The organism is Viridibacterium curvum, assembly GCF_039544165.1.
Classification (GTDB): domain Bacteria; phylum Pseudomonadota; class Gammaproteobacteria; order Burkholderiales; family Rhodocyclaceae; genus Viridibacterium; species Viridibacterium curvum.
Genome location: NZ_BAABLD010000015.1, coordinates 1 through 56,743, shown reverse-complemented (window position 1 = coordinate 56,743; position 56,743 = coordinate 1). Strand labels below are relative to the sequence as shown.

Sequence of the window (56,743 nt, the reverse complement as noted above, 5' to 3'; positions counted from 1 at the left end):
GATGAAGGGTTTCCGCATCAATGAAGACGATGCCACGCTGATGCGCGAGATGCGTCAGCAGACTCCTCAACCGAAGAAGCGCGAACGCCGTCTGCGCGCAACGCCCATGCTGGTGGGTGGTGCAGCTTGCCTGGCCGCTGTGGGTGGCTGGTTGCTGTTGTCGCACCACTGATCTGTTACGTCAGGGCCTGCCAGATGAGGCGTGCGCCCGTGACCAACAGGAACAGGTAGCTGAGGGTGTAGAAGAGCTTCTCGTCGATGCGCTTGTGCAGCCAGATGCCGAGGTAGACACCGATGGGTGCGAGAGGCGCGAGTGCCAGCGAGGTGCCCAGATTGCGTGCGTCAAGCAGACCCAGTTCGGCATACGGCACCAGCTTGATGTAATTGACCAGAGCGAAGAACAGCGTGAGGTTGGCGACCAGCGTCGTTTTGTCGAGCTGCTTGGGCAATAGATAGACCATGATGGGCGGACCACCGGCGTGCGCGAGGCAGCTTGTGAAGCCTGACAGGGCGGACCAGAGCGTGCCGCTGAATCCATCTGGCAACCATTTGGCGCCCTTGGGCTGGTAACCGGCGAGGCGTTGCAGGGCGAACAGGATTGCAAGCACGCCAATCATCAGTGCGAGCAGTGCGCCATCCATGCGGCGAAATAACAGCCAGCCGGTCGCGATACCCAGCACCGCACCGGGCATCAGACGGCGCAGCAGGCTGTAATCCCAGTGCTTGTGGTAACTCCAGCTGCCGACCAGATCCATCAGACACAGGATGGGTAGCATGATGCTGGCCGCTTGTGGCGCTGGAATGGCCAGCGCCATGAGTGGAACGGCCAGAACGCCCAACCCGCCCGCAAAGCCCCCTTTCGATATGCCCGTGAGCAGGACGGCCGGAATCGCGGCGAGGTAGAAGAAGGGATCGGTTATCAGCATCATGAAAGTGTCTGCGCGACGGCCTGTATCACGCCATGCCAGTCGCCAGGCTTGGCCTGACGAAACAGCTGCAATGTCGGATACCAGGGGCAGCGATTGCCCTGTATCGATTGCTGTCCCCAGCGCCAGTCTGCGGCGTGGATCAGCATGATTGACGCGGGCTTGCCCATGGCGCCAGCAAGATGTGCAACAGACGTATCGATGCTGATGACATGATCGCAGCAGGCCATGAGCGCTGCGGTGTCTGCGAAATCCCGGAGGCTGTCGTGAAAGCTCCGTACTTGTGGGTGTTGCGCAAGCCATTGGATGTCAGCGCTGCCCAATTCCTTCTGTAGCGAGAAGAACTCGATGTCGTCGCGCAGCAGGGGGGCCAGCAGGGTGACTGGCAGTGAGCGGCTGCGGCCGCTGCGCAGGGCCTGGTTGCCGCGCCAGACCAGGCCGATGCGGCGTTGGTGCTTGGGCCCCAGGCGAGCTTGCCAGACGGCTGCGCGCTCCGCGGGAGGCGTCAGGTAGGGAACGTGCGCGGGGGTGTTTTCCGTGGTGACGTTCAACAGTCCGGGAAGACTCATCAAAGGGCAATGCAAGTCATGCGCAGGAGGCGTCTTTGCCAGATCGTGTACGGGGCACAGCAGACTGGTCAGCAATTCGCATAGCGCGGACTGCACCTGGATGGCGACATCTGCACCCTGCGCTTGCAGGTGGCTGACAAACCGGCAGAACTGCAGCGTATCGCCCAGCCCTTGTTCTGCAACGAGCAGCAGGCGCTGACCTTTTAGCGAGCTGCGCCCATCCCAGCGTGGCGACGAGGGCATGGGCGTACGGGCGATGAAGGCGGGGTCGCGCCAGCGCCATTCGGCCAGTGCAAAACCTCTGGCATGGTTGCCGCGAGTGAGTTCGACAAGAGAGAGGTTCCAGTGCGCATTGACACACATGGGATCTAGCGCGATGGCGTGTTCATGCGCAGCTTTCGCTTCATCGAGTCGATTGACGGCACGCAGCAGGGTGCCCTGACTGGTCAGCAGCTCTGCGTCGTTCGGGCACAGGGTCGTGGCGCGTGTGTTGGCCTCAAGCGCGGCAAAGTCCTGGCCCAGTTGCGACAAAACCACGGCGAGATTGCTGTGTGCCTCATGATTATCCGGATCGAGTTGGCAGGCTGTCTGCAAGCTGCGCAGGGCAGCGGGTTCGTCATCGAGCGCCAGTTCGCAGAGGCCGCGATTCATCCAGGCAACAGCGTTGTCGGGTTGTTGCTCGCAGACATCCACACACAGTGACAGGGCTTCCTGGTGGCGTTGCTGAGCAATCAGCGCGGCAGCGAGGTTGAGGAGCAGAGACGGGCGCCCGGGTACCAGGAGCAGGGCCTTGCGCAACAGGACTTCCGCATCTGCCGGACGCTTTGCCGCCAGGTGATCGCATGCGTTGAGGAACAGCTGGCGGGCCTCTTCCATGCGCGCGGGCCTCTCAGCGCAGGATCAGGTTGTCGCGGTGAATCAGCTCGGGCTCTTCCATGTAGCCGAGCAGGCTCTCGATGTCGCTGGAAGCGTGGCGAGCAATGCGGCGCGCTTCGGAGCTGCTGTAGTTGCTGAGCCCGCGTGCGATTTCAATGCCTGCAGTGTTACGACAGGCGATGACCGCGCCGCGCTCGAATTCTCCATCTACGCTGGTGACGCCGATGGGCAGCAGGCTGGCGCCCTGGCCCAAGGCTTTCGCGGCGCCAGCATCAAGTGTGAAACTGCCGGCGAGTTGCAGATGATCGGCCATCCATTGCTTGCGCGCGGCCAGTGGCGTGCTGCTGGCGTAAAGCAGGGTACCCAGGGATTCCCCGGCAGCCAAGCGCAACAGCGGGTCGGTTTCGCGCCCCGAGGCGATCAGCGTGTGTGCGCCGCTGCGCGCGGCACGTTGCGCCGCGCGGATCTTGGTAATCATGCCGCCGCGCGAGATACCTGTTCCAGCGCCGCCGGCCATGGCTTCGTACTGCGTGTCTTCGGCGCGGCCCTCACTGATCAGCGTCGCCGCCGGATCCTTGCGTGGGTCAGCGGTGTAGAGGCCTTTCTGGTCCGTGAGTATGATCAGCGCCTCGGCTTCGATGAGATTGGCGACGAGTGCCCCCAGCGTGTCGTTGTCACCGAACTTGATTTCGTCGGTCACGACGGTGTCATTCTCGTTGATGATCGGCACGACGCCGAGTTCGAGCAAGGTGGCCAGCGTGCTGCGCGCGTTGAGGTAGCGCAGGCGATCGGCAAGATCGGCGTGCGTCAGCAGAATCTGCGCTGTAACCAGACCGTGCTCGGCGAAGGCGCCTTCATAGGCTTGCGCCAGACCCATCTGCCCGACAGCAGCGGCGGCTTGCAGGGCGTCGGTTTCGTGCGGGCGGCTGTGCCAGCCCAGGCGTTGCATGCCCGCCGCGATGGCTCCACTGGAAACCAGGACGATCTCGCGCCCCTCTTCACGCAGACGGGCAATCTGACGCGCCCAACTGGCGATGGCTTCTAGGTCCAGCCCCGCGCCGTTGTTCGTGACCAGTGCGCTGCCGACCTTGACGACCAGTCGGCGTGCCTTGCGAATGCTTTCACGCATCAAGCTGTCTTTCGTTTGCGCCCCGCCCCAGTGAGGTCGTGGCTTCAGTCGCGGACATAGATGATTTCGCCATCGAAATCATCGTCTTCGTCGTCCTCATCTTCATCGTCTTCCGGCACTTCATCGCGCTCTGCCGGGCCGCCGAGGATATCAGCGAGCTGCTCTTCAGTGCTGCGGCGCGGCTGCGCGTCAAGGTAGTCCTGGATGGAGAAGGTCAGTTCCTTGCAACCCAAACCGCTGATACCGGCAATCTGGAACCAGCGCGAGTCCGTATCGTCGCCGAGGTAAGCCTTGATGAAGGCGCTGACGCGTTCCTTGCGCTCTGCTTCAGGGATCAGATCGAGCTTGTTGAGAATCAACCAGCGCGGCTTGAGGTACAGGCTCTCGTCGTACTTGCGCAGTTCTTCGACGATGGCGCGTGCTTCATGCACCGGATCTGTGTCCGGATCAAAGGGAGCCAGGTCGACGAGATGCAACAGCAAATGTGTACGCTGCAAGTGGCGCAGGAAGCGGTGGCCGAGGCCGGCGCCTTCGGACGCGCCTTCGATGAGACCGGGGATGTCGGCGATCACGAAGCTCCGGCCCTCGTCCGTGCGCACGACGCCAAGGTTGGGCGCCAGCGTCGTGAATGGGTAGTCAGCGACCTTCGGCTTCGCTGCCGAGACGGCGCGGATGAAGGTCGACTTGCCGGCGTTGGGCATGCCCAGCAGGCCAACGTCGGCCAACACCTTGAGCTCCAGAGCGAGCTCGAAACGCTCGCCCGGTGTACCCATGGTCTTCTGGCGCGGTGCGCGATTGGTGCTCGACTTGAAATGCAGGTTGCCAAGGCCACCTATGCCGCCCTGGGCAATGAGGACGCGCTTGCCATCCTCGTTCATGTCGGCCATCAGCTCGCCGGTCTCGTTGTTCTTGACGACAGTGCCGACAGGCAGGCGGATGATCACATCCTTGCCGCCCTTGCCGTAGCAGTCGCTGCTACCTCCGTTCTCGCCGCGCTCGGCGCGGAACACGCGCGTGTAGCGGCAATCGACGAGGGTGTTGATGTTGCGGTCGGCGACCAGCCAGACGCTGCCGCCCCGGCCGCCGTCGCCACCGTCCGGTCCGCCCATGGGAATATACTTCTCACGGCGAAACGAGGCCATGCCATTGCCGCCGTCGCCGGCAATGACTTCAATGCGCGCTTCGTCGTAGAACTTCATGGTCGTCTTTCAGGGGCTTCAAATGAAAAAGCCCCGTCGCGAACGACAGGGCCTTGTGGGTCGCAGCGAAACTCAGGCCTGAGCTTCGGGAACGATCACCACGGTACGGCGGCGCTGTGCGCCCTTGATCACGAACTGCACGCGACCATCGATCAGCGCAAACAGGGTGTGATCCTTGCCGATACCGACGTTGTCGCCGGGGTGATATTCGGTACCGCGCTGGCGAACGATGATGTTGCCGGCCAGAACCAGCTCACCGCCGTAGCGCTTCACGCCGAGTCGTTTTGCATGCGATTCGCGGCCGTTACGGGAACTGCCGCCTGCTTTTTTGTGTGCCATGGCTAGCTATCCTCCGGTTAGGCCGAGATCGCTTCGATGCGAAGCTCGGTGTAGTTTTGACGGTGACCCTGATGCTTCTGGTAGTGCTTGCGACGACGCATCTTGAAGATCGTGACCTTATCGTGACGACCCTGGGACAGGACGACGGCTTTCACAGAGGCACCAGCAACCAGAGGCGCGCCAACCTTGACGGCCGCGCCTTCGCCGACCATGAGAACCTGGTCGAGGGTCACTTCTGCGCCAACGTCTGCCGGTATCTGTTCTACTTTGATTTTTTCGCCAGCGGCAACGCGATACTGCTTGCCACCGGTTTTTATGACCGCATACATGTTGGAACTCCAATAGGAAATGACTGCAGAAAACTGCAGAGCCGGCGATTATGGTATGTGCGGATACACAAGTCAACGATCCGGACGCGGGGCGGGCTTGACGCCCTTCGGGCCTGACACATAACATCCCGCGTCTTTCCCCTCACGCCGTCCCTCCATTTTGACCCCCGCAGCCTCGCTCGAACAGCTGTACGCGCCCATTTCGGCCGATCTGGACGCGGTTAACCACGTCATTCGCGCCCGCCTGCACTCCGATGTGGTGCTGATCCGCCAGGTCGCCGAATACATCATTGGAGCCGGGGGCAAGCGCCTGCGGCCGGCCTTGGTCCTGTTGGTGGCGCGTGCGCTGGGTTACGAAGGGCGGGCTCACCATGAACTTGCTGCCGTCGTCGAGTTCATCCATACCGCCACCCTGTTGCATGACGATGTGGTGGACGAATCCGATCTGCGTCGTGGACGTTCTACGGCAAATGCCATGTTTGGCAACGCGGCATCGGTGCTGGTCGGCGACTTTCTGTATTCGCGAGCCTTTCAGATGATGGTCAGCGTCGATGACATGCGTGTCATGAGGGTGCTGTCGGATGCGACTAATGTGATCGCTGAAGGTGAGGTGTTGCAGCTGCTGAACGTGCGCAATGCCGACGCAACGGTTGAGTCGTATCTGCGTGTGATTCACTTCAAGACCGCGATGTTGTTTGAGGCGGCTGCGCGTCTGGGTGCCATTCTGGGTGGCCAGGACGAGGCGGGACAGGAGCGAATGGCGACGTTTGGGCGCCACATCGGCACGGCTTTTCAGCTCATCGACGACGTGCTTGATTACTCAGGTGACGAGACTGCAACGGGCAAGCATCTGGGGGACGATCTTGCCGAGGGCAAGCCGACTCTGCCGCTCATTCACGCCATGCAGCACGGCACACCCGAGCAGGCGGCAGTGGTACGTCGAGCAATCGAAGAAACCGGACGCGATTCGTTTGCCGAAGTGATGGAAGCTATCCGTGCAACGGACGCGCTGACGGTGACGCGTGAGTACGCAAAGCGCGAAGCCGAGGCAGCCAGAGCGGCGCTTTCCATGTTACAATCTTCCGCTTTCGCTGACGCGCTGATAAAATTGTGCGACTTTGCGGTGGCAAGGGATCATTGATCCGGACCGCTGCGCAGCAGAAAAATAACGGGGTGTAGCTTAGCCTGGTAGAGCGCTACGTTCGGGACGTAGAGGCCGGAGGTTCGAATCCTCTCACCCCGACCAGGACATGAAAAAGCCGGATCATTGCGATCCGGCTTTTTCTTTTTGTGTGCTGCCTGCGCAAGAGGCTCGTGGCGGGTCAGCGGCGTCCCTTCCACATCGGGTAGCGGATTTGCGGCGGTTGACCGTCGATGAAGTTGGCCAGCAATTGTGCCGAGCCGCAAGCCAGTGTGTAGCCCAGTGTGCCGTGCCCGGTGTTGTAGAACAGATTGGGCAGGCGCGAGCGGCCGATGATGGGTAGGTTGCTGGGGGTTGTCGGGCGCAGGCCGGCCCAGAAGGCCGGGGCGCGTAGATCGGCCGCGCCGGGAAAGAGGTCTTCGACCCATTGCGTGAGGGCATTGCAGCGGTTGGCATCCAGATCGAGATTGAAGCCATTCAGCTCGGCGGTGCCTGCGATGCGCAAGGCATCGCCAAGGCGTGACAGCACGATGCGGTGGGATTCGTCCGTGATGCTGACGGTCGGTGCGCGCGAGGCGTCGCGCACGGGAACGGTCGCTGAGTAACCTTTCACCGGATAGATTGGCAGCCGTTCGCTGGCACGGCGTGCGAGCGTCTTGCTGAAACTGCCTGCGCAGACGACGTAGGCATCACCCGTCACGGCGCCACGCCGGCCGGATTCATCCACCAGGTGCAGCGAAGTGATGCGGCCGTTCTCAGGCATCAGGCGCTCAATGTCCGCGCCATAGCGGAATGTGACGCCAGCCTTCGCTGCGGCGTCAGCCAATTGACGCGTGAAGAGGTAGCAGTTGCCGCTCTCGTCATCGTCTCCCAGCATGCCGCCAGTGAGTCTTGACATGCAGCTGGCCAGCGCAGGGTCATATTCCACGCATTGCTCTGCTGTGAGGACTTTGGCGCCAATACCGATGTTCTGTATCAAGTTGGCCTGCTTGATGCCGTGCTGCAGGTCGCTGTTGTTGAAATAGAGGTGCAGGACCCCGCGATCACGTTGCTCATAGGAAAGATTGAGCTCCATGTTGAGGTCGTACAGCAGGCGGCCGCTCCAGGCGGCCAGGTGGCCGATGGCAAGCGTGTTCCGGTGACTGCGCCCCGGCAGGCATTCACGGAGGAACTCCATTCCCCAGCGCCAGCGCGCGGGCTCGGCCGGCAGGCGGAACAGCATGGGGGCGTCGCGCCGGCCCAGCCAACGCAGAATGGTCAATGGCGCGCCTGGATTGGCCCAAGGCTCGGGATGGCTGAGGGAAACCTGGCCACCGTTGGCGAAGCTGGTTTCGAGGGCGGGGCCTTCACGCCTCTCGACAACGGTAACCTCATGGCCCGCTTTGCGCAGGTACCAGGCGGTTGTGACTCCGGTGACTCCGGCTCCTATGACGACAATATGCATCGTGACGCGTGATCCTGAGGGGCGTGAGTGGGCGGGGTAGCGCAGCAGTGTCCCCGATCTGACCGATTCTGACAAATTCTGTGGTCCCTGGTTCGATCTGAAATCAAAGCGCGAGATAATTGGCGGCTCGTTCCACCGCAATCCGGAGTCCCCATGGCCCGTGTCACCCTCACGCAATTCCTCATCGAACAACAGCGCAGCGACCAGCCCATTGCGTCCAATCTGCGTCTGCTCATCGAGGTGGTGGCGCGAGCCGTCAAGACCATCAGCGTGCACGTCGGCAAGGGCAACATTGCGGGCCTGCTGGGCAATGCTGGGACCGATAACGTGCAAGGCGAGGCACAGAAGAAACTCGATGTCATCGCCAACGAGTTGCTGCTGCAGGCCAACGAGTGGGGTGGCCACCTGGCGGCCATGGCCTCGGAGGAGCTCGAAGGCCCCTCCCTGATTCCCAACCGTTACCCCAAGGGCGAATACCTACTGGTGTTCGATCCGCTGGATGGCTCGTCGAACATCGACGTGAACATCTCGGTGGGCACCATTTTTTCTGTGTTGCGTTGTCCCGAGGGGACTCGCGACGTGGATGACACGGCCTTTCTGCAACCGGGACGTCAGCAAGTAGCCGCAGGTTATGCCGTTTATGGCCCGTCTACCATGCTCGTGCTGACCGTGGGAGCGGGAACGCACGGCTTCACGCTGGATCGCGAGTTCGGCGCCTGGGTGCTGACCCATCCGGACATCCGAATCCCCGAGAGCACCAAGGAATTTGCCATCAACGCGTCACGTGCCCGCTTCTGGGAGCCGCCGGTGCAGCGTTATATCGGCGAACTGCAGCAGGGTGTGGAAGGGCCGCGTGAGCAGGACTTCAATATGCGCTGGGTGGCCTCGATGGTGGCTGATGTGCATCGCATTCTCGCGCGCGGTGGCATCTTCCTCTATCCGCTCGACGACAAGAACCGCAGGAACGGCGGCCACCTTCGTCTCATGTACGAAGCCAATCCGATGGCATTCATCGTCGAACAGGCAGGCGGTGCGGCTTCGACAGGCCGTCAGGCCATCCTGGACGTTCAGCCCTCGGGGCTGCACCAGCGTGTGCCAGTGGTGCTGGGGTCGCGCAACGAGGTTGAGCGTGTCGTGGCTTATCACGCCGAGGCCGATAGCAAATAAAAAGGGCCGTCACGTGTGTAACGGCCCGAAGAGGACATCGGAGAGACAGACAATGCTGCACTTGCAGTGCCAGCCGAACAGTTGCCGGAATGTTCCCCCGCCTCTGCACCGCTAACGCTTGATCCGGCTGGGCCTGACCCGCACCGGAAAACCGGGTTGCATGCTGAAGGGGGCACGGTGAGAAAAGCGCTACACACGTGTGTTTCGGCCCTTCAAGGAGCTCATTTCTCTGCGACTTCCGTAACCATAGTTGCCGCTTCATGACGCAGGCAAGTCATCGGATTGTCTTATTGCAATGCTGGTAATTTTGTGGTTTTGTGCAAAATTTCACGAAATCACCTGGTTTGACGAGGGGTTGCGTGACGGGCACTGCATCTTCAAAGGGCGTGCAAGGCGCGGCACTTCTTTCTGGCTGGCGGCCATTTCGGGCACCCTGTCGTCAGCAGCGAGAATGTGTGGGGTGGCAGCGCGCTCCCGGATTCCAAGCGGTTTGCCCCCCGCTCGCGTATATCAGGATTTTTTCGGATGTCTGATCCCATGACCGAGGTCGCGACGGCGGCCGATTACGAGCGTCGCTTCGGTGGCGTTGCGCGTCTGCACGGCGCTGCTGGTCTGCAGGCATTTGCCGCGGCCAGCGTTTGCGTTGTGGGTATAGGTGGTGTTGGCTCGTGGGCGGCCGAGGCGCTGGCGCGCAGTGCGGTGGGCGCTTTGACGCTGATCGACCTGGACATGATCGCGGAGTCGAATACCAACCGGCAGATTCACGCATTGGGCGACGCCTGGGGGCGTGCCAAGGTCGATGCAATGGCCGAGCGCATCATCGCCATCAATCCGGCTTGTCGAGTGCGCGTCGTCGAGGACTTCGTCACCGAAGAGAATCTTGCAAGCTTGCTTGCCGGACATGATGCAGTCCTCGATGCTATCGACAACGTGCGCGTGAAGACGGCGATGGTGGTTCATTGCAGTCGTGTCGGACAGCTGCTGGTCGTATGTGGTGGAGCCGGTGGCAAGCAGGACCCTTCGCGCATCCGCGTCGACGATCTGTCGCGAACGGAACAGGATCCCCTGCTCGCCAAGGTGCGTGCGCGGTTGCGCAAGGAGCATGGTTTCACGCGAGACCCGCGTCGCAAATTTGGTGTTGAGGCCATCTATTCGAGCGAGCCTGTGCAGATGCCTGCGATGTGCGATCCTGTTGGACCGCAAGGTTTATCCTGCGCAGGCTATGGTTCCGATGTCTGCGTCACGGCCAGTGTGGGCTTGCTGGCGAGTGCGCGGGTTCTCGCGGGGCTCAAACGCATCAAGGAGGAGTCATGAGCAACTACGCGACGAGTGCAATCGTTCTTTTCGGTCACGGTGCTCGGGATCCTGAGTGGGCCGGCCCGATACGGCGGCTGGCCGATGCCATCCGCGCGCAATCGCCAGCACAAGCCGTATCGCTGGCCTTTCTCGAATTCATGTCGCCCACGTTGCCGGAGGCGGTGGAGCAGCTCATCGCAGGTGGCGCGAAGCAGGTGACCGTGGTGCCTGTCTTCCTCGCACAGGGCGGGCACGTGCGCCGTGATGTGCCCGAGATGCTGGAGCGCCTGCGTGCAGCGCATCCCGCTGTGAGCTTGCGTCTCGCGGCCGCGTTGGGCGAGAGCGATGCGGTGATTGCCGCGATGGCGCAGGTTGCGCTGGACGGATCGCGCTGATAGCTGGCGGGGCGCCTGATTCTGGATGGTCTATAGTGAATTCACGAAAGGCCTCGTGTGCGATGCCTCCTCCGGGGTGATCGCCACGTGCGTCGAGCCAACCTGTATCGCGGAGCTGCCTCGCGGGCATCTCCGCCGAGGAGGACCCGTGATGATCACCACCGAAGTGTTTGCAGACCGGCTTGAGTTGCATGCCTTTGGCCGGCTGAGCCTGGCAGAGTGCAAGGAGTTCGAAGAGCTCTCCAACTACCGCCTGCATTTCAATGGGCCGCTGGATCTCCTGCTGGATCTACGCGAGCTGGAGTCCTGCTCCCTCGACGCCCTGGTCGAGCAGATCCGCTATGGCCGCATGCATTCGCGTGATTTCAGTCGCATCGCCGTGGTGTCCGGGAGCGGCCTGGTGGCTTGGGCTGCCTTGCTGTCACAGGTTTTCGTCGAGGCGGAAATCCAGGTCTTCGATGAGATCGAGATGGCGCAGGAGTGGTTGGGCGAGCCCGGCAAGCTGGAGCTCAGCCACTAGCTTTCCGGGGGGGGCGGACCTAGTCCAGTTGCAGCAGCAGGGCTGATGCGTCGTCGTGCGGGTTGTGTCCGGCCATGTGATGGGCGAGCGCTGCATTGAGCGCACTTAACGCGCCGGCCGAGCCGCCATTGCGGCGCATCACTTCGATGGCGCCTTCTTCGCCGAACTCGTTACCGCCTTCCAGTGCGGCTTCGAAAACGCCATCCGAACACAGCAGGACGCAGCCACCCGGTTCATCCCAGCTGAGATAGGCGGGCTCGCAATCACTTTCGTCCAGATCGGTGATGCCCAGTGCCAGATGGGCTGAAGGCAGGCGCCCTTGCAACTGGCCGTCTGGTCCGAAGTGCAGCACGCTCGGGACGCCGCCAATCCAGTAGCTGGCACGACGCTGGGTTTCGTCGATGCAGATGATCGCCGCTGCCACGAAGCGCCCCGGCGGCAACAGGGCACGCAGTCCCTTGTTGGTCTCTGCAACGATCTGGCTTACCGATGCATTGGCACGCACCGATTGATGGAACTGGCTGACGACGGACAGGCCGCTCATCGCTGCTGCCAGGCCATGGCCTGTCGCATCGGCCAGCAGGCCGTAGAGCAGGCCTGAAGGTGAGCGCCCCGCCAGTACGATGTCACCGGAGAAGCGTTCAGTCGGCAGCACCATCAGCTGTGCGCCGCGCTTGTCGGTGTGCTGCTGGTGGATGTGCCGATCGAGGATGTCCTTGGCGAGCTCGGCTTCGGCCTCAACCTCTTCGTGGTACTGGCGCAGGCGGGCTGCGTCATCGGCAATCTGTTGTTCCGCGCGCTTGCGTTCGCTGATGTCACGTACCACGCCGATGAACAGCTTGCGATCAGACGGCAGGGCGCTGATCGTCAGCTCCATCGGAAAGTTGCGTCCGCCCAGCGTGCAGGCCGAGATCTCGGCGACTCGACCGATCAGCTGACCCGTACCGTGTTCGAGGTTGCGCGCCAGCTCCAGCGCAAATGCCGGGCGTTCACGCTCGGTCACCAGTGTGGCCAGGTGACGGCCCACCAGTGCATCGTCATGAACGCCGAAAATTTGCGCGGCTGCGCGGTTAAGTGTGATCACCGCACCCGTGCCGTCGAAGGTGATGATGCCGTCGATGACAGCGTCCGAAATCGCGCTCTCGCGACGGTGGGCCTCATCCTGCGCACGCTGGAAGCTCAGCGCGCGCGACATGTTGCGCATTTTGGCGGCGAACACCTGGTATGACAATGGCTTGACGAGGTAGTCGTCGGCGCCGCCCTCCAGCGCACGAATGATGTCGGCATCCGTGTCCATTGCCGACACCACGAAGATCGGAACCCAGCGACGGCTGTCCAGGTTGCGGATATGGCGTATCGCATCAAAGCCATCCATCACCGGCATCATGAGGTCCATCAGCACGATGTCTGGTCGGTTCGACTGGAACATCTGCACGGCTTCCTCGCCATTCTCTGCCGTGATGGCTTCGAAGCCCAGGCGGCCAAGATAGGCGCGCAGCAGGGTGCGATTGGCCTGCACGTCATCAGCAACGAGCACTCTCAGTGGTTTTTGTGAAACGCTCATATTTGTCGTTTTTGGTGGAGACTCCACGCGAGTCTTTCAGCGGTGCGCGGGGATACTGCGCGGATAGTACTAAAGTCGTATCTCTCGCGCGTTAGTCACGCGTGCTGGCCGACATGCGGAGCTCCACCGTATTGCCGCAACCTTTGTACTCCACGGAGAGGAATGCCAGTTTGCGCGCCATGACGATGCCACGGCCATTGGGGGCGAATGCCCGCTCTGGCGCCAGCTCGATGAAGGACTGCCAGTCGAAACCGGGGCCTTCGTCCCGGACCACGATGCACCAGTGATCCGCCTCACGGCTGATGCTGATGCGCACACGTTTCTCGCTGTTTTCGGGCAGACCCAGGCGGCGCTCGACTTCGGCAGCCCAGCCGTCCTCCATCTTGAGGCGCGATTTTTCAGCGAAATCGATGCCCAGGTTGCCGTGTTCGACGCCATTGACGAGGATTTCCGCCAGGCCCATCAGCGCGGAGTCGGGCTCGGCAGCCAGTTGTGAGATCAGACCGGCCAGCGCTTCGGCCTCGTGCAGGGTGCGGAAGCTGAATTCAGCTGTATCGATGCGCTGCAGGGCCAGCACGTTGCTGGTGACGCGCTGGCGCAGGTCGCTCCAGCGGGACACGTCATCGAGCGCGGCAAGGATGATGGACAGCAGCGTCGCGCGCTCGAAGGGCTTGATGAGGTAGTAGTAGGCGCCGGCATTCAGGCCTTCAGCGACCTGCTCGGGCGCAGCCGCGGCAGTCTGCATGATGACCGGCAGGTGTTCGAGGCGCGGGTCTGCCTTGATCTTGCGCAGCAGGTCGATGCCACTCATGCCGGGCATCATGCGGTCGAGTAGTACGGCGCTGAAGGACTCCGGGCTTGCGTCGAGAATCTTCCAGGCCTCGTCTCCGCTCTCCGCCAGCGTCAGGTCGAACGGTTCGCCGTCCAGGTACTCCTGGATGATTTCAAGGTTCAGGGGTTCGTCGTCGACGACGAGGAGTGACGCGCTCATTTACAGCTCCAGTATCAATGCGTAACGGGGTCCGGAATGGTGTCGCCGACACAGGCCGGCAGGCTTGCAGTAATAGACACTTCGTTGTTTTGGGGGGCAGCGCCGCGCGACACCGAGATCTTGCCATGTTGCGCGCGCAGGAATGGCTCGGCTTCCTGCCAGATGCTCGTCGGTGTTGCAGCGTCGGCCAGGACGCAGTGCATGCAAAGCTCGACCTCGGCGGATTGGTGGCCGCCTGTTGTGCGCAGCTGGAAGCGGAGGCTGCTGCCTTCTGTGGCCGTGCTGGCGGCCTGCTGGATCAGCAGGCGCAGTGCGCGGCATAGCAGGGCCTTGTCGGCCAGCACAGGAGGCGTTTCGTCAGCCTCTTCGATGACGAGCTGCATCTGCCTGGATTGCAACCACACCTGGAACTCACCCGCCACATCGTGCAGCAGGTGCGTGAGCGAGGCGGGGCGCAGTGCCAGCGGCCCTTCGAGTTTGTTGGCCATGGCGGAGCGCGACAGGGCGGCGATCTGATCGACCAAGGCCGCACAGCGGTTGTGGATGTGCTGCAGGGTCTCGGGATGCAGCGAGGCATCGAGTTCTCGTGAGGCCTGCAGGATGTCGTTGAGCGGGCCCCGCAAGGCCGCTGAGGCGTGGCCGAGGAAGCTGGCCCGTGTTTCGCGCGCCTGTTCCACGATCTCGTTGGCGCGCACGATCTCCATGGTTTGCGAGCGCACCAGCTGGGCGAGCTGGTCGCGATGCTGGCGCAGACCTTCTTCGACCTCGCGCAGGTGGGTGATGTCGGTATTCACGCCTACCAGCACGCGCTGACCATCGGCGTCGATGCACAGTGCCTTGCAGAGGATCACGTAGCGCGTGTCGCCATTCCGGTGCGGTAGCACATATTCCTTGTTCAGCAGGGTCGTGCCGCCGTCAGCGAACAGCGCGTCTTCCGCCGCCTCGATGGCGGCTGCCACCTCGGCATCGACAAAGTCAGACGAGCGCTTGCCGATGACCTCATCGACACTGGCGGCGCCGACCGTCTCGGCATGTGCGCGATTGCTGATGAGGTAACGGTGCTGCCGGTCCTTGACGAACAAGGGGTGCGGTACGGCGTTAAGCACCGATTGCAGGAAGCTGTGCAGATGCGCCTGCTTCCCGGATTGCCGGCGCAGACTCTCTTCCGTCTCGCGCATGCGGGTGATGTCGGTGCTGGTACAGAGCAGGACGTGATTGCCCTCCCCATCGTCGACGTGCACTTTGCGAAGGATCACGTATTGCATATCGCCGTGCCGATTGAACGACATTTCCTGCTCGACAATGGTGCCGGCCGGCGCAGCCAGCAGGGCATCTTCAGCCATCTCGATGTCGGCAGCCGCTTCAGGGGTGAAGTCGCTCGAACGCTTGCCGATGATGTCCTGCGTCGTCGTGCCATTGTCGAGCGCGTGCGCCTGGTTCGTCAGCGTGTAGCGGTGCTGCGCATCCTTGACGAAGGTGGGGTTGGGCAGGTTGTCGATGAGGCGCTGGAAGAAGCGACGCTCAGCGCGGATCTGCTGTGCCGCCATCGTCGGTTCGGTGATGTCTTCGAAACTCGCCACGACATTGGGCTCGCCCTCCAGGCCGTCGCATAGCGCACGGCTTATGCGCAGGTAGCGCATCTCGCCATCCAGCATCGGCAGCCAGGCTTCCAGGCTTTGCGGCTCGCCAGTCGTGATCGCTTGCAGACCCAGCTCTTCAATGTGCTGCCTCAGCCTGTCGTACTCGGGCTGATGGGCAATCTCCTGGAGAGGCAACAGCATTCGCGTGGCGTAGCGCTCATTCATCATCAGCAGGGTCTGATCGGCTCCGTGCAGGGCAATTGGCACTGGCAGTGCGTCGATGACTCGCATCAGCATCGCGCGGTAGCGCTCGTGTATGCCGGCCTGCTGCATTTCTTCGCTGATATCGGCAAGGCTGCCCGTGAGCAGGCGCACACCCTGGTCTTCGAGGGCCCGCACGCGCAACCGCAGCCAGCGTGCATTGAGGCTGTCGCCAAGGTGCAGACGCAGCTCCTGTGTCTCGCCTGTGACGCCCGTGGTGCGCAAGCGCGCAATCAGCTCGCGACGCCAGTGGCGTGGCAGGTAGAGCAGCGCCGCCCTCGGGGTCAGTGCAATCTCTGCAGGGATGTCGAGCAGCTTGCGGGCCTGTGGTGACAGGTAGATTGTGCCGCGCACAGGGTCGAGCTCCCAGACGCCATCCCGGCTCAACTCCAGGGCGCGACGCAGGCGCCGTTCGGAGGCTTCACGTGCGCTGCCTGCCACGTCGACCGCAGCTTCGGCCTGCAGGCGCTGCATACCTGATCTTTGCAACACGAAGGCCATGGCGAAACCCAGTGCCACGACCAGCAGGCATTGCAGCAGCAGGGCGTCATGTTCTCTGTCCGGCGTGGCTGAAATGCCTTGCAGGCGTAGGGCCGGGGCAATGTCACGGAAGTCGTGTGACCAGACGCGCACGTTGTCATTGGATGGCGTACTGGCGTTGGTGAGCAGGCCGGCCTTGAACCAGCCCTGGAAGTTACCGGTGCGGAGCCGGACCCAGTCCTCGGCGCGCAGGGCCAGGCCCGCAGCATTGCCGGATCGAGTCACGACGGCGATGACAAGGTACTGGCCTTCATGGCCGACGCTGCCCTCGGTGACGTAGCCCGGCAACCCGGCCTGGCCGGCGATGTGGGCGGCCTCGGTGAAGCCGGAACTCAGCTCCTCGGTGCTCGCCGTAGCGATTGCCGGGGCGGGGAGGATGATGGGCGCACCACTTGTGCCCCTGCGCACGAAGATGGCAGCAACGGGCCAGCGCAACAGCGCCGGCTGCAACAGCTCGGCTTGCGCAGCAGGTTGCGGCGCATCGGCAAGGCTGCGCAGCAGCAGCTCGATGGTCTGCAGGTCGGCCTGCATGGTTGCGGCAGCCGTCCGGGCGTACTCCCGAACCTGCGTCTGCTGCATGCGTGTCTCGTGGCCGGTCTGCGAGAACCACAGGAAACCAGCCAATGCGAAAGCCAGAACCAGCACGAACGCGGCCAGCACGTGGTGTGCGACCGGGCGGGTCAGCCGGGACTGGAGGTCGTCGGCAAGCTGCGGTGGAGTCTGGGCGGTCGTCACGAAGGTCGCGGGCCGGAACGGGGCGTCAGCCCTGTTTATCGGCCATTCCCGGGGGGCTCTTGAGCCCTCCGGCGCGTCAGTTCTGACGGCCCGAAAAGACGAAGGCCCCTTGCGGGGCCTTCATGCGGGCTGGGTGAGGCCGGGCTCAGAGCTTGCCCGCCACCCAGTCCTTCACCGCTGCCAGCGCAGCCGGGAGGGCTGCCGGGTTGGTGCCGCCAGCCTGTGCCATGTCGGGACGACCACCACCCTTGCCGCCGACCTGCTGGGCGACGAAGTTCACCAGCTCACCTGCCTTGACCTTGCCGGTCAGGTCGGCGGTGACGCCCGCGATCAGCGAGACCTTGCCGTCGGCCACTGCAGCCAGCACCACGGCGGCGCTGCCCAGCTTGTCGCGCAGCTTGTCGACCGCTTCACGCAGGGCCGGCACGTCGGCGCCTTCCAGCGTGGCCGCCAGCACCTTGATGCCGCCCACTTCGACGGCCTGACCCACCAGCGCGTCGCCCTGGTTGCTGGCGAGCTTGCCCTTGAGTGCGGCGAGCTCCTTCTCCAGTGCGCGCACGCCGTCGAGCACCTGGGCGAGCTTACTGCCGACCTCGGCGGCTGGCACCTTGAGGGCGCCGCTGACCTGTTCGAGCTGGCTGTCGCGTTCGAGCACGAGGTTCAGCGCGACTTCACCTGCCACCGCTTCGACACGGCGCACGCCGGCCGCGACGCCGCCTTCAGCAACGATCTTGAAGAGGCCGATGTCGCCCGTGCGCGCTACGTGTGTGCCGCCACAGAGTTCGCGGGAAGAACCAATGTCGAGCACGCGCACACTGTCGCCATACTTCTCGCCGAACAGCATCATGGCGCCGGTCTTCTGTGCGTCTTCGATACCCATCACACGCGCCTGCGTGGCGGCATTGGCGAGGATCTCGCGATTGACGATCTGCTCAACCTTGCGGATCTGTTCATCCGTCATCGGTGCGTTGTGGGCAAAGTCGAAGCGTGTCTTCTCGGCGTCGACCAGCGAGCCTTTCTGCTGTACGTGCTCACCCAGCACTTCGCGCAAGGCCTTGTGCATGATGTGGGTGACCGAGTGGTGACGCTGCGTGGCAGTGCGGCGGTTGCCGTCGACGCGGGCGTTGAGCGTGTCGCCCAGCTTGATCTCGCCTTCGACCACACGGCCGTGGTGGCCAAACACATCGGCCTGGATCTTCTGCGTGTCTTCGACGACGAAGCGCGCCGTGCCGTTCTGCATCGCGCCGGCATCGCCGACCTGGCCGCCGGACTCGGCGTAGAAAGGCGTGTTGTCGAGCACGATGACGGCATCGTCACCCGAGCGTGCGACATCAACGCGCGAACCATCGACATAGATGCCGGTGACCTTGGCGCCTTCGATGAAGAGCTTGTCGTAGCCGTGGAAGGTGGTTGGCGTGCCGCTGTATTCGAGGCCTTGCGCGAGCTTGAACTTGCCCTTTTCGCGAGCACGCTCTCGTTGTTCTTTCATGGCGGCGTTGAAGCCGGCTTCGTCCACGGTAAGGCCGCGCTCGCGCAGCACGTCGGCCGTCAGGTCGAGCGGGAAGCCGTAGGTATCGTGCAGCTTGAAGGCAATGTCGCCGCCCAGCGGCGTACCGGCAGGCAGCGAGGCCAGCGCGGTGTCGAGGATCTCCATGCCGTTGGCAATGGTCTGGAAGAAGCGCTCTTCCTCGATCTTCAGCACTTCGGTGACGCGCGCCTGTTGCTGCTTGAGCTCGGGGTAGGCACTGCCCATCTCGGTAGCGAGCGCATCAACGAGCTTGTGGAAGAAGGGGGCGCGGGCACCCAGCTTGTAGCCGTGGCGGATGGCGCGGCGGGCGATACGGCGCAGCACGTAGCCGCGGCCTTCGTTGCTGGGGATGACGCCGTCGGCGACCGTGAAGGCACAGGCGCGGATGTGGTCTGCGATGACCTTGAGCGAGGGTGATGCGGGATCAATCTCGAGTGCACCAGCCTGCTTCAGCACGGTCTGGGCCGAAGCCATCAGCGTGATGAAGAGGTCGATGTCGTAGTTGGTCTGCACGTTCTGCAGCACGCGGGTGAGGCGTTCCAGACCCATGCCGGTGTCGACGCTGGGCTTGGGCAGCAGGTCCATGACGTAGTTGCCGTTCTCGTCGACACGACGGTTGAACTGCATGAACACGTTGTTCCACACCTCGGTGTAGCGGTCGCCGTCTTCGTCAGGGCTGCCCGGAGGGCCGCCGGCGACACTGGGGCCGAAGTCGTAGAAGATTTCGCTGCAGGGGCCGCACGGACCCGTATCGCCCATCATCCAGAAGTTGTCGGAGGCATAGCGCGCGCCCTTGTTGTCGCCGATGCGGATGACGCGCTCCGGCGGCAGGCCGATCTGCTGCGTCCAGATGTTGTAGGCCTCGTCGTCCTCGGCGTAGACCGTGGCGAGCAGTTTTTCCTTGGGCAGCTTGAAGACTTCGGTCAGCAGCTCCCAGGCGTACTTGATGGCGTCTTCCTTGAAGTAGTCGCCGAAGCTGAAGTTGCCCAGCATCTCGAAGAAGGTGTGGTGGCGCGCGGTGTAGCCGACGTTCTCGAGGTCGTTGTGCTTGCCGCCGGCGCGGATGCATTTCTGCGCCGTCGCAGCACGCGTGTAGGGGCGCTTGTCGAAGCCGAGGAAGACGTCCTTGAACTGGTTCATCCCCGCGTTGGTGAACAGCAGGGTGGGGTCGTCACCGGGCACCACGGGGCTGGAGGCGACGATCTGGTGGCCTTTGGACTCAAAGAATTTGAGGAAGGCGGAACGGATTTCTGCGGCTTTCATGGGCGTTGTGACGGGCCGGGACGTGGCCAGCAAGTGACTGAAAGACCGCGATTTTACCTGATGAGGTGGGCGCGGCGGGCGGGATCAGCCGCCACGGCCCGACCCCCAGTCTCTGCCTGCGCGGCGCGTCAGGGGGTACGCCGCTCGACGATGGCCTGTGCCAGTGTGGCTATCGGCGTGCGACTGGCGCGGGCCTTGGCACGCAGGCGTTCGAAGGCGGCGGCCTCATCGATCTGCAGGGCATGCATGAGGATGCCGATGGCCACGCTGACGCCCCGGTCGGTCTGGAGTGCCAGTTCAAGCTGCGTGCGACGGGATTGCAATTGCCGCTGTTCGGCATGGCGTGCCATGACGGTGCGTATTTGCGGCATCAGGTGATCGGCATCGAGCGGTTTGACGATGTATGCAAAGGCGCCTGCCGAAATGGCTTGCTCGACGCTGGCCGCCTGGTCGTCGCCAGTGATGACGATGCACGGTACGGCAGTATTGTTCTGGATCCAGTCTGCAGCAGCCAGTCCGGACATGCCGGGCAGCCCGATGTCGAGCAGTGCGAGATCGGGTTGCTGTGTGGCGGAGTCCAGGCGGGCTATAAGGCTCTCGGCGTTGCTGAACGTCAAGGTCGTGTAGCCCGCCGATTCCAGCGTGGTGCTCAGCACGTCCTGCTGGATCGGGTCGTCCTCTGCAATGGCGATGCAGCCGCTCATGTGTTGGATGCTCCGCAAGGAACGGTTTCGAGCTGCTGCACAGCGGCTGTGAGCTGGCGCAGTGCGTCGCTCAGCGTGGTGGTGAGCGATTCGATGTCCGTGCTCTTCAAGCTGTGGCTTCGCTGTCGCAGCGATTGGGCATGGGCTGCCAGCTGTGCCATGCCCAGTGTGGCGGCATTGCCTCTGAGGTTGTGCAGGGCGTTCTCAATCAACGCGATCTGGTTGCTCTCGCGCCAGGCTGCGAGCTGGCTCGTGAGCGAGGCGTATTCGTTACTGAATCGCTTTGCCGTGCGCAGGAACAGCGCCGCATTGTTTCCCAGGCGTCGCAAGGTATCGGGCAGGTCAAGGTCCGTAGCGCGCGCGGCTTCTGCCGGGGGCCGTGCAAGTGCCAGGCTGCCGGACGCTTGCAGCGCTGCGATGGTCTGGCAAAGCTGATCCATGTCCAGCGGCTTGCCCAGATGCCCATTCATGCCTGCGCTCAGGCACTTTTCCCTGCTCTCTGGCAGGACGTCTGCTGTCATGGCCACGATGGGGATCGTGGCCAGCCGGCCGATGCTGCGGATGCGCCGCGTGGCCTCCAGCCCATCCAGAATGGGCATGTGCAAGTCCATGAGGACCAGGTCAAAGGTGTTCTCGGGGTCTTCCAGCAAACTTATCGCATGCAGCCCGTTCTCGGCCAGACGCACTGCGGCGCCCTCCTGCTGGAGCAGGGCAGTGAGCACGGAGCCGCCGAGATCGTTGTCTTCAACCAGCAGGGTGCGTATGCCTCCAAGGCGCCTGCGGGGTGCCGCCGCGCCATCGGACTGTGGGTCGCTCTGTGTAGCAATCGGCAGTCGCAACGTGAAGTCGAAGCGACTGCCCTGACCTTCCTGGCTGTCGAGTTCGATTTTTCCGCCCATCTGGCTGACGATGCGCTGGCAGATCGAGAGACCCAGCCCTGTTCCACCAAAGCGCCGTCTGATCGAAGGGTCTGCTTGAGTGAACGCTTCGAAAATCTGTTGTTGTTGCGCAGTCGGAATGCCGATTCCCGTGTCGGTAACGGAGAACTCGAGGTCAACATGATCGCCATTGCGCCGCTTTAGCCTGAGCGCCAGTTCGATGTGGCCGGTCGGTGTGAACTTCACGGCGTTGTCGAGCAGATTCATCAGCACCTGGCGCAGCCGGAAGGCATCACCAAGCAGAAGAGGGGGAATGGCGTTGTCGAGCTTTACCGCCAGGCTCGGCCCATTCTCGGCAGACATGCGGGCAAGCTGGACATCACGCAAGTCGTTGCACAGGGCATGCGGGCTGAATGGGGTGTTTTCAAGTTGCAGCTGGCCTGCCTCGGCGCGTGAGTAGTCGAGAATGTCGTCGACCACGGTGCGCAGGTTCTGGGTGGCTGTCCGCAACTGGGTGACGAGCTGTTGCCGGCGAGTTTCGGGTGGATTGGCGTTCAGCAGGTCAAGGATGCCCATGGTGGCGGACAGTGGTGTGCGGATTTCGTGACTCATGTTCGCGAGGAAGCGGCTTTTGGTCTCGAAGGCCAGTTCTGCACGTTGGCGGGCGCTATCCAGATCTCTCACCAGATCACGGCCCCCCTCAATTGATGCGGCAAGCAGCAGTGCCGGCACCAGCGAGAGCAGCAGGCCCAGGTAGAAATGGACGTGGGTCCAGCTGGCATCCATGCCGAGTGGCGAGAGCCACCCCTGGGCGATCAGTGTCCCTATGCACAGGGAGGCAAGAAATGTTGCGAGCGCCGTGATGAGGAAGCCGCTGCGCACAGCCAGAAAGGCCAGCGGGATGGCAATCGATATGAATGGGTAGGGCAATGCCGATGAGCCGACGAGTGCGATGCCGGCGGCACCCAGCATCATGGCGAATGCGGTGGGGTCCGTCACCGTTGTGATCACGGCGCTGCTGCCTTGTCGCAGGATGAAGAAGCCGAGCGGCAGGATGGATACCGTGCCGATCAGCGCGCCTTCGAACCATTTGGGCCATGCATGCTGGAACGTGGCGTAGCCGTGCCAGGCCAGCGTCGCGGCGCCGAGGGTAGCCCCTACGAGGGTGGGGATGAGGCCGCCGATGCAGAAGAGGCGCAGCAGTGCGGCTGGGTTCTTGTAGGCCTCACAGCAACCGCCAAGACGATTCAGCAGCGTTGCCGCGAGCAGGATTTCGATGCCGTTGCCAGGCAGGAAGCTGAGCGACACCAGCAAAGAGTCTCCCACCGCCAGGTTGGCAGCCAGATTGCCGCCCAGTGCGACACCCAGCACGGCTGGCCAGATGCGGGTGGGGTGCGCAAGCATGAACATGGTGCCGGCGGCGTTGGCGTACCACAGTGTGGCAACCGTGCCGGGCATGCGAGAGAGCGTGATGCCTATCAGTGAAAGCGCAAAGCTGCACAGAAAGATCGTTGCCAGACTTCGTATTGGCAAGGCGGATGCCAGGGGGGCGTGCGGGCGTGGCGAGGAGGTCATCTTTGATTGCGCGCCAGATTCAGATCTGTTTTTTGTCGGCACAACGGGGGGCAATGACTTCAAGACTTTTTGTGCGGGACTCCATGCTGCACGCACCGTTCATTGGGGGACGCGTGCAACTAATGGCTCTGCGGCTCAGTCAGGCAGCGCTCAGATCGTATCGCAAGACAGAATCCTCCTGAAGCCGGGAGCTGAAGGCAATCAAGACGGCAATTTTCATGGCATGACGCGCTCAGCGCAGGCGGAACTTCCGCACCATGCCTTGCAGCAACTCCGCCTGTCGTTCGAGGTCCTGCGCTGAGCTGGCCACGTTGGCTTGCGCGGCGGTGTTCTCTTCCATTGTGCTGGCTACGCTCTCGACGTGTCGGGCGACGTTCTCAGACACTTTGCGCTGGTCCGCCAGAGCATGCGAGATGCTGCTGATGGTGTCGCTGCTGTTGCGGATGGTTTCACGCAGATCGTCCATGGCTTCACCGGCACGCGAGGCCAGTTGCGTGCCACTTTCAATCTGTGCGCACATCACTCTGGTGCGTTCGCTGACGGCGTCCGTGCCGCGCTGGATGGCGGCTACGAGGGTGACAATTTCGCCCGTGGAGTTGGAGGTTCTCTCGGCGAGCTTGCGCACTTCGTCGGCGACAACCGCGAAGCCGCGTCCTTGCTCGCCAGCGCGCGCGGCCTCGATGGCGGCATTCAGCGCCAGCATGTTGGTTTGTTCGGCGATGCCTTGTATGACCGTGACGATTGTGCTGATGCTGCGCGAGTCGGCGGAGAGGCGGCTGACTTCTTCTGCATTGATGCTGGCGATGTCGGCAATCGCAGACATGCTGTGCACGGAAGCTTTCACGTTCTCCTGGCCTTCTTCTGAGACCTGGCTGGCCTGTTGGGCAATCTGCTGCGCTATCGCCGCCTTGCTTGCGATTTCAGCAATGCTCACAGTCAGTTGCTGAACTGCTTCGGACATGCGCGCGGAAGCCTCACCCTGTTGCCGCGAGGCCGCCATCACTTGTACGTAGTTGCTGGCCAACTGACCCGAGTGGGCGCCCAGGCTGTTCGAAATGTCCGCGATGCCGCCGACCATGGCGCGCAGCTTGTTCTGCATCATCCGCATGCTGGCCAGTACGCCCGTGGTGGCGGCCGTTTCGCCAGTGGAGCCCAGCTCGCCAGCGGCAACGGACTCGGCAATGACCTTGACTTCTGCCGGCTCGCCGCCCAGTGCGAGGGTGATCTGTCGCGTGATGCTGAAGGTCAGCCAGATACCGATGCCGAGCGCAGCGGCCAGAATAGTCAGCGAGGTGGGGAGGTTGTTGCGGTACTCGCGATCGCCGGCTTCGTGGGCATCCTTGGCCTCGGCAAGCTGGATGTCGACCAGGGCTGAAAATTTCTCCGAGAGCGGGTCGATGAGTGCGTAGAGCTCTTTGACGGTGAAGTCCGCAATTCGGCTCTCATCGCTGCGCTGCAGGGCCTCTTTGAGGCTGGCAATGCCTGGAGTGGCTTTTGCCATCAGTGGCTCGATTTCGCGCACCAGGGCCAGCTCTTCGTCAATCGGGTTGCTGGCCTTGAAGCGCTGCCACTGCTCGGCGATCTTTGTCTCGGCTTCAGCGATGTTCTGGAGTGCGGACTGATGCGAGATGTTGTGATTACGCGCCTTGTGGGCGGTATCGACGATGTTCACCGCATACATGTCGGCGATGACCTTGAGCTCGGTCAGATGCACGGCACCGGCTTCATAGGAATGCTCCAGTGCCTGAACGGCCATCCGCATGCCACTGAGGCCAGACAGGGCAACGATCAGGGTTGCTGCGAGCAGGAATCCGCTCAGGCCAAGTAGCTTTGAGCGCGTGCGCCAGGACTGCATGTCGTCTCTCCTTTTCCACGTGGTGGCGGGTGCAGACGCGCATGACGGTTGCTGGATCGTGAAGGGCCCACCGCTGAAGCGAGGCGATGATCGAGTCCGTCAGGGCTGTCTGATCACTCCCCTGCGGGGGCTGGGCAGGAGGGAGGCGGCGGTTCTGCCGCCCATGAGGGTTATCGGAGTAGCGACAGTGAACTTTAGTCGTAGTCAGACGGGGTGCAGGGCGCGCGCAGGCGTGGATCAGGCGCGGATCAGGTCCGGCCGGTCGGTGATGATGGTATCGACGCCCCAGTTGCGCAGCAGCCGCGCGTGCTGGGGGTCGTTTTCGGTATAGACGGCCAGTCGCAAGCCGGCGGCCTTGATGCCGGCGGCCTGCGTTTCGGTGAGGTGCAGGCTGTTGGTGTGGATGGCGATGACACCAAGATCCTGTGCGATGCCTTGCCAGTCGGCCGGGACGCGGTCGGTCAGCCAACCGCGCGGCAGGCCGGGTGCTGCGTCAGCGGCAGCGCGCAGGGCGTCGACGGAAAACGAAGACAACAGGGGCGGTACGACGGCGCCTTCCCAGCCCTGGCGGGCGAGGCGGGCGACGACTTCGCCGGTTCGCCGTTCGTGGCCGCCACAGGGCTTGATTTCGACGTTGGCAGCTAGGTCCAGCGCGCGGCAACGCTCAATGGCCTGCACGAAGCGTGGGATGGGCTCGCCCGCGAACGAGACGTGGTGGCGGATGCCGGCGTCCAGCGTCCACAGCCAGGCGTCGCCGTGGTCCAGCACGCGGCCCTCGCCATTGGTGGTGCGCGGCAGGGTCTCGTCGTGCATGAGGATGGGCGTGCCGTCGCGCGTGAGCATGACGTCGAACTCGACCCCGCCGCAGCCCAGATTGCGGCAGACGCGCAGGCCAGCGAGGGTGTTCTCGGGGGCCAGAGCGCCGCCACAGCGGTGCGCCATGACAGCGGGCCAGGGCCAGTCGGGCAGGGGGGCGGGACGGGGCATGATGGTCGGTTGCGGTCTGCAGACGAAGCGAATCTAGCAGCGTCGGCATGCTGCCGAACGCCTGACCTGCCCGGCGGCAGGGGGTGCGGAACGGCGGCAGGGCGGGCCGTGACTCAAGTTTGGCCGGGCGGGGGACGTTAAGGCTACAGGAGCCATCTCTGTCACCGCTTTCCCTCACATCATGCGCCAAGCCACGTTGCGTCTCGTTTGCCTCAGCCTCCTGCTGCCATTGCTGGCCGCCTGTGAGCGGCTGGGCATACCTGATCCGGCCAAGGAGGCGGCCGAGCGCGAGGCGGAGGGGCGCGCCATCGGCAGCGCCTGCCGGCAATCGGGGCGAGCGCTGGAGGACTGCTATACGCTCAACCAGAAGGCCTCCAAGGCGGCAGTTTTCAACGGTTGGCGCGAGATGAACGACTACATGATGCAGAACAAGATCGAGGTCGTGAAACCGGAATTCCCCGTGCCGGGCCTGCTGGTCTCCAAGCGCAACAAGGAGACGGAGCAAGGGGATGAGCACGCCGATGGCGCCTCGGAACCGGCAGCCGAAGCCAGCGGCAGTGCGTCAGAGCGTCGTCGCGCGCGTTTGGCCGAGCGACGCAAGCGCGAGGCTGCGGACGATGCGGCCAAGCCGGCCGACAAGGAGAAGAGTGGGCACTGAGGGGCGGGTGCTCAGGGGGCGGACACAGGAAGGTGACCGCTGACCGTCAGCCCGGAGGCTGCATTGCTTCGCAGCTATACTCGGCGCCTTCCAGAAACCGGGCGCCATTCATGAATCTGCAGGCCAAAGGCCTCCTTTTGCATTGCCGTGGCGGCTTCGAAGGCGAGGTCGCCAGCGAGGCGGCACAGGCTGTTGCCGAGGCGGGTAATAGCGGGTTTGCGCGTGCTAAAGCGGACACGGCTTTTCTGCGCTTCGAGCTGTATGCGCCGCAGGACTGGCGCGAGCTGCTGGCTGCGCGGCCTTTTCCTGACTGGGTGTTTGCGCGCGAGCGCTACGCCTGGATAGACCGCATCGAGAACCTGCCGCAGCAGGACCGTGCCGGCGTCATTGCTACGCAGCTCGCCGCCATGGGGCTGGCGGCAGGGCGCGTCAGTTGCGAGTTTGCCGACACCAACGAGGCCAAGGAGATGTCGGGCTTCCTGCGGCGCTTCACACCGCACCTCGAAAAAGCGCTGCAGAAGGTCGGCGTGCTGCGCGCGCAGGCCACGCTCCCGACCTTGCACCTGTTTTTCGAGAGCTCTGAAGCTTGCGACATCGGCCTCTCTGCGGCCGGCGACTCGTCGCCCTGGCCCATGGGCGTGCCCCGCCTGCGCATGCCACGCGGCGCGCCGAGCCGCTCCACACTCAAGCTGGCCGAAGCTTTCTATGCCCTGATGAGCGAGGCTGAGCGCGAAAAAGGCCTGCGCGCCGGCCTGCGTGCGGTCGATCTGGGAGCCTGCCCCGGCGGCTGGACGCTGCAGTTCGCCCAGCGCGGCATCCACGTGCAGTCGGTCGACAACGGGCCGATGGCCGAGGCGGTGCTGGAAACCGGCATGGTCGAGCATGTGCGCGCTGACGGTTTCACCTGGCGGCCGAAGAAGCCCGTGGACTGGATGGTCTGCGACATGGTCGAGCAGCCCGCCCGCGTGGCGCGCCTGATGGCCGACTGGGTGGCCAGCCGCAGCTGCCGGCGCACGATCTTCAACCTCAAACTGCCCATGAAGAAGCGTTTCGACGAGATCAATCGTTGCCGCGAAATCATCGACAAGGCGCTCACCGAGCAAGGTCTGAGCTACACCTTGCGCATGAAGCACCTCTACCACGACCGCGAAGAGATCACGGCCTATCTGGCGCTTGGCTGAGTCCGGGCGGCTGTGCGTGAAGCAATTTCACGGCCGCAAGCCGCTGCGGGTATACTCGCGCGCTACATATTCAAGATATTTGCCGGATTTTGGCCGGATTTGCGATGAGTTTTGCTGAACTGGGCTTGTGCCCCGAAGTGCTGCGTGCGGTGGAAGACGCCGGCTACACCGAGCCGACGCCAATCCAGCGTCAGGCCATCCCCGTCGTGCTCGCCGGCGGCGACGTCATGGGGGGCGCGCAGACCGGCACAGGCAAGACCGCCAGCTTCACCTTGCCCCTGCTGCATCGCCTTGCCCGCCACGCCAGCACCAGCACCTCGCCGGCGCGCCACCCGGTGCGCGCCCTGATCATTGCGCCGACGCGCGAACTGGCCATGCAGGTGCATGAGTCGGTGCAGACCTACAGCAAGCACCTGCCGCTGCGCAGCGTCTGCATCTATGGCGGCGTCGATATCAAACCCCAGCTCGCCGAACTGCGCCGTGGCGTCGAGATCGTCGTTTGCACGCCGGGCCGACTGCTCGATCACGTCGAGCAGAAATCCATCCTGTTCCACCAGGTCGAGTTCCTCGTCCTCGACGAAGCCGACCGCATGCTGGACATGGGCTTCATCCCCGACATCCGCCGCATCCTCGGCATGCTGCCCAAGACGCGTCAGAGCCTGCTGTTCTCGGCCACCTTCTCGGACGAAATCAAGAAGCTCGCCGACAGCATGCTCAAGCAGCCGCAGCTCATCGAAGTCGCGCGCCGCAACGCGGTGAACGAGACCATCACGCACGAAGTGCACCCCGTGCCGACGGCCATCAAGCGTGAGCTGCTGGCGCACCTGCTGCTCGATGCAGACCTGCACCAGGTGCTGGTCTTCACCAGTACCAAGTTCGGTTGCAGCCGCCTTGCGACGCACCTCGTGCGCGAAGGCATCAGTGCCGACGCCATCCACGGCGACAAGAACCAGCAGCAGCGCACCGAAGCGCTGGAGAAGTTCAAGAACGGCGAGATCCGCGTGCTCGTCGCGACCGATGTTGCCGCGCGCGGCCTCGACATCGACGACCTGCCTTGTGTGGTGAATTTCGAACTGCCGCCCAACCCCGAAGACTACGTGCACCGCATCGGCCGCACGGGTCGTGCGGGCAAGCTGGGCAAGGCCATTTCGCTGGTCGCTGGCGAAGAGCAACAACGCCTCGCCGCCATCGAGAAGATGATCAAGATCAAGATCACGCAGACCGTGGTGCCCGGCTTCACCGAAGATGTGTCGCCTGAAGAGCTGCGTCGCCAGTCACGTCGCGGTCGTGGTGATCGCGAAGAGCGTGGCGAGCGTCCGCCGCGCACCGAGCGCGCCGAGCGCAGCGAACGCCCGCGCCTGCCACCGCGCAACGCCATGCCGACCGTGGCGCCCGATGGTTTCGATTTCTCGCGCCCTTACGACGCCAAGACCGACGACGGTGCTGTGACCGCTGTCACGACCAGCAAGAAACCCGCGCCGGGCAAACCGCGCAAGACTGTCGCTTTCCTGCTGGGTGGCAAGGGCAAGTAAGCCGCCGGACTACCGGAACAAAAGGCCGCGCAAGCGGCCTTTTTCATTACAAGGCGATGGTGTCGTCCAGAGCTTTGGTGTGGTGCAGCAACCAGTACCGCAATGATGTGAGATTTCTCACAGAGAATTCCCCTCCGCCGACCATTGGGCAATCGGTTTGTCATGCATCTCGAAGACAATCTATTGGCCTTCAAATCAGATGTTTCCGGGAGTAGTTGATGATCAAGAAAATCGCGCTGGCATGTGCAGTGAGCTTTGCAGCAGCCGCCCACGCGGCGCCTGTGACTTTCAATTTCATTTATCAGGATGCCGCTGGCGTCGGGTTCAACGATGCGACGCTCGGCGCGCAGCGCAAGGCGGCTCTGCAGCTGGCGGGCCAGACTTGGGGCGACATGCTCGTCGCGAGCTATGCTGGTGAGACGATCAATATCGCGGTGAGCTTCAATACTGCGAGCACGAGCTCGAGTCCCGTGGCGGGGGCGAGTACTGTCGGCTCTGTGTATGCAAATGCCGGTCTGGACAACAAAGGCAACATCAACACCGTCTATACAGCACCGTTGGCTGAGCATCTGGCCGGGCGCAACCTGAATGGCAGCAGTGCAGATTACACGCTGACTTTCAGCCCGAATGTCCCAACCTATCTGGGGCTGGATGGCCAGCCCGGCGCTGGGCAGTTTGATTTTGAAACCTATGCACAGCGTGGTATTGCGCAAGTGTTGGGATACGCCGGCAACTCGCGGATCTACCGCGGGGCGACCACGCATGCCGATGGCGCCGTGAAAGGTGGGTTTTACCGGGCCTACGACCCGGCGACCAATTCCTATCCCCGCTATGCGGGCATTTACGACACCTTCGTCGTGGACGGCAACGGTACGTCCCTGTTGGCCATGACGGATGCCCAGCGCGCGACCGCGCTGACATCAGGCAGCCTCTACTGGACCGGGGCAAACGCCGTTGCGGCCAATGGTGGGGCGCTTGTCAAGCTCTCCGTCCTTGCTCCGAACGCCGATGGTTCCATCGCTTCCAACACGCTGACGACGCTGGATGGTTCATTGAACTCTCTGATGAGCTTTCCGGCCTATGCCGGCGTGAGCCGACCGATTGATGGCCTGACGGTCGGTATGCTGAAGGATATGGGCTGGAATATCGCTGCGGTGCCTGAGCCGTCAACCTACGCGATGCTTTTTGCAGGTCTGGGCATCATTGGTCTGACGGCACGTCGTCGCCTGCAAAGCTGAAACAGCCGAACTTGGCCGAAGGCTGACAGAGTGCACAGGCGCTCTGTCAGCCTTTCTGTTTTGGGTTTGGCCGGAAGGTCGGAGCTGGTCCGCTGTCGCTGTCGCTGTACTTTGGGGGCGCGCTCCGGGGAGGCGCTTGCCATGACCTCAGCGCGGCAGGCCGCTGACCTTGCTGCCGGCCTTCAGGCCTTTGTCCTTGAACCAGCCCTTGTTCATTTCCAGCGCGTATTGAGCGGGCTTGAGCGCGCAGTGCGAGGTCTCGGTCTGCGGCTTCATGTCTTCGATGTTGATGATGCGCCCGTCGCTGTCGATGAAGGCAATCGATAACGGCAGGTCGGTGTTCTTCATCCAGAAGCAGTGCTGGCTCGCAATGGGGAAGACGAAGAGCATGCCGGCGTTGGGCGCCATGCTTTTGCGGAACATGAGGCCTTGCTGACGCTCGGCGTCGGTGTCGGCGACTTCGGCGTCGATGCGGTACATGCCAATCTGTAACGCCGTGCGCGTGAAGCTGACTTCGGCTTGCGCGCTCAGTGCGGCGAGACTCAGGAGCAGGCTGGCGAGAATGCGCATGGGATGTCCTTGATCAGGGCGTGCATTGCTGCACTTCGATTTGGCCGCGTCGGCCGCAGGGGCTGGGGGAGTCGCGCAGCTCGGGTACGCCGTCTGCGTCCATGAACACGGTTTGCGTGCGCCAGCTCGTGACGCCGTGTGCGTCGAGTTCAAGCCGCAGCAGCCAGCCGGTGCGCAGCGCGTCGCTCTGGAAGCTGTCGAAGACGAGGTTGCCAAGGCTGTAGATGATGGGCTTGCCGCGATGGATCTCGGCGCCCTGGGTGATGTGGGGATGGGTGCCGACCACGGCGTCTGCGCCGGCGTCGATCATCAGGCGGGCGAGGCGGCGCTGGCGCTCGGTCGGGTCGGGTTCGCGTTCCCAGCCCCAGTGCATGAAGGGGATGACGAGGTCGGCGCCGGCCTTGCGCGCCGCGCGGATGTCGGCCACGACGTGGCTGTCTTCGCTCCAGGCGACGCCGGGCCAGCTGGGGCCGGCTTCGAAGCTGCGGGGCTTGAACTCGTTGTAGCCGAGCACGGCGATGCGCAGGCCATTGCGTTCAATCCACAGCGGTGCATGGGCTTCCTCGAGATTGCGGCCGCCGCCGAAGCGCGCGATGCCGTACGCGTCGAGGTGTTGCAGCGTCTCGAGGAAGGCCGCCTTGCCATAGTCACCCGCGTGGTTGTTGGCGACCGACACGGCGTCGAAGCGGCCGCGCACGAGTTTGAGCGTCTCGGGCCGGGCGCGGAAGGTAAAGATTTTGCTCGCCAGGGGTTTGCCGACGGTCGCCACGGGCACTTCGAGATTGGCGATGCGGTAGTCCGCCCCGGCGAGCCAGGGTGCGATGTGGCGCAGTGGGTCGCCGCCGTTGGCGATGACGCGTCCGGGGCCGTCGTCGAGCATGATGTCGCCGCCGAAGGCCAGACTCAGTGTGCGCGGCCCGGCAGCGTGCGCGGTGGTGATGCCAAGGCTGAGCAATAGCACAAGGAGACGCAGCATCAGCGGGCCTCGCACCAGTATTCGAGTTCGCCGTCGCGCATCGGCTCATAGACGCGCTGCAGGCCGGTGAAGCCGTATTGGCGACGGTTTGCGGCGGGCCAGGGGTGGCTGGCCTGGTGGATGATGACGGGCGAGTCTTCCTGGTCGGCGTAGGTGTAGATCTTGGCTGCGGCGAGCTCGCGCGGCGCGGTCTGCAGGACAATGCGGAACAGGAAATAGGAGCCGATCTCGACGACCGGCACCTTGTAGGGCGAGGCAACGGGCTGGGCTTCGATGCGCTGCGCGGCGCCACCGTAGGTCACGTGGCAGACGACCTTGCTGGCGGCTTGCGCATTGCCATGCAGGCTTGCTGCCAGCGCGATGAGGAGAAGGCTGCGAATCACAGGAAGCGATCCAGGATGCGACGGCTGTGCCGGTCCATCTGCAGCCGATGGCGGATCAGGAACTGCACGCCGTGGCTGTCGGCGATCAGCAGGGTGTCGCCGCCCACGCGGCGGATGTCTTCTTCGCCCTTCAACGTGAAGCTGAACTCGCCGCGATCGGTGTCAACCGTCCACTGGCTGGGTGTGGCGAAGGTACTGACGCTGCGGATGTGGCGGATCTCGGGCATGAACTCGCGGCTGGCGAGTTCTTCTTCGATCAACGCGCGGCTCGCAGCATCGAGCTGGTCGAGACGATCCAGCCACGCGACTTCGTGACCATCGTGGCCGGTCAGCGAGAAGCCTTCATCTGGCGCAGCAATCGGGAAAGCGCGCACGGGCGTGACGGACTCATGCACGCTGCCATCGGCGAGCGTGGCGACGAGATGGCCGAAGGGGTTGCGGCTGAGCGTGACGGTGGTCGTCATCATTGGCCTCCTGCAAGAGCGTGTTCGGCGGCTTGCGCCTCGTGACGCGCCTGTGCCTGGTAGAGGCGCCAGTAGTGCCCGCGGCGCTCCATCAGCGCGTCGTGCGGGCCGATCTCGACGATCTGGCCGCGGTCCATGACGACCAGGCGGTCCGCCTTCTGCAGCGTGGACAGACGGTGAGCAATGGCGATGGTGGTGCGACCCTTGACGAGGTTGTCGAGTGCGCGCTGGATTTCCTTTTCGGTCTCGGTGTCGACGGCGGAGGTGGCTTCGTCGAGGATGAGGATGCGCGGGTTGATGAGCAGCGCACGCGCAATCGAGATGCGCTGCCGTTCGCCACCGGAGAGGCCCTGACCGCGCTCGCCGACCAGCGAGTCGTAGCCTTGCGGCAGACGCAAAATGAATTCATGGGCGTGGGCCGCGCGCGCGGCAGCGATGATCTCCTGCCGCGTGGCGTGGGGCTTGCCGTAGGCGATGTTCTCGGCGATGGTGCCGAAGAACAGGAAGGGTTCCTGCAGCACCAGACCGATGTGCTGGCGGAATTCGGCAATCGGCAGCGAGCGGATGTCGACACCATCGACGCGCAGGCTGCCTTCGCTGACGTCGTAGAAACGGCAGATCAGGTTCACCAGCGTGCTCTTGCCCGAGCCGCTGTGGCCGACGAGGCCGATCATTTCGCCGGGCTGGATGTCGAGACTCACGCCCCGCAGCACCGAGCGGTTGCCATAGCGGAAGCCGATGTCATGTGCGCTGATCTGTCCGCTGATCTGCGCCAGATGCACGGGCCTGGTGGGTTCCGGCACGCTGGAGACGTGGTCGAGAATGTCGAAGATGCGCTTGGCGCCGGCGGCGGCTTTCTGCGTGACCGAGACAATGCGACTCATCGAGTCGAGACGGCCGTAGAAGCGGCCGATGTAGGCGAGAAAGGCGCTCAGCGTGCCGACCGTGATGTCGTGATGCGACACCTGCCAGATGCCGAAGGCCCACACCACCAGCAGGCCCAGTTCGGTAAGCAGCGAGACGGTGGGCGAGAACAGCGACCAGGTCTTGTTGAGACGGTCGTTGATGGCGAGGTTGTGGGCGTTGGCGTCTCGGAAGCGCTTGGTCTCGCGTGCCTCTTGCGCGAAAGCCTTGACGACGCGAATGCCGGGAATGGTGTCGGCGAGCACGTTGGTGACTTCGCCCCACACGCGGTCAATCTTCTCGAAGCCGGTGCGCAGGCGGTCGCGCACGAGGTGGATCATCCAGGCAATGAAGGGCAGGGGCAGCAGGGTCACCAGCGCCAGCCAGGGGTTGATGCTGAACAGGATGGTCGCCGTCATGACGATCATCAGCACATCGGTGATGAAGTCCAGCGCATGCAGCGACAGGAACACGCTGATGCGGTCGGACTCGGTGCCGACGCGCGAGATGAGGTCACCTGTGCGTTTGCCGCCGAAGTATTCGAGCGACAGCTGCATGAGGTGTTCGTAGGTCGTGGTGCGCAGGTCGGCGCTGATGCGTTCCGACACCAGCGCGAGGATGTAGGTCTTGGCCCAGCCCAGGGCCCAGGCCAGCAGCGCGGCACCCGCGAGGCCGGCGAGATAGAGCGTAACAAGGCCGCGATCGATGCTCTGGCCGTTCTGGAAGGGGATGAGGATGTCATCCATCAGCGGCATGGTGAGGTAGGGCGGCACCAGGGTGGCTGCCGTGCTCGCCAGCATCAGCAGGAAGCCCGCCAGCAGCTGGCCGTTGTAGGGCTTGGCGAAGCGCCACAGGCGCAGCAGGGTCCAGGTGGAAGGGGGCGTGTGCAGGGCCTTGCTGCACACCGGGCACTCGTCATCTTCGGGCGTCAGGGGGGCCTTGCACGAGGGGCAGCGCTCGGTGTCATCGGGCGGTGGGGCGGGCCTGTGGTTGAGCGTGTCGACAAGCGCTTCGAACTCGTCGCAGAGCCGCTGCGCGGCGATGTTCTGGGCCAGCGTGAAGCGCCAGACGGCGAGGCGTCGGTGGCTGTCGAGCAGCTCCAGTGTGGCTACGCCGGCATGGTCGCCCAGTTGCAGGCGCTGGTCGGCGGTGATGGGCCATTCCTGCCAGGCGTCTGCGCTGTTGAAGCGCACGCGCAGGGCTTGCGCAGTGAGTTGCAGCTCGCCGTTTGCGAAGCGCAGTTGCGGGTCGAGGTCGAGCGTCAGTTCGGCAAGGCAGCCGTCCGCGCGGGCAGAAACATCGGTGGTCTGGATGGCGCTCATGTGATTCGGGGTCCCCGGCCGGCGTTCTGTCCGCCGGACTTCTGCGGGGGGCTGGCAAGCTGGCAATCCCCGCGGTGTCGCACAAAAGGTCGCACAGTTTGCCACCGTCCTCCCCCGGAATGGGGGCTCTGGCGGATAATTCGTCCTCCGGTAAACCCGCGTGGCGCCTGCTGCGTTGACACCGTTGCCGCGACAGGGTGGCCCGCAGGGCTGCCGTCGCTGAACAGAGTAACGAATGAGCAAACGAGACATCGACATTCTGGAAATCCGCGCGCTGCGCGGCCCCAACATCTGGACCTACCGCCCGGCGCTGGAAGCGCTGATCGACATCGGCGAACTCGAAGACGCGCCGTCCAACACCCTCCCTGGATTCTACGAACGCCTTTCCAGCTGGTTGCCCGGTCTGGTCGAGCACCGTTGCAGCTACGGCGAGCGCGGTGGCTTCCTGCGCCGGCTCGAGGAAGGCACCTGGCCCGGCCATATCCTTGAGCACGTCACCATCGAGCTGCTCAACCTTGCGGGCCAGAAGGTGGGGTTCGGCAAGGCGCGCAGCACCTCGAAGCGTGGCGTCTACAAGGTCGTGGTGCGTTCGCGGCAGGATGAAGTGACGCGCGCCGGCCTGCTGGCCGCCCGCGACCTCGTGATGGCCGCCATCGACAACAAGCCTTACGACGTGACGGCCGCCGTGGCGCGGGTCGAGGAGCTGGCTGATTCGCTGTGCCTGGGCCCCAGTACCAACTGCATCGTCGAGGCGGCGACGGAGCGGCGCATTCCCTCGATTCGCCTGACCAGTGGCAACCTCGTGCAGCTGGGCTACGGCGCTCGTCAGCGTCGTGTGTGGACGGCCGAAACCGACCGCACCAGTGCGATTGCAGAGAGCATTGCCAGCGACAAGGATCTGACCAAGAACCTGCTCGCCTCTTGCGGCGTGCCGGTGCCCGAGGGCGAGATTGTCGCCAGTCCCGAGGAGGCTTGGGAAGCTGCCGAATCCATCGGCCTGCCGGTGGTGGTCAAGCCCAGCGACGCCAACCATGGTCGTGGCGTAGCACTCAACCTGACCGAAAAGGCCGACATCGAAGCCGCCTTTGCGCTGGCCGAGAAGGAGGGCAGCGAAGTCATCGTCGAGCGCTTCGTGCGTGGCGACGAGCACCGCCTTCTGGTGGTGGGTGGCAAGGTCGTTGCGGCTGCGCGCGGCGAAGCCGCATGGGTGACCGGTGATGGCAAGCAGGACGTGCTGGCCCTCATCGAGTCGCAGCTCAATTCCGACCCGCGTCGCGGTGAGGCAGAGGAGTTTCCGCTCAGCAAGATCACGTTGCAGGAATTCCCCGGCATCGTACTGATACTGCAGCGCCAGGGCCTCAAGCCCGAGGACGTGCCGGCCGACGGTCAGCGTGTGCTGATCCAGCCCAATGGCAATATGGCTTTCGACGTGACCGACAAGGTGCACCCGGACGTCGCCGCCGTGGTGTCGCTGGCGGCGCGCATCGTGGGTCTCGACATTGCGGGCGTCGACCTCGTTGCCGAAGACATTTCGCGTCCGCTGGCTGAACAGCGCGGTGCCATCGTCGAAGTGAATGCGGGCCCCGGCCTGCTGATGCACCTGCAGCCTGCGCACGGCACACCGCGTCAGGTCGGCGTGCCCATCGTTGACCACCTGTTTCCCGATGGTGACAACGGCCGCATCCCGCTGGTGGGCGTCACCGGTGCCGAGCACACCACGCGTGTCTCGCGCCTCGTCGCTTGGTTGTTGCACGTGGGCGGCATGCAGGCTGGCGTGGCCTGTCGCGAAGGCTTGTTCCTCGACCGGCGCAAGGTGGAATCGGCTGACAGCGCCAACTGGCAGGCGGGTCAGCGTTTGCTGATCAATCGCAACGTGCAGGCAGCCGTGTTCGAAACACCACCCGAGAGCATCCTCGCCGAAGGCTTGCCGTATGACCGCTGTAACGTGGGGGTCGTGACGACACTGCAACTGGGTGATGCGCTGGTGCCTTTCGATGTGCTCACCACCGACCAGCTTGCTGGCGTGCTGCGCACCCAGGTAGACGTCGTGCTCGAGGACGGCGCTGCCGTACTGAACGCCGATGATGAAGCCGTGGCTTCGTTGGCCGAATACTGCGACGGTGAGGTGATCTTCTATAGCCAGCACCCGGAGAATCCGCGTGTGCTGGAGCACCGCGAATCCGGTGGCCGCGTTGTGCTGGGGCGCGATGGCGCCATCGTGCTGTGCCGCAAGGACCAGGAGACGCCACTGGCAGCACGAGTGCCGCAACCCATGGGCGCCACGCTGGCTGCCGTGGCGGCCGCCTGGGCGCTGGGTCTGACGCCCGAGGCCATCGGCTCCGGCGTTGACAATTTCGAATCGGCTTTTGGCCAACCGGCCAGTACCAAACGCAGAGCGCGCTGATGCCGCTGCGAATGACGAAGCGATTCACGACCGTGACAAGAACGACAGGACATAGCTGATGGAAGTTTCCCGCATCCGCGCGCTGCGCGGCCCTAACCTCTGGAGTCGCCACCCCTCGATCGAAGCCATCGTCAAATGTGACGCGGCAGAGTGCGAGCTGGAAGAGGGCTCCGCTTTCGACCAGCGATTGCGCGAGCTTTTCCCGTTGCTGGGCGAAATCAAGGTTGTGGCTTTCGGCGAGCGGCGTTCGCTGGCCCACGTGCTGGAGACGGCCGCGCTGAGTCTGCAGGCGCAGGCAGGTTGCCCGGTGACTTTCAGCCGCACGACGGCGACCCCGGACGACGGCGTCTGGCAGGTGGTGGTCGAGTACAGCGAAGAGGAGGTCGGACGTCTGGCGATGACGCTGGCCGAGCAATTGATTGCAGCGGCTGTGGCGGGTGGGAGCTTCGATCTGCCGGGTGCGCTGAAGAGCCTGCAGGATCTTGATGAGGACGTACGCCTGGGGCCGTCCACCGGCTCCATCGTGCACGCGGCCGTGGCGCGTGGTATTCCTTATCGCCGCTTGACCAGCGGCAGCATGGTGCAGTTCGGCTGGGGTAGCAAACAGCGCCGTATCCAGGCGGCCGAGATCGACCGCACCAGCGCCATTGCCGAGTCGATTGCACAGGACAAGGAACTCACCAAGAAGCTGCTTGAAGCGGCGGGTGTGCCGGTGCCCAAGGGGCGTCCGGCTCGCGATGCTGACGACGCCTGGGCGGCTGCGCAGGAGATCGGCCTGCCGGTCGTCGTGAAGCCGCAAGACGGCAACCAGGGCAAGGGTGTCACGGTCAACATCACGACGCGTGAAGGGCTCATTGCGGCCTATCAGACTGCGCATGAGATCAGCGACGACGTGCTCGTCGAACGCTACCTGCCGGGTCATGATTTCCGCATGCTGGTCGTCGGCTCCCGCCTCGTGGCGGCAGCGCGTCGCGATCCGCCGCTCGTGGTCGGTGACGGTGTGCATACCGTGCGTCAGCTGGTCGATGAAGTGAACAAGGATCCGCGCCGTGGCGAAGGTCATGCGACCTCGCTGACCAAGATCCGCTTCGACGACATTGCAGTCGCACGCCTCGAAATGCAGGGCTTGAAGCCGGACTCGGTGCCGGCCAAGGGCCTGCGCGTGATCTTGCGCAACAACGCCAACCTGTCGACGGGCGGCACGGCGACTGACGTCACCGATGACGTGCATCCTGACCTGGCTGCACGCGCTGTCGCTGCGGCGCAGATGGTCGGGCTGGATGTGTGCGGCGTCGACGTGGTCTGTGAGTCGGTGTTGCGCCCGCTCGAAGAGCAGCACGGCGGCATCGTCGAAGTGAATGCTGCGCCGGGCCTGCGCATGCACCTCTCGCCCTCGTTCGGCAAGGGTCGCGACGTGGGCGGAGCCATTGTCAGTGAGCTCTACGCGCCGGGCGACGATGGGCGTATCCCGGTGGTGGCCGTGACGGGCACCAACGGCAAGACCACCACGGTGCGCCTTACGGCGCACCTGCTGGCCGCGGCGGGGCTGCGTGTCGGCATGACCAATACCGATGGTATCTACGTGCAGGGCAAACGCATCGACACCGGTGACTGCAGCGGCCCGCGCAGTGCGCGCAACGTGTTGGCTCACCCTGACGTCGATGCGGCCGTGTTCGAGACAGCGCGTGGTGGCATGTTGCGCGAAGGCCTGGGCTTCGACCGCTGCAAGGTGGCGGTCGTCACCAACGTCGGGATGGGTGATCACCTGGGTCTCAACTACATCACCACGGTGGAAGACCTCGCCGTGCTCAAGCGCGTGATCGTGCAGAACGTGTCCGCCAATGGCTACGCGGTGCTCAACGCGGCGGATCCCATCGTGGCGGCCATGTCGGCCAACTGCCCGGGCTCGGTCATCTACTTTGCGCTGGACCCGCACAACCCCGTCATCGTGGCGCACCGCGCACAGGGTCGTCGCGTGGTCTATGTCGAGGATCGCCAGATCGTTGCCAGCGAGGGCAGCGCCAGCGTGCGCATTCCGCTCAGTCAGGTGCCGTTGACGCGGAATGGCACGATTGGCTTCCAGGTCGAGAACGTGATGGCCTCAGTGGCGGCAGCCTGGGGCGCCGGCATTGAGTGGAAGGCGATTGCGGAGGGATTGGCGAGCTTTGTCAGCGACACCGACAACGCACCGGGCCGCTTCAACGTCTTCGACTTCCGTGGGGCGACCGTCATTGCCGACTATGGTCACAATCCGGATGCCATCCAGGCGCTGGTGCGTGCGGTCGAAGCGATCCCTGCCAAGCGTCGCAGCGTGGTCATCAGCGGGGCGGGTGATCGCCGCGACGAGGACATCCGCCAGCAGACCGAAATCCTCGGCGAGGCTTTCGACGAGGTGATCCTGTACCAGGATGCCTGCCAGCGTGGCCGCGCCGACGGCGAGGTGCTGGCCCTGCTGCGTCAGGGCCTGGAGGGCGCCAAACGGACGCGCACGACGCAGGAGATCCATGGCGAGTTCGTTGCCATTGATACGGCCATGGATGCGCTGCAGCCGGGTGACCTGAGCCTGATCCTCATCGACCAGGTGGATGAGGCCTTGGCGCACATTGCCAGGCGCGTGGCTGAACAGGGTTGATTGCGTAGCTTGCTGCGCCCTTTCCCCGGCGGAAGGGCGCGGATCGGCGCAGCGGGCTCAGTCGCGCTGCCGCCAGGCCCGGCTGACCTGTGGCGCGGGCAGGGCGTCTTTCCATTCGCCCGGGGCGAGCTCCCCCAGCGACCATTCCCCGATAGCGACACGCACCAGCCGCAGCGTCGGCAGGCCGACCGAGGCCGTCATGCGCCGCACTTGCCGGTTGCGCCCTTCGGTCAGCACGATTTCCAGCCATGCAGTCGGTATGGTCTTGCGGAAGCGTACCGGTGGATTTCGGGGCCATAGCCAGGCAGGCTCCTCGATCTGCCTGGCATCGCAGGGGCGGGTCATGCGGCCGTCCAGTTCCACGCCGCGGCGCAACTGCGCCAGCGCGGCATCCTCCGGCGTGCCTTCGACCTGCACGAGGTAGGTCTTGGGCTGTTTGTGGCGCGGGTCAGCCAGACGGTTCTGCAGGCCGCCATCGTCCGTCAGCAGCAACAGCCCTTCGCTGTCGGCGTCCAGCCGGCCAGCGGCATAGACATGTGACACCTTGACGAAGTCCGCCAGCGTCGTGTGACCGGCCTCGCTGGTGAACTGGCTGAGGACGCCGTAAGGCTTGTTGAGCAGGATGATGCGTGCCATTGCTTAAAAGACCGCAGACGGGAAGCAGAACGGGTGGAAATTACACCGTACTGACAAAAAGCAAAAAGGCCCGCAGTGATGCGGGCCTTTCAGTTTGCCACGCGGCTTGCGCCGCCGGCCATCACGAGGCGCGTGTGATGTTCGAAGCCTGCTTGCCCTTCGGGCCCTGCAGCACGTCAAAGTTCACCTTTTCGCCTTCTTTCAGGGACTTGAAGCCGTTCATGGTGATTGCGGAGAAGTGTGCGAACAGATCCTCGCTACCATCGTCCGGCGTAATAAAGCCGAAACCTTTTGCGTCGTTAAACCACTTGACTGTACCGGTTGCCATTTTGTCTTCCTCTAACTCTTTTGATGTCTTACAAACTGCGGCTTCTTGTCCGAACCGCCTCGCGAGGCCCGGGTGAGAACCCTCCCTCCCCGGTGCGCCCCAAATGCGTGCCGTGATGCGAATACTGGCTGCCGTTCGGGCACAGCGGGCTTTTACGCCATGCGCTGAAAGGCGTCAAGACAGGTACAGGTGGCTTGCAATGTGGCGCTGCGGAAGGATTTGGCAAAATCAAAAATGAGTCATCGATATCGGCATGTGTGTTGCTAGGATGAAGTGTGAGTCAGATAGCCGCGAAGGCTTGAACTGATTGAATGAGGCCACATTTGAAGAGTTCGGGAAGCATTCAACAGTGCTGCATTTTTGCTTGTTGCGTTGCAGCGCAAATTTCTGGCAACTTTTTGTCGTGAATGTCTGTCGCGTGGTGTCGCGAATTGTCAGTTGTGTCGGCGTCGAAGCGTGGTGAGGTTGGATGGCTTGCGGGCTGCGCTGGTCTGCGCGAAACGCAGCCGAGCGTCAAAGTCTGATTGTTAGTGATTAGAATGGCTCGCATGGCCACCCGGAAACACTCTGAATCGATACTTGAGGCGGAACGAACCAAAGTTCAACCGCCCCGTCTATACAAAGTGATGTTGTTGAACGACGACTTCACACCGATGGATTTTGTTGTAACTGTCTTGCAGCGTTTCTTTTCCATGGATCGGGAGCAGGCGACCCGTGTCATGCTGGAAGTGCACCGCAATGGGCAGGGAGTCTGCGGCGTTTTTTCGCGGGATGTGGCCGCAACGAAGGTGGAGCAAGTCAGCAGCTTCGCCCGGGAGCACCAACATCCCTTGGCCTGTGTGATGGAGGAAGAGTAAATGATTGCGCAAGAGCTGGAAGTCAGTCTCCACATGGCCTTCGTTGAGGCGCGGCAGAAGCGCCACGAGTTCATCACTGTCGAGCACCTGCTGTTGGCATTGCTCGATAACCCCTCCGCTGCCGAGGTATTGCGAGCGTGTGCCGTCAATATCGACGAGCTGCGTCGCGAACTCACCAAGTTCATTGCTGACCACACTCCCACCGTGTCCGGCACTGAAGAGATCGACACGCAGCCGACACTGGGTTTCCAGCGCGTCATCCAGCGCGCCATCCTGCACGTACAGTCTTCCGGCAAAAAGGAAGTGACCGGCGCCAACGTGTTGGTCGCGATCTTTGGCGAGAAGGATTCGCACGCGGTGTACTTCCTGCAGCGTCAGGGCGTCACCCGCCTGGATGTGGTTAATTTCATCTCGCACGGTATCGCCAAGACGCCGTCGCAAAGCCCTGCCTCGTCGCCCAAGAACAGCGAAGAGCAGTCCGAGGCTGCCGAGTCCGAAGCCCAGGGGGCCGGCGGTGCGCTGGAGAGCTACACGCAGAATCTCAATCAGCAAGCCCTTGTCGGCAAGATCGATCCCCTGATCGGTCGCGACAAAGAGCTGGAGCGCGTCATCCAGACGCTGTGCCGTCGCCGCAAGAACAACCCGCTGTTGGTAGGTGAAGCGGGTGTGGGCAAGACGGCCATCGCCGAGGGCCTTGCCCGCCGCATCGTAGAGGGGCGCGTGCCCGAGGTGCTGGAGAACGCCCAGGTCTACGCGCTGGACATGGGCGCGTTGCTGGCAGGCACCAAGTATCGCGGTGACTTCGAGCAGCGCCTCAAGGCCGTGCTCAAGCAACTGGTCGAGAACCAGAACGCGATCCTTTTCATCGACGAGATCCACACCCTGATCGGTGCGGGCGCGGCATCGGGCGGCACGCTGGACGCGTCCAATCTGCTCAAGCCGGCACTGTCGTCCGGCCAGATGAAGTGCATCGGCGCGACGACCTACAACGAGTTCCGCACGATCTTCGAGAAGGATCACGCTTTGTCACGCCGCTTCCAGAAGGTCGACGTGCAGGAGCCGACGGTCAACGAGACCATCGAGATCCTCAAGGGGCTCAAGAGCCGCTTTGAAGAGCACCACGGCATCAAGTATTCGTCCGCGGCGATCACCAGCGCGGCCGAGCTGTCGGCACGTTTCATCAATGATCGTCACTTGCCGGACAAGGCCATCGATGTGATCGATGAAGCGGGTGCTGCCCAACGCATCCTGCCCAAGTCGAAGCAGAAGAAGACCATCGGCAAGGGCGAGATCGAAGAGATCGTTGCCAAGATCGCACGCATTCCGCCGCGCTCGGTGTCGAACGACGACCGTGCCGCGCTGGCCAACCTCGACCGCGACCTCAAGAACATGGTCTTCGGCCAGGATCCGGCCATCGAGGCGCTTGCCAAGGCCATCAAGATGTCGCGCTCAGGCCTGGGTAATCCGCTCAAGCCCATCGGCGCCTTCCTGTTCAGCGGCCCGACGGGTGTCGGCAAGACCGAAGTCGCCCGTCAGCTGGCCTATACGCTGGGTATCGAGCTGGTGCGCTTCGATATGTCCGAGTACATGGAGCGTCACGCGGTGAGCCGCCTCATCGGCGCGCCTCCGGGTTACGTCGGTTTCGACCAGGGCGGCCTGCTGACCGAGGCAGTGAACAAGAAGCCGCATTGCGTGCTGCTGCTCGATGAAATCGAGAAGGCGCATCCGGACATCTACAACATCCTGTTGCAGGTGATGGACCACGGCAAGCTGACCGACAACAACGGCCGTCAGGCTGACTTCCGCAACGTCATCATCATCATGACGACCAACGCAGGTCAGGAGGCGCTGACCAAGTCGACCATGGGCTTCATGTCCAGCAAGGCGGCGGGTGACGAGATGGGTGACATCAAGCGTCTCTTCACGCCTGAGTTCCGTAACCGTCTGGATGCCATCATTTCGTTCAAGCCGCTGGATCGCGACATCATCATGCGCGTCGTCGACAAGTTCCTGTTGCAACTGGAGGCGCAATTGCAGGAGAAGAAGGTCGAAGTCAGCTTCAGCGACAAGCTGCGTGCCTGGCTGGGCGAGAAGGGCTTCGATCCGCTCATGGGCGCTCGCCCGATGTCGCGCCTGATCCAGGACACGATCCGCTCAGCACTCGCCGACGAGTTGCTGTTCGGCCGCCTGGCCAGCGGCGGCAAGGTCAGCATCGACGTGGATGGCGAGGGCAAGGTGGCGTTGCTGTTCGACGAGCTGGAAGAGGCGCACGCCTGATCCTTCCGCGCGCTCGATACAAAATGGCCCGGTTTCTACCGGGCCATTTTTTCGCTCAGAAGGTGTGGGAGCCGCATCGCGCCAAAGCCCCCTGCTTTGTTTGGTGGCGTACCTGAAACTCCTTAAGGATCAACCCGAAGGTTGGTGCGTTGCCGCAAACTTTTTGTCTTGGTGATCGATTTTGCTTTTTGCATTGTGAAATAACAATTACAATGAATTGATTTTTAAGAATATTATTTTTGTTGTGTCTTATAGAAGAGCGTTTGCTGCATAGCCACATCGCTTCCTATACTCCGCTCGTGTTCAAGCAAGTCCCCGATCAGCAGATCGGCCTATCGAAAGGCGGCCCAGCCCGGGCAGGGCAGTGCGAGACGCATCAAACGCAGCAGCGAAGGAGGGTGACATGGACAGAGTGCAGCAGGCCGAAGCCTTGAAGGAGGAGTGGCGCGAAGATCCGCGCTGGCAAGGGGTCAAGCGGGGTTATCTGGCTGAAGACGTAGTGCGTTTGCGGGGCTCCTTGTCGGTTGAGCACACCGTGGCGCGGCGCGGTGCGACGCGACTCTGGCAGCTCATGCAGGAGCAGGATTTCGTCAACGCCCTGGGGGCCTTGACCGGCAATCAGGCGATGCAGCAGGTAAAGGCGGGCCTCAAGGCCATCTACCTGTCTGGCTGGCAGGTTGCGGGTGATGCCAATCTGGCAGGCGAGATGTATCCCGACCAGTCGCTCTACCCGGCCAATTCGGTGCCCAGCGTCGTGCGACGGATCAACAACACTTTCGCACGGGCCGACCAGATCCAGTGGTCGGAGGGCAAGGGGCCGGGCGACAAGGACTACGTCGACTATTTCGCGCCCATCGTGGCGGATGCCGAGGCAGGTTTTGGCGGTGTGCTCAATGCTTTCGAGCTCATGAAGGCAATGATCGACGCAGGCGCAGCCGGCGTGCATTTCGAAGACCAGCTGGCCTCGGTCAAGAAGTGTGGTCACATGGGTGGCAAGGTGCTGGTGCCGACGCGTGAAGCGGTGAGCAAGCTGGTCGCGGCGCGACTGGCCGCTGACGTGATGGGCGTGCCAACGGTGCTGGTTGCGCGTACCGATGCGGATGCGGCCGACTTGCTGACCGCGGACGTCGACGACAACGATCGCGATTTCTGCACCGGCGAGCGCACCGTGGAAGGCTTCTTCCGTACGCGTCCCGGCATCGAGCAGGCCATCTCGCGTGGTCTGGCCTATGCGCCTTACGCCGACCTTGTGTGGTGCGAAACCGGCAAGCCGGATCTCGCTTACGCGAAGCGCTTTGCCGAGGCGATCCACGCCGAGTACCCGGGCAAGATGCTGGCCTACAACTGTTCGCCGTCGTTCAACTGGAAGAAGAACCTTGATGACGCCACGATCGCCAAGTTCCAGCGCGAACTGGGCGCCATGGGCTACAAGTTCCAGTTCATCACGCTGGCTGGCTTCCATAGCCTCAACTACAGCATGTTCAACCTCGCGTATGGTTACGCGCGGCACAACATGTCGGCCTTTGTGGAGCTGCAGCAAGCCGAGTTCGCAGCGGCCGAGCGTGGGTTCACGGCGGTGAAGCATCAGCGTGAGGTGGGTACGGGTTACTTCGATGTGGTGACCCAGGTCATCGAGGGCGGCCGTTCTTCGACCACGGCGCTGCACGGTTCGACGGAGAACGAGCAGTTCTTCGAGCACGCCCGGGCCGCTTGAGCGATATCTGCATGCAGTAAAAAAGCCCGGCCACCTTGCGGTGGCCGGGCTTTGTCTTTTCCTGCTGTGGCTCAGGCTTTGCGGAAGTCTTCGCGCGGAGGGCTGAAGGTGTCATACAGCAGGGTTTCTTCACCCTGCATGGCCAGGAAGCCGTGCTTCTTGCCGCCAGGCACAAGGATCACGTCACCCGTGCGCATCTCGTAGCTCTGTCCTTCGATGGAGTATGTGCCGCCGCCGTAGACCACCAGCGTGGTCTGCTCGTGCGGGTGGCTGTGCTCATAGCCCTCGGCGCCCGGCTGGAAGTGCACTTCCACCTGCATCAGCTTTTCACCATCGGCGACGATGCGGCGCTTGATGCCGCCACCCAGGTCTTCCCAGTCCGGTTTCTTCAGTTCAGGCATTTCCTGCTTCCTTTCAGGTTTGTTACGGATCGACACGACGTGCCGTGATGCGCGGTGGAGAGATTTTACTCCTGTCCGTCATGCCGGCTGGCGGCCTGTCGCGCCGCAGGTTGGCCTTTCGGGGCGGAAGTGCTATCAATAGCTCACGTCGCCGCTCGTGCGACGGAGCATAAATTTCCAGGAGACAAGTCGCATGAAATCCAGAATCGCCCTCGCTGGCGCATTGCTGCTGCTCGCCGGTACCGCCTCGGCAGCCAATCGCCCTGCTGGTTACGTCACCATCTGTACTGAAGGCAAGACCTGCTCGGTCGCGGCCAATACCAACGTGGCCTTTGGCCGCGCCGACAAGTTTTTCTACAAGGTACTGAGTGGTAGCTTTGTCTGTAACGAAGCCACTTTCGGCGGCAAGGTTGCCGGTGGTACCAACGAGTGTTCGGTGCCGTCCGGCACCAGCAGTTCGTCGTCGGTCTCGTCGGTCTCGTCGAGCAAGTCTTCCTCGTCGGTCGCTTCCAGCGTTGCCAGCAGCTCTTCGAGCCTGGCTTCGTCCAGCGTGGCCAGCAGCTCGTCCAGCAAGTCCTCCGTGGCCAGCTCGTCGCAGCAGTCGCAGTCCGGCGCATACGTCAGTGGGCAGGGCTACTACCCCGGCTGCAAGATGCCGACGCCGACCGAGACGGTGCAGCTCACCGCCACCCACGTGGTGCCCGCCAATACCGTGTTCGATGGGGGCAACAAGCGCTACAACCTCTCGGGGGGCTCACAGGCCGAAGGTCAGCCTGCCGTGATCGACGTGCAGGATGGCGGTACGGTGAAGAACGTCATCATCGGCTCGCTCGCCGCAGACGGCATTCACTGCCTGGGCAGCTGCACCTTGCAGAACGTGTGGTGGGAAGACATCGGTGAAGACGCCGCAACCGCGCTGGGCCCGGTCGGCTCAGTCATGAGCATCAACTGCGGCGGCGCCTATAACGGGTCGGACAAGACTTTCCAGCACAACGGTCGTGGCGAATTTCGTCTCTCCAATTTCTACATCCAGACATCCGGCAAGGTGTATCGCTCCTGCGGTGACTGCACTGCCAATGGCGGTCCGCGCAAGTCGACGATCACCAACGTGGCAACGCGCGATGTGAAGACCTATGTCGGCATCAACCTCAACTACGGTGACAATACGACGATCCGCAGCGTGATCCTCGATAACACCGGGGATGCGCGCACCAAGCTTTGCCAGGGTTACATCGGCAAGGTCAAGGGCGAAGGCAGCTCGGAGACGCTGGGCGTGTTCTGGAACACCGCGCAGTGCAATGTGCGCCCGGAAGACGTGACGCTGTTGGGGCCGAGCCGTACCAACCCTGGCGAGTGCAGCATTTCTGACTGCAGCGCTTACCAGAAGTAAGCCTGTTGCACAGAAACAGAAAGGCCGCCTTCAGGCGGCCTTTTTTCTGGGGGGCGTGCACCTCAGAAAGGCAGCGAGATGCCCGGCCAGGCTGCTGTGATGGCGTTACGGAAAACGTCCTGGATACGCTCCAGCGCTGCCGCATTGTCTGCCTCGAAGCGCAGCACTACGACCGGCGTGGTGTTGGACGAACGGGCGAGGCCAAAGCCGTCGGCGAACTCGACGCGCAGGCCGTCGATGGTGATGCGCTCGACTTCACCATCAAACTTCACAGCCTTCAGCTTCTCGACAAGTTGCGCGGGCTCGCCTTCCTGCATCTTGATATTGAGTTCGGGCGTGCTGACGGCATCCGGCAGCGCCTTGAGGATGGCGTTGGCATCCGGCGACTTCGACAGGATCTCCAGCAGGCGCGCGCCGGTGTAGAGGCCGTCGTCGAAGCCGTACCAGCGTTCCTTGAAGAACATGTGGCCGCTCATTTCGCCGGCCAGCGGAGCGCCGGTTTCCTTGAGCTTGGCCTTCACCAGCGCATGGCCGGTGTTCCACATGACGGGCACGCCGCCATGCTTGCGAATCCACGGCGCGAGGTTGCGCGTGCATTTGACGTCGTAAATGATCTGGCCGCCGGGTACGCGCGACAGTACGTCGGCAGCGAAGAGCATGATCTGGCGGTCCGGGTAGATGATCTCGCCATCTTTTGTCACGACACCCAGGCGGTCGCCGTCGCCGTCAAAGGCAAGCCCCAGTTCAGCGTCACTGTTCTTGAGTGCGTGAATGACGTCTTCCAGGTTCTCGGGCTTGGAGGGGTCGGGGTGGTGATTGGGAAAGTTGCCGTCGACTTCGCTGAACAGCTCGGTGAGCTCGCAGCCGAGCTTGCGGAACAGGTCGGGAGCGGTGTTGCCGGCGACGCCATTACCGCTGTCCAGCACGATCTTCATGGGGCGGGCGAGCTTGACGTCGCTGATGATTTTCTCGATGTAGGCGGGACGCACATCGGTCTTCGAGACACTGCCGGCGCCACGGGCGAAGTCGTCCTCGATGATGCGGCGACGCAGATCCTGGATCATGGCGCCGTACAGCGTCTGGCCGCCGAGCACCATCTTGAGGCCGTTGTACTCGGGCGGATTGTGGCTGCCGGTGATCGACACGCAGCTGTTGGCGCCGAGGTGGTAGGCGGCGAAGTAGGTGATCGGGGTGGCGACGCAACCGATGTCGATGACGTCAATGCCGGTCGAGGTGATGCCGGCGGCGAGCGCTTCGGCAAAGCGCGGGCCGGATAAGCGGCCGTCGTAGCCAATGACAATGGTCTTCTGGCCGCGCTTGAGCGCTTCGGTACCGAGGGCCTGGCCGATACCGCGCACGGTGTCGTTGGTGAGGCTCTTGTCGACAATGCCGCGGATGTCGTAGGCCTTGAAGATTTCTGCTGCAGGTTGGCTCATGGTGTAGGAGGGAGGTTTCAGAAAAGCAGGGTGAGGACGCCGGTCAGGCCGTAAAGGCGGTTGCTGGCGATTTCGCCCGCCGAGAAGAAGCCGGCGAGCGGGAGTTGATCGAAGACTTCGGCAATCATCGCGACTTCGCTGTCGTCGCTGTCGAACAGGGCGCCGCCGCGCCCAGCGCAGCTGATGTAGATGCCGGCTACGGGGGGCTCGGGGCAGGCCTGGCGCAGGCGGGCCAGCGTGCGGCGGAAGTCCTCTGCGGCGCTGTTGGCGTCCTGGCGCACGAAGACAAGCTCCTGGCCTTCGGCAACTTGCTCGTTGATCGAGAGGGCGCCAGCGCGCAGGTCGAAGTCGGTAATGGGACGCACGGCGAAACCGGTGGGGCCGCTTTCTTCGTTGCGCAGCCCTACGCGCAGGTTGCGTGCGGCGCGTTGCAGATCGGCGCCGAGTGCGGGGCCGATGGCTTCGCGAAAGACCTTGAGCGCGGGTCGACCGTCGAGCTCGACGATGGCGTTCTCGTCGCTGGCGGTGACGCGCCAACTGCCGGGCAGGGCGATACAGCCCTGGCTGACGGCGGTGACGAGGCGGATGCGTTCATCGAAGGCGACGCCAGATAGCCCGCCTTGCAAGGCTGCGTCGGCAAAGTGCAGGGGCATGTGGCGAGCACTGGCGAGGCCACCACACAGGCAGTTGCCACGTACCTTGGAGGACATGTCCTGCACCAGTTCGCTCATGTCCGGCGTGGCCGGGTCGCCGTGCACGAGTGCGCCAAAGCTGGCGAAGTCGCGCGGCAAGGGTTTGCGCCCGGAAAAGACGCGGAAGCTGTCAGTGGGCAGGCGGCAGGTCAGCAGGGATACGGCTGGTGCATCGATCTCGGCCTCTCCCGTGCCCAGCACACCGATCCCGGTTGCGCCGACCCAGTGCTCGATGCCGGTGGCAGCGCGCAGGCGTTCGATCATCTGCGCCGCATGCGGGCTGAAGCGGTCAGAGATGTATAGCAGGCCCAGGTTGGCGCCATCGATGCGCTGCAGGCGATTGATGGCGTGTTCGAGAGCGAGTCGCCAGTCGACCGACAGTGCGTAGGCGCTGCTGGCGAGACAGGCGCTCATTTCTTGCGGCCGCCAGACTTCGGAGGTGGTGGGGCTGCCGGCGGTTCGCTTGCTTCGGGCGGCATTTGGGGTTCCGAGGTCGCAGCACCGGCCGCAGGGAAAGGCCAGGCCCACAGGGCCGGATTGGTGAAGGGATTGGCGGGCATCTCGCCATGTTCGCCGGGTTGGCTCATGGCGCGCACGGCGGAGAGTGCGGCGCGCTGGACTTCCAGCCCCTGAATGGTCATCTGCAGCATCGAGAGGTTCATCTTGAGCCAGCCTTCGACAGCGCGCAGGTCGGTGATGCGTTTCTCGATCTCATCGACGTCCAGCGTCGGTGTGGCCATGCCTGGCAGGCCAAAACCCATGCTGCTCCATAGTTGGCGCATGAAATCGAAACTATTGTCTGCGTTGCTGCTCATGTGATGCTCCTGCTGCACGAAATGCGTCCGGCGCCGTTTGGCGTCCCCGAGCGGGGACCCCAATGGTAACGCGAGGATTTGTCAGCGTGCTTGCGTCCCCGGTGCTGGAACGAGATGAGCGACATGTGCAATGGCTGCACGGAGCTTGGCAGGGCGTACAGGTTTGTGCAGCAAGGGGATGCCGAGGTCGGTGGCTTGGCGCAGTACGTCCGGGCCGGTATCGCCGGATAGCAGCAGCCCCGGCAGTTGCGGGCCGAACTGCGCCCGCAGGGTGGCGATAACTTCCAGGCCGTTGCGCGGGCCGGGTAGGCGGAAGTCGCTGATGAGGACCTGGGGCGTGATTTCGTTGTCGGCGAGGGCGTGCAGCAGGGCGTCGAGGCTTTCGCCGGAGACGACGTAGCATCCCCATGCGCGCAGCAGCCCAGCGAGGCTTTCCATGGCCAGGGAGTCGTCATCAACAATGCCGATAACCAGACCGACGAGGTTGGATTCGGTACCGACTGCTTCATTGAGCTGGGTGACGGGGCGAGCGATCTTGGCTTCGATGCCGAACACCGAGCCACGACCTGGGCGGCTGCGCAGGCTGAGGCGGTGGTCGAGCAGCACGCACAGGCGGCGCACGATGGCGAGGCCGAGGCCAAGGCCCTTGCTGCGGTCGCGTGCTGCGTTGTCGAGCTGGATGAATTCCTGGAAGACGCTCTCCTGTGCGTCCTCGGGAATGCCGATGCCGCTGTCGCGCACTTCGATGAGGACACGCACGCCGCGGCGTCGCGCCGTCACCATCACGGCGCCGCGAGGGGTGTAGCGCAGGGCATTGGTGACCAGATTGAGCAGGATGCGCTCGAACAGCATGGGGTCGCTCTCGACCCACAGATCGGTCGGCACCACGCGCAGCGCCAGGCCCTTCTCTTCGGCGCTCGCGCGGTACTCGCTCTCGATGCGCTCGAACAGGGGGCCAAGCGGGAAGGGGCGCGGGTTGGCGGTGACCACACCGGCGTCGAGCTTGGAGATGTCGAGCAGGCTGTCGAGCAGGTTCTCCATGGCCTCGGCCGAGGCGGCGATGCGGCCGATCAGCTGCTGTGTATCGCCGCTGTGCTCCTTGTTGGCGAGGTCTTCGATGAACAGTCCGAGGGCGTGCATGGGCTGGCGCAAGTCGTGGCTGGCTGCCGCAAGAAAGCGTGATTTGGCAAGGTTGGCGCGCTCGGCCTCTTCCTTGCGCTGGCGCAGCTCGGCTGTGGCTTGCGAGACTTGCATTTCAAGACTGTCGCGCGACAGCTTCAGGCGGCGTGCCATCTCGTTGAGGCCTTCGGCCAGCTGCTGCAGGGAGCCGCCGCCTTCGACCGGCACCTGCACGTCCAGGCGCCCACGGCCGATGTCCGTCACCGTGCGGGCGATGTTGCGGATCGGCTGGCTGACCGAGCGGCTGAGCCACATGGCAAGCGCGCCGCTGCCTGCCAGCACGATCAGCAGCGTCAGCAGGGCTTTCAGCATGTGCAGGTTCTTGCGGCTTTCCAACTGCTCCAGCGATACCAGCACGACCACCTCGCCAAGCTTGCGGCTGGTAGCGGCATTGGCGGTGCCGGCGGTGAGGGTATAGGGGTCTTCTTCGCTGACGGCTGTGTTACCGACGGCGGCACTGATGCGGATGATGCTGTTGCCCACCCACTCGACGCCGGATGCGTTGCGGCGGATGGCGGTCTGGTTGGCTTGCAGGCCGGCGGAGGCGAGCAATTCGTGATCGCGGCCGAAGATGGCGACGCCCTGCAGATCCGCATTGGACAGCGTCGATTGTGCAAGACGGGCCAGTTCGTCGCGGTTGCCGGAGAACAAACCGAATTCCGATGCGGAGGCCAGCTGGCGCGCGAGCGCCTGACCACGGGCTGCCAGCGCGTCTTCAAGATCGCCAAGGCGGGAGACGGTCAGGATGGCTGTCAGCAGGATGCCCAGCACGGCGGTGGGCACCAGCGCCACAAGCAAGACCCGCGTGCGGATGTCCCAGCGCATGTGGATCATGGCGTGCTCCGTTCGAGCCGCTCCATCCGTTCGTGGATGACGGCTTCCGGATCCAGATCAAAACCCAGCGAACGAGCCGCTACGTTGTTGATGCCGATGGAATAGATGCGCGGGTACTGCACGGGCGGTACCTGACCGCCATTGAGGATGCTGCGTGCGATCTCGCTCGACTGGGTTGCCAGCTGGGCAGGGGTCGAATAAATGGCTACCAGTGCGCCGGAGCGGACGTATGCCGGCGAAAAGCCGACGACGGGCACGCGGAAGCGATAGGTGCTGAGGATGATGTTGGGAATGGTCTGGCTGTTGAAGACCGATGTGTCGGGGGTGGCCAGAAGGGCGCCCCCTTCAGAGAACATGCGCTGCAGTGCCGGGTAGATGTCGGCGTCGGAGTTGATGGGCTCCGTCATCGGCCGCAGCTTGCGTTCGCGCGCCACGGCGCTCAGACGTGCCACATGTTCGCGGCTGTCGCGGCCAGCGAGCAGGCCGATGCGGTCGATGTTGGGCAGGGCTGCCTTGACTAGATCAAGGTAGCGGTTGGGGGGTTGGTCCACGAACACGGCACTGATGCGGCGGTCATCGCGGCGCGCGGCGGGTAGTTTGTCGTAGGAGCTGCGCGGGATGAGAGTCAGCAGAACCGGGGTGCGGATTTCGCGCCCCAGCACCGTGTCCACCGCCTTGCCGCCGACCGCCAGCACCAGTTGGGGGTCGAAGCCCCCACGTGTTGCCAGCAGGTCGCTGTCGATGACGCTGACTTCATGCTGGTTGCCGCGCTGCAACTCCGCCTTGATGGCGTCTGCGAACTCCATGTAGACGCCCCGTGGTTCGCTGACCACGACGAGCACGGACGCCGCATGCGCCGGCGAGAGACCGGCGAATGCGAGGCATGCTGCGAAGAAAAGGCGGCGCAAACAGCGCATGGAGCTAATAGGTAGTCGGGGCTGGGGTTGCTTGTCTGACTCTGTTCTGCGGGCTGGCGTTGCACGCCGACCCGGGGTGGGCAGGCTGCACCCTCCTTGACCGGCCCTGCATGGTATCGGACGCATTGGGCGCCGTGAGTGATTGTGCCTGAAAGGGAAGGGGACCCGCTCAGAACGAAGGATGCCTACATCAAGTTGTTGGTGTCGGCTGTCGATGACTGGAAAGGACCTCTGTCTCGCAGCGCCTGTCTGCAGTGTGTTCGCTGTGGTCAGACAGCGCAATGTGGTGGAAACGGGGGCCGCCTCGTACCCATATTCAGAGGATGGGTAATTGCCGGTGTGTTAGGCTTAGTGCCTTGTCATGAAATTCAGCCCGGATAACGCGTTGATGAGCGAGTGCCGCATACTGGTCATTGAAGATCACGCCCTGGTGCGTGAGGCCATGGTGCTGGCGCTGGAGCGCCTGGGTTTGTCCTGTGTATTCGCGCAGGCTTCTTGCGGGCAGGAAGCGCTTGGCATCATTGAGGCGCGGCAAGACTTTGATCTTGTCCTGGTCGACCTGATGCTGCCCGACATGAGTGGCTTCTCGCTGCTCTCCGTACTGGCGCATCGCTTTCCTTCGATACCTGTGGTGGTGGTGTCGGCACTGGCTGACGAGGCTTCTGTCAAGCGCGCCCTGAAGGCGGGCGCCTCGGGTTTCCTGTCCAAATCCTTGTCTACCGAGCAGTTGGTCGACGCGGTGCGCAAGGTGCTGGATGGCGGTGTCGTAACGCCCGAGAGTTCGGAGCTGACCAGTAGCCGCCCGCCGCGTAAACGCAGTGTGGATTCGATTTCGGAGCAGTTCGGTCTGACTGCGGCGCAAACACGTGTCATGGAACTGATGGTCGAGGGGCGGACCAATCGTGAGATTGCCGATCTGTTGGGGCTTGCCGAGGGCACTGTAAAGGTGCATTGCTCGGCGATCCTGCGTGCCCTTGACGTCTCGAATCGCGCCCAGGCACTTGTCGTGCTGGCACGTCACGGCTTGCGCGGTTGACCTTCGCGCCTTCCCGAAGCTCAGTGCCGGGTCATTTGCTGTGGCTGGGCCTGGCTGCCGAGGACCTGCCGGCGCTCGAAGCTGTCGAGCGTATCGATGAGGGAGCGATCCTTGTGGTTGATAAGGGTCAGCGTCATGTCGGCAACCGAGCGTGCGGCATTGTTCAGTACTGTCGGCAGGCTCTCCGGCAGGCGTGCCTGCAACAGCAGCTTGGACGAAGATACAGCGAAAGTCGGGGCCAGCACACGCTGCCGCAGGTGGGTGGGCAGGGTGTCGAGCAGCTTGCGCGAAGCGTCCTGTTGCCAGTGGTTCGTCGGCCACTGCGATGGCAATGCCCACGCGCGCGGGTAGCGCTCCAGGTCCTGGGCAACGGCGCGCAGATCCTCAGCCGAGTCTCGGAAAGGCAGCAAGACGAGGCTGGATAGCTTGTACAGCGTCATATCCGTATCCGTCCGGTTGGCCCCGCCATCCAGCACTCCGACCCAGCCAGGCAGGCCGCGCAGTGTCTCCATCATTTTCTCGCGAGCCTTGGCTGATCGCGCATCCGCGACGACGTAGTTTCGGCCTTCGGGCCTCAAGGGCTCGCGAAATTCGTCGGTCATCACACAGGCTGCGCGTCGCCCCAACAAGGTCAGGCCGTGACAGATCATGTGGGAGAGCGTTGTTTTGCCCGTTCCGCCCTTGATGCCGATTACGCAGATGATTTCAGCCATGCTCTTGCTCCTTTACAGACGAGCAGTGTGCGCGACGCACTGTGTCAACCTAGCCGCGATTTGCCGCCGGAACCGGCTGCTTTCCGCTGTTTTGCCTGCCCAGACCCGATGCGGTAGCAATACAGCTGCGTACGGCGCGGGTCGTCTATATGGATAACTCGTTCGGGTTCCATTCCCGGGATTTCGAAGCTGTTACTGATGAGCAGGCTGCCCGGCGCCATTTCCCGCGCTGCCTTGGCCCAGAGTGCGGGCATAGGCACTGGGGAAAGAAAGGCATAGACGACGTCGTAAGGTTCGAGGCTGTATCTCCAGAAGTCACCGCGAAGCAGTGCAGCGTTAACTTGCGCGCGCGCCAGAAGTTTCGATAGAAAGAATGGTGCCGGAGCGTTTTCGATGCCGTCGATCTGCCAGTCCGGGCGCAGTCGTGCCAGGCGCCGGACCATTGAGCCCGTTCCGCTGCCGACATCCAGAAAGCGCGTGGGCGTATCAGGCAAAAAAGCCGCCAGGCGGTGCACGGTGATGCGGTTGGACAGGAACAGCGGAACCTGGGTCCGGAAGCTGGTCCAGTAGGTTGCGGCCAGTAGAACAAAGGCGGTCAGGTATACCCATGGTGGAAGCTTGCTCTGCATGGCCAGCACGATTCCCGGCAAGAACGCCAGGTGGATGCCGGACCACCAGCGCGGTGCGCCGAGTCCGGCTGACAGGGTGGCAGCAATAAAACCCTGTGATATGGACAGGGCCAAGGGCGAGAGTCCGGCAAGAATGCCGGAGCGGCCGATCGCCCACAGCAGGGCAAGGCTGCCCAGCTGGGCGAGGAGAGCTTTCAGTAAAGGCATTGGCGTCCGAAAAGGGGGAGTGCCTCCGTATCCTATGGTGTTCCCGCCAAACTCCTTCTCGCGATGAGCAGGGGCATGCTCCCGCTCTTTGCCTCATCAAAAAAGACCTTGACGCACGGAATTACGGTCACTATAGTTTCGGGTCTTCGCGCTGGGTGGGGTTCCCGAGCGGTCAAAGGGATCAGACTGTAAATCTGACGGCTCTGCCTTCGAAGGTTCGAATCCTTCCCCCACCACCAAGCCGAAAAGCGGCAGTAGCTGAAAAGGATTCGCCCGGGCTTTGTGCTGATGGAGCTTGTTTTTGCGGGTGTAGCTCAATGGTAGAGCTGAAGCCTTCCAAGCTTAAGACGAGGGTTCGATTCCCTTCACCCGCTCCAGGTTTTGCAGTACGGATTCGCCCATGTAGCTCAGTGGCAGAGCACTCCCTTGGTAAGGGAGAGGTCGCGTGTTCAATCCACGCCATGGGCACCATAAATTGTTGTTTTTGATCGATATTCTCTAGTTTGGGATAACGGGGTAAGACATGGCCAAGGAAAAATTCGAACGTACGAAACCGCACGTGAACGTAGGCACGATTGGTCACGTTGACCATGGCAAGACGACGCTGACGGCGGCGATTACGACCGTT

The 56,743-nt window shown here is 63.2% G+C and carries 49 protein-coding genes and 4 tRNA genes (1 of these 53 cut by a window edge); 23 read left to right on the top strand and 30 right to left on the bottom strand.

Going from position 1 to position 56,743, the window contains the following annotated elements; genetic code table 11:
• Positions 1–172, top strand: partial view of a flagellar biosynthesis protein FlhF gene (locus ABEA02_RS15600; protein ID WP_345534020.1) — the 3' end only. Its footprint begins 935 nt before the window's first position; 172 of the gene's 1,107 nt are visible here — the last part of the coding sequence; the start codon falls outside the window, past its left edge; its stop codon occupies positions 170–172.
• 4 nt (positions 173–176) lie between these two features.
• Here the strand turns inward: ABEA02_RS15600 and ABEA02_RS15595 are convergent, their stop codons facing one another.
• From ABEA02_RS15595 to rplU, 6 genes are all read right to left on the bottom strand, one after another.
• Positions 177–929 carry a sulfite exporter TauE/SafE family protein gene (locus ABEA02_RS15595; RefSeq protein ID WP_345534019.1) on the bottom strand — a complete coding sequence of 251 codons (753 nt, stop codon included), beginning with the start codon at positions 927–929 and terminating at the stop codon, positions 177–179.
• Complete coding sequence (locus ABEA02_RS15590) at positions 926–2,371, bottom strand: tetratricopeptide repeat protein (protein ID WP_345534018.1); 1,446 nt, start codon at positions 2,369–2,371, stop codon at positions 926–928. Before ABEA02_RS15590 ends, ABEA02_RS15595 begins: the two co-directional genes overlap by 4 nt.
• Before the next feature lie 13 nt (positions 2,372–2,384).
• Positions 2,385–3,500: a glutamate 5-kinase gene (proB, locus tag ABEA02_RS15585; RefSeq protein WP_345534017.1), complete on the bottom strand. Its 1,116-nt coding sequence runs from the start codon at positions 3,498–3,500 to the stop codon at positions 2,385–2,387.
• A gap of 44 nt (positions 3,501–3,544) precedes the next feature.
• Positions 3,545–4,699 carry an Obg family GTPase CgtA gene (gene cgtA / locus ABEA02_RS15580; RefSeq protein ID WP_345534016.1) on the bottom strand — a complete coding sequence of 385 codons (1,155 nt, stop codon included), beginning with the start codon at positions 4,697–4,699 and terminating at the stop codon, positions 3,545–3,547.
• A gap of 72 nt (positions 4,700–4,771) precedes the next feature.
• Positions 4,772–5,038: a 50S ribosomal protein L27 gene (rpmA, locus tag ABEA02_RS15575; protein ID WP_345534015.1), complete on the bottom strand. Its 267-nt coding sequence runs from the start codon at positions 5,036–5,038 to the stop codon at positions 4,772–4,774.
• A gap of 17 nt (positions 5,039–5,055) precedes the next feature.
• Entirely contained in the window at positions 5,056–5,367 is a 312-nt protein-coding gene (rplU, locus tag ABEA02_RS15570; protein ID WP_345534014.1) for a 50S ribosomal protein L21, read from the bottom strand.
• A gap of 160 nt (positions 5,368–5,527) precedes the next feature.
• Between rplU and ispB the strand changes: the two genes are divergently transcribed.
• Together ispB and ABEA02_RS15560 are read left to right on the top strand one after the other, a co-directional pair.
• Entirely contained in the window at positions 5,528–6,508 is a 981-nt protein-coding gene (gene ispB / locus ABEA02_RS15565) for an octaprenyl diphosphate synthase (protein WP_425584685.1), read from the top strand.
• Positions 6,509–6,536: 28 nt separating this feature from the next.
• A tRNA-Pro gene (locus ABEA02_RS15560) sits at positions 6,537–6,613 on the top strand.
• A 76-nt stretch (positions 6,614–6,689) separates the two neighbouring features.
• On the opposite strand, the gene ABEA02_RS15555 is transcribed toward ABEA02_RS15560, so the two are convergent.
• Positions 6,690–7,952: a D-amino acid dehydrogenase gene (locus tag ABEA02_RS15555; protein WP_345534013.1), complete on the bottom strand. Its 1,263-nt coding sequence runs from the start codon at positions 7,950–7,952 to the stop codon at positions 6,690–6,692.
• A 153-nt stretch (positions 7,953–8,105) separates the two neighbouring features.
• Between ABEA02_RS15555 and ABEA02_RS15550 the strand changes: the two genes are divergently transcribed.
• From ABEA02_RS15550 to ABEA02_RS15535, 4 genes are all read left to right on the top strand, one after another.
• On the top strand, positions 8,106–9,119 hold the full coding sequence (locus ABEA02_RS15550; protein ID WP_345534012.1) for a class 1 fructose-bisphosphatase: 1,014 nt from the start codon (positions 8,106–8,108) through the stop codon (positions 9,117–9,119).
• A 525-nt stretch (positions 9,120–9,644) separates the two neighbouring features.
• Positions 9,645–10,433, top strand: a complete 789-nt coding sequence (locus ABEA02_RS15545) for a tRNA threonylcarbamoyladenosine dehydratase (protein ID WP_345534011.1) — start codon at positions 9,645–9,647, stop codon at positions 10,431–10,433.
• Positions 10,430–10,810, top strand: a complete 381-nt coding sequence (locus ABEA02_RS15540) for a sirohydrochlorin chelatase (RefSeq protein ID WP_345534010.1) — start codon at positions 10,430–10,432, stop codon at positions 10,808–10,810. Before ABEA02_RS15545 ends, ABEA02_RS15540 begins: the two co-directional genes overlap by 4 nt.
• Before the next feature lie 151 nt (positions 10,811–10,961).
• The gene (locus tag ABEA02_RS15535; protein ID WP_345534009.1) at positions 10,962–11,330 is read left to right on the top strand and encodes a SpoIIAA family protein; all 369 of its coding nucleotides are present in this window, start codon (positions 10,962–10,964) and stop codon (positions 11,328–11,330) included.
• A 19-nt stretch (positions 11,331–11,349) separates the two neighbouring features.
• Here the strand turns inward: ABEA02_RS15535 and ABEA02_RS15530 are convergent, their stop codons facing one another.
• From ABEA02_RS15530 to ABEA02_RS15505, 6 genes are all read right to left on the bottom strand, one after another.
• Positions 11,350–12,894, bottom strand: a complete 1,545-nt coding sequence (locus ABEA02_RS15530; protein WP_345534008.1) for a SpoIIE family protein phosphatase — start codon at positions 12,892–12,894, stop codon at positions 11,350–11,352.
• A 91-nt stretch (positions 12,895–12,985) separates the two neighbouring features.
• On the bottom strand, positions 12,986–13,885 hold the full coding sequence (locus ABEA02_RS15525; protein WP_345534007.1) for a response regulator: 900 nt from the start codon (positions 13,883–13,885) through the stop codon (positions 12,986–12,988).
• Positions 13,886–13,899: 14 nt separating this feature from the next.
• On the bottom strand, positions 13,900–17,001 hold the full coding sequence (locus ABEA02_RS15520) for a PAS domain-containing protein (protein ID WP_345534006.1): 3,102 nt from the start codon (positions 16,999–17,001) through the stop codon (positions 13,900–13,902).
• Between the two features lie 145 nt (positions 17,002–17,146).
• Positions 17,147–19,792, bottom strand: coding sequence for an alanine--tRNA ligase (alaS, locus tag ABEA02_RS15515; RefSeq protein WP_345534005.1), 2,646 nt, complete (start codon positions 19,790–19,792; stop codon positions 17,147–17,149).
• Between the two features lie 128 nt (positions 19,793–19,920).
• Positions 19,921–20,496, bottom strand: a complete 576-nt coding sequence (locus ABEA02_RS15510; protein ID WP_345534004.1) for an ANTAR domain-containing response regulator — start codon at positions 20,494–20,496, stop codon at positions 19,921–19,923.
• Positions 20,493–22,832 carry an ATP-binding protein gene (locus ABEA02_RS15505; RefSeq protein WP_345534003.1) on the bottom strand — a complete coding sequence of 780 codons (2,340 nt, stop codon included), beginning with the start codon at positions 22,830–22,832 and terminating at the stop codon, positions 20,493–20,495. Before ABEA02_RS15505 ends, ABEA02_RS15510 begins: the two co-directional genes overlap by 4 nt.
• Before the next feature lie 13 nt (positions 22,833–22,845).
• On the opposite strand from ABEA02_RS15505, the gene ABEA02_RS15500 reads away from it, so the two are divergent.
• Positions 22,846–23,250: a hypothetical protein gene (locus ABEA02_RS15500; RefSeq protein WP_345534002.1), complete on the top strand. Its 405-nt coding sequence runs from the start codon at positions 22,846–22,848 to the stop codon at positions 23,248–23,250.
• Here the strand turns inward: ABEA02_RS15500 and ABEA02_RS15495 are convergent.
• A complete protein-coding gene (locus ABEA02_RS15495) occupies positions 23,182–24,804 on the bottom strand; it encodes a methyl-accepting chemotaxis protein (protein WP_345534001.1) in 1,623 nt (540 codons plus the stop codon). The two genes, ABEA02_RS15500 and ABEA02_RS15495, sit on opposite strands and share 69 nt — an antisense overlap.
• A gap of 237 nt (positions 24,805–25,041) precedes the next feature.
• The gene (ugpQ, locus tag ABEA02_RS15490) at positions 25,042–25,791 is read right to left on the bottom strand and encodes a glycerophosphodiester phosphodiesterase (RefSeq protein ID WP_345534000.1); all 750 of its coding nucleotides are present in this window, start codon (positions 25,789–25,791) and stop codon (positions 25,042–25,044) included.
• Between the two features lie 181 nt (positions 25,792–25,972).
• Here ugpQ and ABEA02_RS15485 point away from each other — a divergent pair, with 181 nt between their 5' ends.
• From ABEA02_RS15485 to ABEA02_RS15470, 4 genes are all read left to right on the top strand, one after another.
• Positions 25,973–26,449, top strand: a complete 477-nt coding sequence (locus ABEA02_RS15485) for a hypothetical protein (protein WP_345533999.1) — start codon at positions 25,973–25,975, stop codon at positions 26,447–26,449.
• 110 nt (positions 26,450–26,559) lie between these two features.
• Positions 26,560–27,630 (top strand): 23S rRNA (cytidine(2498)-2'-O)-methyltransferase RlmM, encoded by a 1,071-nt coding sequence (gene rlmM / locus ABEA02_RS15480; RefSeq protein ID WP_345533998.1) that lies wholly within the window; start codon positions 26,560–26,562, stop codon positions 27,628–27,630.
• 104 nt (positions 27,631–27,734) lie between these two features.
• Entirely contained in the window at positions 27,735–29,162 is a 1,428-nt protein-coding gene (locus tag ABEA02_RS15475; RefSeq protein WP_345533997.1) for a DEAD/DEAH box helicase, read from the top strand.
• Positions 29,163–29,380: 218 nt separating this feature from the next.
• Positions 29,381–30,400, top strand: coding sequence for a PEP-CTERM sorting domain-containing protein (locus ABEA02_RS15470; RefSeq protein ID WP_345533996.1), 1,020 nt, complete (start codon positions 29,381–29,383; stop codon positions 30,398–30,400).
• 147 nt (positions 30,401–30,547) lie between these two features.
• On the opposite strand, the gene ABEA02_RS15465 is transcribed toward ABEA02_RS15470, so the two are convergent.
• The 5 genes from ABEA02_RS15465 to ABEA02_RS15445 are packed head-to-tail and all read right to left on the bottom strand — an operon-like array spanning position 30,548 to position 35,018.
• Positions 30,548–30,970, bottom strand: a complete 423-nt coding sequence (locus ABEA02_RS15465; protein WP_345533995.1) for a DUF192 domain-containing protein — start codon at positions 30,968–30,970, stop codon at positions 30,548–30,550.
• Between the two features lie 13 nt (positions 30,971–30,983).
• Entirely contained in the window at positions 30,984–31,946 is a 963-nt protein-coding gene (locus tag ABEA02_RS15460; RefSeq protein ID WP_345533994.1) for a CapA family protein, read from the bottom strand.
• A complete protein-coding gene (locus tag ABEA02_RS15455) occupies positions 31,946–32,329 on the bottom strand; it encodes a hypothetical protein (RefSeq protein ID WP_345533993.1) in 384 nt (127 codons plus the stop codon). Before ABEA02_RS15455 ends, ABEA02_RS15460 begins: the two co-directional genes overlap by 1 nt.
• A complete protein-coding gene (locus ABEA02_RS15450; protein ID WP_345533992.1) occupies positions 32,326–32,793 on the bottom strand; it encodes a cyanophycin metabolism-associated DUF1854 family protein in 468 nt (155 codons plus the stop codon). Before ABEA02_RS15450 ends, ABEA02_RS15455 begins: the two co-directional genes overlap by 4 nt.
• Positions 32,793–35,018 (bottom strand): cyanophycin metabolism-associated ABC transporter, encoded by a 2,226-nt coding sequence (locus tag ABEA02_RS15445; RefSeq protein ID WP_345533991.1) that lies wholly within the window; start codon positions 35,016–35,018, stop codon positions 32,793–32,795. The genes ABEA02_RS15450 and ABEA02_RS15445 overlap by 1 nt, the downstream gene beginning before the upstream one ends.
• A gap of 235 nt (positions 35,019–35,253) precedes the next feature.
• Between ABEA02_RS15445 and ABEA02_RS15440 the strand changes: the two genes are divergently transcribed.
• Both ABEA02_RS15440 and cphA read left to right on the top strand, forming a co-directional pair.
• On the top strand, positions 35,254–37,422 hold the full coding sequence (locus tag ABEA02_RS15440) for a cyanophycin synthetase (RefSeq protein WP_345533990.1): 2,169 nt from the start codon (positions 35,254–35,256) through the stop codon (positions 37,420–37,422).
• Between the two features lie 58 nt (positions 37,423–37,480).
• Complete coding sequence (gene cphA, locus ABEA02_RS15435) at positions 37,481–40,054, top strand: cyanophycin synthetase (RefSeq protein ID WP_345533989.1); 2,574 nt, start codon at positions 37,481–37,483, stop codon at positions 40,052–40,054.
• 57 nt (positions 40,055–40,111) lie between these two features.
• Here cphA and ABEA02_RS15430 read toward each other — a convergent pair whose 3' ends face one another.
• Both ABEA02_RS15430 and ABEA02_RS15425 read right to left on the bottom strand, forming a co-directional pair.
• Entirely contained in the window at positions 40,112–40,690 is a 579-nt protein-coding gene (locus tag ABEA02_RS15430) for a pseudouridine synthase (protein ID WP_345533988.1), read from the bottom strand.
• Positions 40,691–40,811: 121 nt separating this feature from the next.
• Positions 40,812–41,018 carry a cold-shock protein gene (locus tag ABEA02_RS15425; protein WP_345533987.1) on the bottom strand — a complete coding sequence of 69 codons (207 nt, stop codon included), beginning with the start codon at positions 41,016–41,018 and terminating at the stop codon, positions 40,812–40,814.
• Between the two features lie 548 nt (positions 41,019–41,566).
• Here ABEA02_RS15425 and clpS point away from each other — a divergent pair.
• The 3 genes from clpS (at position 41,567) to aceA (ending at position 45,866) form a co-directional block, all read left to right on the top strand.
• On the top strand, positions 41,567–41,875 hold the full coding sequence (clpS, locus tag ABEA02_RS15420) for an ATP-dependent Clp protease adapter ClpS (protein ID WP_345533986.1): 309 nt from the start codon (positions 41,567–41,569) through the stop codon (positions 41,873–41,875).
• Entirely contained in the window at positions 41,876–44,152 is a 2,277-nt protein-coding gene (gene clpA / locus ABEA02_RS15415; RefSeq protein ID WP_345533985.1) for an ATP-dependent Clp protease ATP-binding subunit ClpA, read from the top strand.
• A 403-nt stretch (positions 44,153–44,555) separates the two neighbouring features.
• Positions 44,556–45,866: an isocitrate lyase gene (aceA, locus tag ABEA02_RS15410; RefSeq protein WP_345533984.1), complete on the top strand. Its 1,311-nt coding sequence runs from the start codon at positions 44,556–44,558 to the stop codon at positions 45,864–45,866.
• 71 nt (positions 45,867–45,937) lie between these two features.
• On the opposite strand, the gene ABEA02_RS15405 is transcribed toward aceA, so the two are convergent.
• Complete coding sequence (locus tag ABEA02_RS15405) at positions 45,938–46,267, bottom strand: cupin domain-containing protein (RefSeq protein WP_345533983.1); 330 nt, start codon at positions 46,265–46,267, stop codon at positions 45,938–45,940.
• 193 nt (positions 46,268–46,460) lie between these two features.
• Between ABEA02_RS15405 and ABEA02_RS15400 the strand changes: the two genes are divergently transcribed.
• Positions 46,461–47,657, top strand: coding sequence for a pectate lyase (locus ABEA02_RS15400; protein ID WP_345533982.1), 1,197 nt, complete (start codon positions 46,461–46,463; stop codon positions 47,655–47,657).
• 62 nt (positions 47,658–47,719) lie between these two features.
• On the opposite strand, the gene ABEA02_RS15395 is transcribed toward ABEA02_RS15400, so the two are convergent.
• The 5 genes from ABEA02_RS15395 to ABEA02_RS15375 all read right to left on the bottom strand — a co-directional run bounded on the left by ABEA02_RS15395 (position 47,720) and on the right by ABEA02_RS15375 (position 53,419).
• Positions 47,720–49,093, bottom strand: coding sequence for a phosphomannomutase/phosphoglucomutase (locus ABEA02_RS15395; protein ID WP_345533981.1), 1,374 nt, complete (start codon positions 49,091–49,093; stop codon positions 47,720–47,722).
• A gap of 17 nt (positions 49,094–49,110) precedes the next feature.
• Positions 49,111–50,199 (bottom strand): FIST signal transduction protein, encoded by a 1,089-nt coding sequence (locus ABEA02_RS15390; protein ID WP_345533980.1) that lies wholly within the window; start codon positions 50,197–50,199, stop codon positions 49,111–49,113.
• Positions 50,196–50,600 carry a PhaM family polyhydroxyalkanoate granule multifunctional regulatory protein gene (locus ABEA02_RS15385; RefSeq protein WP_345533979.1) on the bottom strand — a complete coding sequence of 135 codons (405 nt, stop codon included), beginning with the start codon at positions 50,598–50,600 and terminating at the stop codon, positions 50,196–50,198. Before ABEA02_RS15385 ends, ABEA02_RS15390 begins: the two co-directional genes overlap by 4 nt.
• Positions 50,601–50,681: 81 nt before the next feature.
• Positions 50,682–52,613 carry an ATP-binding protein gene (locus ABEA02_RS15380; protein ID WP_345533978.1) on the bottom strand — a complete coding sequence of 644 codons (1,932 nt, stop codon included), beginning with the start codon at positions 52,611–52,613 and terminating at the stop codon, positions 50,682–50,684.
• The gene (locus ABEA02_RS15375) at positions 52,610–53,419 is read right to left on the bottom strand and encodes an ABC transporter substrate-binding protein (protein WP_345533977.1); all 810 of its coding nucleotides are present in this window, start codon (positions 53,417–53,419) and stop codon (positions 52,610–52,612) included. Before ABEA02_RS15375 ends, ABEA02_RS15380 begins: the two co-directional genes overlap by 4 nt.
• A gap of 472 nt (positions 53,420–53,891) precedes the next feature.
• On the opposite strand from ABEA02_RS15375, the gene ABEA02_RS15370 reads away from it, so the two are divergent.
• Entirely contained in the window at positions 53,892–54,566 is a 675-nt protein-coding gene (locus tag ABEA02_RS15370) for a response regulator transcription factor (RefSeq protein WP_345533976.1), read from the top strand.
• 20 nt (positions 54,567–54,586) lie between these two features.
• On the opposite strand, the gene ABEA02_RS15365 is transcribed toward ABEA02_RS15370, so the two are convergent.
• Both ABEA02_RS15365 and ABEA02_RS15360 read right to left on the bottom strand, forming a co-directional pair.
• Complete coding sequence (locus tag ABEA02_RS15365; protein ID WP_345533975.1) at positions 54,587–55,279, bottom strand: hypothetical protein; 693 nt, start codon at positions 55,277–55,279, stop codon at positions 54,587–54,589.
• A 44-nt stretch (positions 55,280–55,323) separates the two neighbouring features.
• Complete coding sequence (locus ABEA02_RS15360) at positions 55,324–56,115, bottom strand: class I SAM-dependent methyltransferase (protein ID WP_345533974.1); 792 nt, start codon at positions 56,113–56,115, stop codon at positions 55,324–55,326.
• 154 nt (positions 56,116–56,269) lie between these two features.
• Here ABEA02_RS15360 and ABEA02_RS15355 point away from each other — a divergent pair.
• The 4 genes from ABEA02_RS15355 to ABEA02_RS15340 form a co-directional block, all read left to right on the top strand.
• Positions 56,270–56,354, top strand: a tRNA-Tyr gene (locus ABEA02_RS15355).
• Positions 56,355–56,418: 64 nt separating this feature from the next.
• Positions 56,419–56,492 (top strand) — tRNA-Gly (locus ABEA02_RS15350).
• A 19-nt stretch (positions 56,493–56,511) separates the two neighbouring features.
• A tRNA-Thr gene (locus ABEA02_RS15345) sits at positions 56,512–56,586 on the top strand.
• A 52-nt stretch (positions 56,587–56,638) separates the two neighbouring features.
• Positions 56,639–56,743 (top strand): GTP-binding protein (locus tag ABEA02_RS15340; RefSeq protein WP_034194841.1); only part of this gene is annotated, 105 nt, incomplete at its 3' end.

Coding starts and splice junctions, on each gene's coding strand:
- ABEA02_RS15595 (WP_345534019.1), bottom strand. CDS start 929: ATGATGCTGATAACCGATCCCTTCTTCTACCTCGCCGCGATTCCGGCC.
- ABEA02_RS15590 (WP_345534018.1), bottom strand. CDS start 2,371: ATGGAAGAGGCCCGCCAGCTGTTCCTCAACGCATGCGATCACCTGGCG.
- proB (WP_345534017.1), bottom strand. CDS start 3,500: ATGCGTGAAAGCATTCGCAAGGCACGCCGACTGGTCGTCAAGGTCGGC.
- cgtA (WP_345534016.1), bottom strand. CDS start 4,699: ATGAAGTTCTACGACGAAGCGCGCATTGAAGTCATTGCCGGCGACGGC.
- rpmA (WP_345534015.1), bottom strand. CDS start 5,038: ATGGCACACAAAAAAGCAGGCGGCAGTTCCCGTAACGGCCGCGAATCG.
- rplU (WP_345534014.1), bottom strand. CDS start 5,367: ATGTATGCGGTCATAAAAACCGGTGGCAAGCAGTATCGCGTTGCCGCT.
- ABEA02_RS15555 (WP_345534013.1), bottom strand. CDS start 7,952: ATGCATATTGTCGTCATAGGAGCCGGAGTCACCGGAGTCACAACCGCC.
- ABEA02_RS15550 (WP_345534012.1), top strand. CDS start 8,106: ATGGCCCGTGTCACCCTCACGCAATTCCTCATCGAACAACAGCGCAGC.
- ABEA02_RS15545 (WP_345534011.1), top strand. CDS start 9,645: ATGTCTGATCCCATGACCGAGGTCGCGACGGCGGCCGATTACGAGCGT.
- ABEA02_RS15540 (WP_345534010.1), top strand. CDS start 10,430: ATGAGCAACTACGCGACGAGTGCAATCGTTCTTTTCGGTCACGGTGCT.
- ABEA02_RS15535 (WP_345534009.1), top strand. CDS start 10,962: ATGATCACCACCGAAGTGTTTGCAGACCGGCTTGAGTTGCATGCCTTT.
- ABEA02_RS15530 (WP_345534008.1), bottom strand. CDS start 12,894: ATGAGCGTTTCACAAAAACCACTGAGAGTGCTCGTTGCTGATGACGTG.
- ABEA02_RS15525 (WP_345534007.1), bottom strand. CDS start 13,885: ATGAGCGCGTCACTCCTCGTCGTCGACGACGAACCCCTGAACCTTGAA.
- alaS (WP_345534005.1), bottom strand. CDS start 19,792: ATGAAAGCCGCAGAAATCCGTTCCGCCTTCCTCAAATTCTTTGAGTCC.
- ABEA02_RS15510 (WP_345534004.1), bottom strand. CDS start 20,496: ATGAGCGGCTGCATCGCCATTGCAGAGGACGACCCGATCCAGCAGGAC.
- ABEA02_RS15505 (WP_345534003.1), bottom strand. CDS start 22,832: ATGCCCGGCACGGTTGCCACACTGTGGTACGCCAACGCCGCCGGCACC.
- ABEA02_RS15500 (WP_345534002.1), top strand. CDS start 22,846: ATGCCTATCAGTGAAAGCGCAAAGCTGCACAGAAAGATCGTTGCCAGA.
- ABEA02_RS15495 (WP_345534001.1), bottom strand. CDS start 24,804: ATGCAGTCCTGGCGCACGCGCTCAAAGCTACTTGGCCTGAGCGGATTC.
- ugpQ (WP_345534000.1), bottom strand. CDS start 25,791: ATGCCCCGTCCCGCCCCCCTGCCCGACTGGCCCTGGCCCGCTGTCATG.
- ABEA02_RS15485 (WP_345533999.1), top strand. CDS start 25,973: ATGCGCCAAGCCACGTTGCGTCTCGTTTGCCTCAGCCTCCTGCTGCCA.
- rlmM (WP_345533998.1), top strand. CDS start 26,560: ATGAATCTGCAGGCCAAAGGCCTCCTTTTGCATTGCCGTGGCGGCTTC.
- ABEA02_RS15475 (WP_345533997.1), top strand. CDS start 27,735: ATGAGTTTTGCTGAACTGGGCTTGTGCCCCGAAGTGCTGCGTGCGGTG.
- ABEA02_RS15470 (WP_345533996.1), top strand. CDS start 29,381: ATGATCAAGAAAATCGCGCTGGCATGTGCAGTGAGCTTTGCAGCAGCC.
- ABEA02_RS15465 (WP_345533995.1), bottom strand. CDS start 30,970: ATGCGCATTCTCGCCAGCCTGCTCCTGAGTCTCGCCGCACTGAGCGCG.
- ABEA02_RS15460 (WP_345533994.1), bottom strand. CDS start 31,946: ATGCTGCGTCTCCTTGTGCTATTGCTCAGCCTTGGCATCACCACCGCG.
- ABEA02_RS15450 (WP_345533992.1), bottom strand. CDS start 32,793: ATGACGACCACCGTCACGCTCAGCCGCAACCCCTTCGGCCATCTCGTC.
- ABEA02_RS15445 (WP_345533991.1), bottom strand. CDS start 35,018: ATGAGCGCCATCCAGACCACCGATGTTTCTGCCCGCGCGGACGGCTGC.
- ABEA02_RS15440 (WP_345533990.1), top strand. CDS start 35,254: ATGAGCAAACGAGACATCGACATTCTGGAAATCCGCGCGCTGCGCGGC.
- cphA (WP_345533989.1), top strand. CDS start 37,481: ATGGAAGTTTCCCGCATCCGCGCGCTGCGCGGCCCTAACCTCTGGAGT.
- ABEA02_RS15430 (WP_345533988.1), bottom strand. CDS start 40,690: ATGGCACGCATCATCCTGCTCAACAAGCCTTACGGCGTCCTCAGCCAG.
- ABEA02_RS15425 (WP_345533987.1), bottom strand. CDS start 41,018: ATGGCAACCGGTACAGTCAAGTGGTTTAACGACGCAAAAGGTTTCGGC.
- clpS (WP_345533986.1), top strand. CDS start 41,567: ATGGCCACCCGGAAACACTCTGAATCGATACTTGAGGCGGAACGAACC.
- clpA (WP_345533985.1), top strand. CDS start 41,876: ATGATTGCGCAAGAGCTGGAAGTCAGTCTCCACATGGCCTTCGTTGAG.
- aceA (WP_345533984.1), top strand. CDS start 44,556: ATGGACAGAGTGCAGCAGGCCGAAGCCTTGAAGGAGGAGTGGCGCGAA.
- ABEA02_RS15405 (WP_345533983.1), bottom strand. CDS start 46,267: ATGCCTGAACTGAAGAAACCGGACTGGGAAGACCTGGGTGGCGGCATC.
- ABEA02_RS15400 (WP_345533982.1), top strand. CDS start 46,461: ATGAAATCCAGAATCGCCCTCGCTGGCGCATTGCTGCTGCTCGCCGGT.
- ABEA02_RS15395 (WP_345533981.1), bottom strand. CDS start 49,093: ATGAGCCAACCTGCAGCAGAAATCTTCAAGGCCTACGACATCCGCGGC.
- ABEA02_RS15390 (WP_345533980.1), bottom strand. CDS start 50,199: ATGAGCGCCTGTCTCGCCAGCAGCGCCTACGCACTGTCGGTCGACTGG.
- ABEA02_RS15385 (WP_345533979.1), bottom strand. CDS start 50,600: ATGAGCAGCAACGCAGACAATAGTTTCGATTTCATGCGCCAACTATGG.
- ABEA02_RS15380 (WP_345533978.1), bottom strand. CDS start 52,613: ATGATCCACATGCGCTGGGACATCCGCACGCGGGTCTTGCTTGTGGCG.
- ABEA02_RS15375 (WP_345533977.1), bottom strand. CDS start 53,419: ATGGAGTTCGCAGACGCCATCAAGGCGGAGTTGCAGCGCGGCAACCAG.
- ABEA02_RS15370 (WP_345533976.1), top strand. CDS start 53,892: ATGAAATTCAGCCCGGATAACGCGTTGATGAGCGAGTGCCGCATACTG.
- ABEA02_RS15365 (WP_345533975.1), bottom strand. CDS start 55,279: ATGGCTGAAATCATCTGCGTAATCGGCATCAAGGGCGGAACGGGCAAA.
- ABEA02_RS15360 (WP_345533974.1), bottom strand. CDS start 56,115: ATGCCTTTACTGAAAGCTCTCCTCGCCCAGCTGGGCAGCCTTGCCCTG.